Source organism: Sutterella sp., from assembly GCF_030539355.1.
Taxonomy (GTDB): domain Bacteria; phylum Pseudomonadota; class Gammaproteobacteria; order Burkholderiales; family Burkholderiaceae_F; genus Sutterella.
This window is the reverse complement of the sequence record NZ_JAUNSF010000005.1, coordinates 1-55,932: the sequence shown is the minus strand read 5'-3', so window position 1 is coordinate 55,932 and position 55,932 is coordinate 1. Positions and strand designations below refer to the sequence as shown.

The following is a 55,932-nucleotide window of genomic DNA, read 5'->3' as shown; positions in this document are numbered from 1 at the left end:
TTATCAGGACAATTGCTTGCCTCAATGAGGGTTCGTCAAGCCCTGAGGAAATATCCCGCGAAACGTGAAAAGAGGACGGCCGGAAAACTCCGGTCGCCCTCTGCGAGAAGGGATTTGAGGAAGATTCCTGTTTTCAACATCCTTCCGGTCAGGATCCTCTCCGCTCCCACGGGCAGACCATCCGCTCGAGCAGTCCGATGCCGCTGTAGAAGATGAGGCCGAGGATGCACATTCCGAGAATGCCCGTGAACATGCGCGCCATGTCGGCCATGCCCCAGGCGTCCATGATGAGCCAGCCGAGACCGGAGTCCGTCGCGAAGCTCTCCGCGAGGAAGAGCACAGCCATGGCCGTGCCGAGCGAGACCTTGAGCGAGGTCATGAGCGACGGCAGCGCCGCGGGGAGATACGCGTGGCGGACGCGCTCGAAGGCCGTGGCGCCCATCGAGCGCAGCGACAGTTCATACGCCGGCTCGATCGAGAGCGCGGTCTCGCGCACGATCACGAGAATCTGGTAGCCGGTGGCGAGCGCGATGAGCAGGATTCTCGAGGAGTCGCCGAGACCGAACACGGTGAAGAACACCGGGAGGAGCACGATCTTCGGCAGCGGCAGCGTGATGAAGGTCATCGGCGCGCCGATCCAGTCGGCGGCCTTGAGGTGCCCGAAGAGGAGCCCGAGCGTGAAGCCGGTGCCGACCGCGATGAGGATGGCGGAGATGAGGCGCACGAGACTCACCGCGATGTGTCCGATGAAGGTCTCGTCGGTGAGCGCGAGCGCAAAGTCATGGAGCGACTGCAGGGGCGCGGGCAGGATCTCAGGCCCGAGCGTCACGCTGCCCGCCTCCCAGAGGAGGAGGAGCACCGCGGTGCCCGCGAGATAGCGGATGGCAATGTTGTTCATGGTCAGTTCCCCTCCCTTTCGCCGCGGCTGATCGCGGCTTCGCGCAGCGTCGAGTGCACGTGACGGATGGCGTCATAGAAGTAAGGCGACTCGCGGTTCGCGCACTGCAGATCCGGCTGCCAGGCCGGGTTCTCGTAGAGCTTGAGGAGCCTCGGCGGATTGGCCGCGAGAAGCAGGATGTGCGAGGCGAGGAAGACCGCCTCCGGAATGTCGTGCGTGACGAACACCATCGTGACGCCGCGGCGCACGCGCATCGCGGCGAGGAAGTCCTGCAGGCGCTCGCGTCGCAGGGCGTCCAGGGCCGAGAACGGCTCGTCCATGAAGAGCACCTCGGGCTCGCCGATCAGCGCGCGGCCTAGCGCGAGGCGCTGCCTCTGGCCGCCCGAGAGCGCGGAGGGCCAGCGGTCCTCGAGGCCCGTGAGGCCGAGCTCGGCGAGCATCCCGGCGACACGGTCCTTCGCCTGCGACTTCGGGATCACCGAGTTCTTCAGTTCAAAGGGAAGCGCGAGGTTCTGCCGGACCGTCTTCCAGGGGAAGAGGCCGAGACCCTGCCAGACGAAGCTCGAACGGAGCTTCGGGAGAGCGCCGCCCTCCGCGTCCGTCCAGCGGATCGAGCCCTTCGCGGCCGCCTTGAGGCCGGCGACCGCGGTGAGCAGCGTCGTCTTGCCGCAGCCCGACTCGCCCACGATTGCGAGCGAAGCCCCGGCGGGAAGCCTGAAGGACAGGTCCGCGAGCACCGGCACATCGCCATAGCCGACGGAGAGGTCCTCCACTGAGAGCGCCGCACCGCGTGCCTGCGCGGGCGAATTGGAAACTGCAGTCATGTCGGGTCCTCTGCGGTCAGTCGGCGTTCGCGGCCGAGCGGTAGACCACGGGGCCGAGATCCGGGAGTTTCTTCACAAGGCCGTTGGCGACGAGCCATTCGCCGGCGGCGCGCACGTGCTCGTCGGTCGGCAGCGGCGGCAGACCGTCACGGGTCGCGAAGCCGGAGAACTTCTGCAGCCTGTAATCCTTGACGATCGCCTGCGGAATCAGGCCCTTCTTCACGGCGAGCGGCAGGTACTTCTGCTGGTCGGCGTCGATACGCTTCGCGGCGGCGGCGAGCGCGCGGCGGAAGGCGCCGACGAAGTCGTCCGTGAGATAGGGGCCGCGGAGCGCCACCATCGAGAGCGGCTCATTCAATCCGCGGTCATCCCAGATCGTGCGGCCGCCCTTCGACTCGATCAGCGTGAGAAGCGGTTCATAGAAAAGCGCCGTGTCGAGACGCCCGGCGTTCAGCATCTGCAGACGAATGGGGATCTGCGCGACCTCGACCGACTTGAGGCACTCGGGCGGAACGGGAGCCGTCTCGACCATGCGGTGGAGAACCCAGTCGGTGATCGTGCCCGAGCTCGTCGAGGTCTGCACGCCCCTGCGGGCGCGGACCACGTCGAGCGACGTGAGCTCGGCGGCCTTCGCCGGGGACACCGCGAAGCCGAAGGCGCGGTAGTCGGGCGAGGTGTGCCAGGTCGTCACGGCAATGGCGGAGTCAATGCCATTCGCGCGCTGCGCAATGGTGGTGAGAATGTTCGAATAATGGCCGGCAATTCGACCGGCTCTCATCGCGGCATTGAGTTCGAGTGCGCTCTTGAATGGAACGATTTCACAGTCAATGCCCTCGGCCTTGAAGAGACCATCACTTTCGGCGGCGTAGAGAATAAGCGCGTCAACGGCCGGAAGCACCGCGATCTTCGCCTTGCCGGCGGGAGCGGCGGCCTGCGCGATGCCGGGCAGAGCGCCCGCGGCGGCGGTGATGCCGGCGGCGCCGGCGGCGGCGAGAAGCCTGCGGCGCGAGAGCGTCAGCGCCTTTTCAGAATTGTGTTCCATGTTCTCTCTCCTGAAGTTGAAATCCTGTTCGGGCGCGATGAAGTGGTTTTGATGAATGAAATGTGCGCCTCCTCGGACCCTAGCTTACGGACAGGCGGGAAAACGGCTCTGAGTCAGATCAGGTATTACCTCAGGTATTACTTTTTCACCTCTTGAAAAATGGAAAACCTGTCGGAAACCCTTAGGCCGGAATGCTGATTTGTATGGCGTGACCGTACCTGAGGCGTCCCGCGGGAAGGACGCCGCATCGACGCCGGCGCCCGCCTGCCCGTCGCGGCCGCGCATCCCGCCAACCGGGTACTTACGAATCGGTAAGTTATTGTCTTTTCGAGAAAAGTCGTCCAACATTCGCTCAACCACCAGCCGGGATTCCCCGGAGAAGGAGAATGAAGATGACAAAGACCAACACCCGGACGATCCTCGCCGCCGCGATCTGCGCGCTCACCGCCTCCATGGCCTCCACGGCCTTCGCCGCCGGCCCGTCCGCCGCCCCGGCGGACGTCCCCGACGGAGACGTCTTCGCCCGCAGGACCGTGCGCACCTACTCGGCCGAGGCCCTCACGAACGAGCAGATCCGCGCGCTGACGCTGGCCGCCTTCTCGGCCCCGACCGGGGGCGGACAGCGTGCGCTCGAGTTCGTCTGGGTCACGGACCGCGCCCGCATGGCCGCCATGCAGAAGTCGACGCCCTACGGCATGGCGCTCGCGAGCGCTCCCGCCGCGCTCGTGATCGTCGCGAACCCGAAGGCCGCGCGCTATGACGAGCTGCAGATGTTTGACGCGGGCGCCGCAACCGAGGCGGTGCTGGTCGAGGCCGCCCGCCTCGGTCTCGTCACCGTGCCGATGAGCATCGCTCCGCTCAAGGACCGCGAGATCGGCGTGCGCGCCGCGCTCGAGCTTCCCGACCATCTCATCCCCGAGATCATGATCGCGGTCGGCCACGCCGCGCCTGACGCCGTCTCGAGCGCCTCCGCGCTCTACGAGAACCCCGCGCAGGTCCACTTCGAGAAGTGGCAGGGGAAGAAGTGATGGTGAACCCGATGCTCTCAAGGGCGAGCGTTCGCCGCTTCACGCCCGAGCCCGTCTCAGACGACGCCGTGACGGCGCTCCTCACCGCCGCCATGCAGGCGCCCTCGGCGGGCAACCAGCAGCCCTGGCGCTTCTATGTGGTGAAGGACGCGGAGAAGCGCAGCCTTCTCTCGCTCGCCTCACCCTACGCGCATCCGGCCGCCGGCGCACCGGTCGTGCTCGTGCTCGCGGGCGACACCGCGCACATGCGCTTCCCCGAGAACTGGCAGATGGACCTCTCGGCCGCCGCGGAGAACATTCTGCTCGCAGCGACGATGGAGGGCCTCGGCGGCGTCTGGATGAGCATCGCGCCGCAGGAGGAGCGCATGGCGCGCGTGATCTCGGCGCTCGGTCTTCCCGCAAACGTGCTTCCCTTCTGCCTGATCGCAATCGGGCATCCGAGGGAGATGCCGCAGGTGAAGCTCCGCTACGACGACGCGCGGGTCACCTGGATCTGACGGCCGAAAACCGAGGTCCTGAACGCCTTTGCTAAGAACTGAACTCCTTGTGATTGCGGATGCGCCGCGCCCGGACGATGCGGCGCATCCGCTCTTTTTCAGCTCAGAAGCGCCAGGACCAGTTCACCCGGGCGCTGAGATCCCGGTGATAGTGCGCGCCGGTCTCGCGCTCGAGGCTCACCGAGAGGTTCTGGGCCTCGGAGAGACCGAAGTCCAGGCCGAGACCGTAGTAGGCGGTCGTCCCGCCGATCTCGGAGGCGAACCTGTGGGAGCGGTTCAGGGTCACGTCCTGGTCGCCCATGAACTCGTGGATCACGCCCGCGCGCAGCGAGAACTGCATGCTTCTCGGATCGTTCTCCGTGAGGCCCACGGGGAAGCGGCGGCCAAGTTCGAACCCGGCGCGGCCCGTGAGGAACTCCGCATCCTCCTGCGAGACCTGCATGCCGGTCGTCGTCGTCCAGTCGCGCCCCTTCACCCAGAGGTACGAGAGCGCGAGCTGGGGCTCGACGAACCACGGCGAGCGGTCGCCGAACTCGAAGCGGTGGCCCGCCTCGAGCGCCGCGCCGAGGCCGAAGGTCGTGTAGTCCGACTTCACGGTGAGGTTGCGGGCGTTGGAGACGCCCTCGAAGTCGGCGTCATAGAAGCCGCCCGTGAGCACGACCGTGGTGTACGCGCCGGACCGCCCGACGCGCGAGGCCCAGAGCTTCGCCGAGTACTGGTCGAGGTTCCCCGTGCCGTTCCCGGCCGAGGCGAGGTGATCCTGGTCCGAGTGCGCGAACCGGAGCGACACGCCCGCGAGCCAGGCGGCATTGCCGCGGTCGGCGACGATGCTGTCCGCGCCGATGTGGAGACCGAAGGTCTTCTGGCGCAGACCTTTGCCCGGTGCGGTCGAGACGCGGTCGCGCTCGTGGATGCCCTTCACCCAGAGACCCGCGGCGCTCACCACGCCCCCGCGGATCTCCGCCACGCGCGCCGAGATCTCGCGCATGTCGGCCCGCCAGGCGTAGTAGGCCCCGGCCGAGGTGCCGAAGTTCTTCACCGTGTCGGTCTCGCGGGTGTCGGCGGCGTTCGTGCCGGACTGGCGCGTGAGATACCAGCCGGCTGAGGCGACGCCCTCCTCCTCGGTCATGTACTCCAGCGTCCAGGAGTCGGCCGAGCCGTTGTAGGCGACCTGGTCCGTGAGTGAGAAAGCGGCGTCCGCAGCGCCGGATATGAGCGAAATGCCGCTCACGTTCCCCGCGGGCTCGCTGCCGATCAGATTGAGCGAAACCGCATAGGACACACCCTCCGCAGGAGAGTTTGTGATGACGAGCCGGTCGCTCTGGCCCGCCGCGAGATCGGCGCTCATCTCGAAGGTGATGCCGCTCCCCGAGAGCGTTCCGACGGTGAGCGTGGTGAAACTGCCCTCCTCCGAGACCGCGTTGATCGCGATCGTCGAGTTCACGGCTGTGAGGCTCGTGAGTTCGGAGTCGCCGAGGCAAAACCACTCGGAGCCCTCCCCGAGCGTGAGAGTGACCGTTGAAGCCGCGTCCGTCGCCGTTCGGCCGAAGTAATTCGAGGCGGCGCCGAGCGAAACGTTCACCGCGGCGCCGGAGGCGGCTGAGAGCGTGCCGATCAGACTGGAGCTGCTGCCCGTCGAGACATTCACGGAACCGGCTTCCGAAGCGGTCACGTCTCCCCAGATAAAGGAGCTGCTGGAGTCAATTTCGACGGAGGCACCGCCCGTGGCGCTCACCGCCTTGTCCCTGGCGTCAATCACGAGGGAGGTCGAGGCAGTGAGCGTGACGGCCGCGCCGTCCGCGGCCGAGACCGCCGTGCCCGCGCCATCCCCGGCCTCGGTAAAGATGAGGAGGTCGCCTGTGCTCACATCCACCGAAGAGCCTGAGCCGACCGCGCTGACAGTGGTCACCGTGCTTGAGTCGGAGCCGTCGTCCGAGAGCCCGGCCGACAGGTAGACGGAGCCCGAGGCACCGGTGTCGAAGGTAGCCGAGCCCTCAGTGACCTGCAGCGCGGAGACCGTGTCCCCGGCGACGCCCTAGGCAATGATCGTGACGGCGGAACCCTCGGAGCCCATTTCGAAGGCGCCCGTCTCCGAGACCGACACCGCAGTGACCGTCGCGTCTGCCGCCGCGGACGAGGCGGAGATGCTGCCGGAGGCAAAATCGGCAGCGCCGCCCTCAAGACAGACACCGCAGGCTTCTGCGGTTCCGACAGCGGAGAGCGTCACCGACCCCGCAGTGACGCTGCCCTGCGTGACCCCTCGGTATGCATGAACGGCATAGGCCTCGTCGCCCTCTGCATTGATGTTGAGCGCAGTCCTGATGACCGCCGTCTGCGTCGTGGCATTGAGACCATAGGCAGTGCCGTCTCCCGTTGAGGAATCCGCTGTCGAGGTGATGTTCAGGCTCCCCTCGAAGGTGAAGCCTGCGCCGTAGAGATCCACGCCATAGGACTTGGCCACACCCCCTGTGTTCACGGCCTCGCTGCGGACGGTCACGATCTGGCTCGATTCCGACGAGAGGTTGAGTTCGCTCCCTGATGTGTAGACATAGATGCCCCGGGCAGTCGCTTTACCGGCGCTGCTTGAGGCGACGGCTGTGATGTCCGAAGCCGAGCCGCCCGTCACGGAGACCGAGCCTCCGTACACCCAGAGACCGGTGGTCGTGGCGTTTGAACCGCCGCTCTCCGCCTCGGCGGAAATGCTGAGAGTGCCGTTGACGGCAATATCTGAGTACTTAAGCGCATAGAGTCCATGCGCCGTTGCGTTCCTGGCTGCCGAGGTGTTCGAATTCGCCTCAATCCGAAGCGAGGAAGCCGTCAGTGAAAGGCCGCCGCCGTAGAGTCCGTATGCATTCGCGACACCGCCTTCCGAATCCGCGGAGACCTGGATCACCAGATCGCCGAAAGTCATGCTGTTGCCGTTATCTCCTGTCCAGGTATAGATACCTCTGGCCTGCGCACCTGAGAGCAGACTGCTCACATCCACGGAGATCGTCGTGTCTCCGGCATTGATCGTGTTCCCCTTGGCATTCGCACCACGGACGTTGATGCCGTTGGCCGTGGCCAGGGACCTTGAACTGTCTCTCTCGAGGGTTGCGTTGATCGTGAGTGCATCCTTGAAAGTCAGAGCATTGCCGTTCGCGTAGTTGAAATAAACGCCGAACAACTCGTCAGAGGACGAGTCGCCTTCCTGAGCCACATCCGTCGCCTCAATGGTCACAGGATTGGCTATGGTGATCTCCGACCCGGTGAGCTTGTTCTTTGAAGTGCCTATGAACCGGACAACACCGTTCGCGAATTCGCCGAAGAAAGCTTTTTCGGTCTCGAAGTCCGACCGGTCGGCCGAGATCGTCACGGTTTCGCCGAAGTCATAGGTACAGACCGCACCGTCACATGTCTTCACCGCGGAGCCATACGCGTCCCCGCTTCCCGTCACGGGATCCGTCACCGTCGCCGCCTCGGCGCCGGCGAAGGCCGCGAGCATGCTTGCGAGGAGCACGGACTTCCTGAACCTCTGGGTTTCACCTTTCATCGCGAATTCTCCTTGTTTCGCTGCGGCCCGCCCCCGCGGTTTTATTCTGGATTTTCGGGAACCTCCGAGCTTCAGGTCTTCATCGCTCGGTTCCCGGGGACGTTCGTCGCGGCGGATTATAGGTTTATCCGACAAATCCGCCCCATCCCGCGAAAATCCGCTTTAATGCCGGAAGTGTTCCCCCGGGGGATTTCCGTCTTCCGGGAGAGTCATTTGCTTTCCATGTATACCAACGGCTGCGGAAATCCGACGGCCCCAGAAAAGACGAGCGCCCCGTCTGCATGCTCGGGGCAGACGGGGCGCTCCTTCCAGGAGATCAGTGGCTCAGCGGTATCAGTGGTCGCTCTTGATGCCGGCGCCGCAGAGCGTGATCAGCACGTCGGAGGCGGGACCGTAGAGCTCCTGATAGTGATCCCAGGCGGCGAAGTTCGCGGCCGTCGTGTGCTCGATGTAGAGACCCTGGCGGGCGAGGCGCTCGCGGCAGGCGAGGAGCTTGTCCTCGGGGGCCGTCACGCAGGCGATGTCGTGCTTCTTCATCATCGCGAGGATCTCGCGGTCGCGCAGGGGCTTGCCGATCGCGATGCCCTCGGCGATCGTGGGCTGCGGCGTCACGTCCGCGGCGTGGTCAAGACCCTCGGCGCGGGCGCGCTCGAGCGGGTTGCAGAGCTCGCTCTGCAGCGCAATGATCTTCGGGAACTTCGGGATGGCGCCGGACTCGTAGAGGTGTTCGAGCGCCTTGACGCCGCCGATGAAGAGCGTGCCGTTGCCGAGCGGCAGGATCACGTGGTCGGGGATGCGGCCGAGCTGCTCGAAGGCCTCGTAGATGTAGGTCTTCGTGCCCTCGTAGAAGAAGGGATTCACGACGTGGTTGGCGTAGTAGACGCCTTCCTTCGCGACGCGCTCGCGGCAGACGTCGGCGCAGTGGTCGCGGCTGCCGGGGATGACGTGCACGCCGGCGCCGTGGGCCTTGATCATCGCGATCTTCTTCGGGCTCGTGCCCTCGGGGACGTAGATCTCGCAGGCGATGCCGGCGCGGGCGCAGTAGGCCGCGACCGAGTTGCCGGCGTTGCCGCTCGAGTCCTGGACGCACTTCTCGACGCCGATCGCCTTCATGTGGGCGACGAGCGCGGCGGCGCCGCGGTCCTTGAAGGAGAGGGTCGGCATCGCGTAGTCAACCTTGACGAAGACGCCGGGCTCGAGCTCGACGATCGGGGTCATGCCCTCGCCGAGGGTCACCTTCTTCCAGGCGTCGCCCTCGACGGCCATGAACTCGCGGTAGCGGAAGAGGCTCCACTCCTTGGTGTCGATCTTCGACGCGTCCCACTTCGGGGGCGTGTAGTCGAGTTCAAAGATGCCGCCGCATTCGCACTTCGGCGCGCGGGTGGTGACGGGGGTGTGCTTGCCGCAGCAGGTGCAGACGAAGTTCAGCATGTTCAGTTACCCCTCAAGTTCAGCGATGGCTTCGATTTCGACGAGACAGTTGAAGTGGAGCGGCGTCGTGGAGACGACGACGCGGCCGGGGCGGTGGTCGCCGAAGAACGCCGCGTACTCGACGTTGATCGGGCCCCAGTATTCGTTCGACGGGGTGTAGACGCGGCAGAACACGACCTGGTCACGGCGGCAGTTCGCGGCCTTCAGCACCCGGTCGAGGTTCGCGAGCGCCTGACGGGCGTGCGCACGGATGTCGCCCTGGCAGGGCACGCGCGTGTCCGGGTCGATGGAGAGCTGCCCGGAGACGTAGAGCATGCCCTTCGAGACGACGGCGGCGCTGTAGTGGCCGGGGTTCTCCCCCTTGAAGCCTGGGTCAATGAATTTCATATTGGTCTTTCCCCTTGAATGTTTGTCAAAGATCGTTCAGTGATCTTTTTTGGTGGATTTGTTCGGTTTTTCATCGCCCGGACGCTTGCGCGCGGGCTTGGTGACTTTGCTTCCTTCCTGACCGGGCTTATCGCGCCTCAGCTGATCAAGGTCGCTGTAGACCGTGACCTTGGAGACGCCGAGGCGCAGTGCCGCGCGCTCGATCGCGCCCTTCACGAGGAACACGCCGCGCTCCTCCATGAAGGCGATGAGCGCGAGCCTTGCCTCGCGGGACCGCGGCGCCTCGCCCCGGTTCTCCTTCGCGTCGGCGTCCGCGACGATGCGGTCGATCAGGCGGAAGACCGCGTCAGGCACGCTCTCGCGGGGCGCGATGAAGGCGCCGTCCGTCTGCGGTGCCGCCGCAACCTCCCGGGCCGGAGCGGCCGGGACCGTGACCACGCCCTCTTCGGAAGAAAAAACAGGACTCACGCTCGAGAGCCCCGGTAAAAGCTGTTTCAGGGTCCTGAAGGCCGCCTCGCCCGCGCTCACGTCATGGTTGACGCAGAGGGCGCCGGCGAGCTCGCCCGACGCGCCGCGGATGAGGAGCGTCATCGAGCGGATGAGCCTGCCCTCGTGGCGGAACCACCAGTCATTCAGGAGATCCCTGCCCTCGGGGTTCGCCGCGGCGTCGCGGAGCATCTCCGCGACGAGGTGGCGGAAGCCCTGCCCGGGCGCGCGGCCGGTGACGTGGCCGTTGACGACGTAGATCACCGAGTGCACGGGATCCGAGAGATCATGGAGCACCGTCTCGCAGTCGGGGCCGCCCACGCGGGCGACGAGTTCCGCGACGGCCCGCCAGGGCGCGAAGAGCGCGGCCTGTGCGGTTTCGCGAGGCGTGGCTTTTGCTTTGGAGGAGGCGGTCATGGCTAGAAGGAGGAATTCGCTGGTGGAACGAAGGCCGGGAGCCTTGGAAGAATTTCCCGATGACCTGCATTCTTCCATAAAAAATTCTATGCGTCAAGTCCGACCGATGCTCGAGCGGGAGATCCGCACCTGTTTCGACACGCAAAGGAACCCTTAATTTTTCATAGATTTCAATGAGAACAATTTTAGCTGCGACGTGGTAGAATTTTTTCTACAGAACTTCCTCACAATGGACATTCCGGAGCTGATCCATGTCTGACCTCACCTATCCCATCGAGGGCTTCGCCCCCGCTCCCGCCGAGAGCCTGATCGGTCTCACGCTTGACGACCCGCGCGTGCCGACGCCCTCCTTCATCATCGACGACCGCAAACTCGAGGCGAACCTTGAGCGCGCGAAGGCCCGTGCCAAAGCGCTCGGCGTCACGCTCAGACCCCACCTGAAGACCCACAAGTCGATCAAGATCGCCCGCCGCCAGATGGTCTCCCCCGAGGGACCGGCCACGGTCTCCACCCTCGCCGAGGCGCGCTACTTCGCCGCGAACGGTGTGAAGGACCTCATCTACGCCGTCGGCATCGCGCCGCAGAAGCTCGCCGAGGTCGAGCGCATCCGCGCGCTCGGGTGCGACCTCAAGATCATCCTCGACAGCGAGGAGGCCGCGCGCCTCGTCTCCGACTACTGCATGGTGAAGGACGTTGAGATCCCCGTGCTCCTCGAGGTCGATGTGGACGGGCACCGCTCGGGCATCCAGCCCGAGTCCGAGGACCTCCTCAAGGCCGCGCGCGCCCTCACGAACGGCGCGAAGCTCGTGGGCGTCCTCACCCACGCGGGCGACAGCTACGAGTGCAAGACCATTGACGCCATCCGCGAGGCCGCCGAGGCCGAGCGCGCCGGCATCGTGCGCGCCGCGGAGCGCCTGCGCGCCGAGGGTTTCTTGATCGACATCGTTTCGCTCGGCTCCACGCCGACCCTGATGTTCGCCGAGAGCGAGGAAGGCGTCACCGAGATCCGCGCGGGCGTCTGCGCCCTCTTCGACCTCTTCATGACGAACGTCGGCGCCTGCTCGATGGACGAGATCGCCGGATCGGTCCTCACGACCGTGATCGGCCGCCAGACGGCGAAGAACCGCGTGATCACCGACTCGGGATTCCTTGCGATGTCGCGCGACCGCGGCACGCAGCGCCAGAAGAAGGACTACCAGTACGGCGTCGTCTGCCTGATGAACGGCGAGCCCGTCGAGGGCGACAAGCTCCTCCTCACCGGCACGAACCAGGAGCACGGCATCATCACGATCCCCGAGGGCACCGATCTCGCCCAGGAGCACTTCCCCGTGGGCCTGAGGCTGCGCATTCTCCCGAACCACGCCTGCCCGACGGTCGCGCCCTACGCGCATCTGCTCCTCGTGCGTGACGGCCATATCGTCGACGTTATAGAGCACGTCCGCGGCTGGGAATAACGGCATACTTCAGGGAACCGGGGCACGCGGAGGAGACGCGGGCCCCGCTGAGGAACATCACAAGGACCATAAAAGAAGAGCGAACCCCATGACCGAAGCGACTCCGAGAACCCTTGCGCAGAAGATCATTGACACCCACACGGTGAAGCGCATTGACGCCGAGACTGTGCTCCTCTACTGCGACACGCACTTCGCGAACGAGTACACCTCGCCCCAGGCCTTCGCCGGCATGAAGGCCCGCGGCGTGCGCGCCGCCGTCCCGGACGCCCACCTCTGCGTCGTCGACCACATCATCCCGAGCATTGACGAGAGCCCGCGCCTCATCCGCGACGCGGCGAGCCTGAGGCAGGCCGAGACCCTCAAGGCGAACTGCCTCGAGAACGGCATCGACGCCTTCTACGGGCCGGACGACCCCGACCAGGGCGTCGAGCACGTGCTGATGGACGAGCAGGGTCTCGTGCGCCCCGGAATGGTCGTCATATGCGGCGACAGCCACACGACGACCCACGGCGCGCTGGGGGCGCTCGGCTTCGGCATCGGCACCTCGGAGATCGAGCACATCCTCGCCACGCAGACTCTTGTCTACAGGCTCCCGGGCTTCATGAGGATCGAGATCACGGGCGAACTCCCGCCGGGGAGCACGCCGAAGGACCTCGCCCTCACGGTGCTGCGCACCGTCTCCGCCAGGGGCGCGCTCGGTCGGGTCGTTGAATACTGCGGCAGCGCCGTCTCGGCGCTTCCCGTCGAGGGGCGCATGACGCTCTGCAACCTCACGGTCGAGGCGGGCGCCCGCGGCGCGGTGATCGCGCCGGACGAAAAGACCCTCGCCTGGGTGAAGGCCCACGCGGAGGGGATGACCGAGGCCGAGTACGAGGCGATGGCGGAGCACTCGAAGACCCTCTTCTCCGACCCGGGCGCGAAGTTCGAGCGCGAGGTCGTGATCGACGCCTCGGCGGTCGCCCCCATGACCACCTGGGGCACGAGCCCGGACCAGGCGACGCGGATCGACGAGCCGATCCCCGAGCCCGGTTCCTTCACGGACCCGATCGCTCATGCCGCCGCCGTGCGCGGCCTTGCCTACCAGGGGCTCGAGCCCGGCCGCACGATGGCGGGCGTGAAGATCGACCATGTCTTCATCGGCTCCTGCACGAACGCGCGTCTGCCGGACCTCATCGCCGCCGCCGAGATCCTGAAGGGCCGCCACGTCGCGCCGGGCGTGCGCGCCCAGGTGATGCCGGGCTCCATGCGCGTGCGCCGCGAGGCCGAGGCGATGGGGCTTGACCGCATCTTCAAGGACGCCGGCTTCGAGTGGCGCAAGAGCGGCTGCACGCTCTGCCTCGCCATGAACGGCGACATCCTCGGCGAGGGCGTCCGCTGCGCCTCGACCACGAACCGCAACTTCGAGGGCCGCCAGGGGCGCGGCGCCCGCACGCACCTGATGAGCCCGGAGAGCGCCGCCGCCGCGGCCGTCACCGGCTTCATCACCGACCCGCGCACCATCGAGCGCCTCTGAGGCGAAAGGGAGAACTGAAATGGAAAAATTCACCGCCCTCACCGCCGTCGCGGCGCCCCTGCCGATGGACAACCTCGACACCGACCAGCTGATGCCCAAGCAGTTCCTGCGCGGCATCGACAAGTCGGGGCTCGGCGCCGGACTCTTCTGGAACCTCCGCATGGACGCGGAGGGCAGGCCCCGCCCCGAGTGCGTTCTGAACCGCCCCGGGTTCGAGGAGACGCGCATCCTCGTCTGCGGCCCCAACTTCGGCTGCGGCTCGAGCCGCGAGCACGCCGTCTGGGGGCTGCTCCAGTACGGCATCCGTGCCGTGATCGCGCCCTCCTTCGGCGAGATCTTCTACTCGAACTGCTTCAACAATGGGCTCCTCGCCGCGCGCGTCACCCCGGAGGCCGGCCGCGAGATTCTCGAGAGCGTCTCCGAGACCGAGCCCGTCGAGCTCCTCGTTGATCTCGAGGCGAAGAAGATCCGCACGAAGGACGGACAGAAGGAATGGGACTTCGCAATCGCCCCGCGCCACCGCCAGATGCTGCTCCTCGGGCAGGACATGACCGACGCGACGCTCTCCGAGATGGATGAGATCGAGGCCTTCCGCGCGAGGCACGAGGCCGCCTTCCCCTGGATGGCGGGGCTCCCGGGCAAACGCAGGCGCCTGCGTGACGCTCGCTGATTCCCGCGAACCGCCCTTTTCTCACGGTGCCGGTCTGACTCGTCAGGCCGGCATCGTTCATTTCCGGCGTCCGCTTCAGTCCTCGAGGAAGAGCGGCGGGTCCGAGATCGCCGGGTCGTCCGGGGCGACACCCGTCTGCCAGTCGTAGATGTCGGTGAGGAGCTTCCCGTGGACGATGAGCATCCGGCCGTCGCGGCGGATGAGCCCCTCGTCAATCCAGGCCGAGAGCTGCAGGCTCACCGAGGAGCGGTTCGCGGCCACGACCTCGCTCATCTCGGTGACGGTGAGCTTGACGGGCAGCGGGTTCCAGTCGTCGGGCTTCACGGTGTAGCAGGACGAGATCAGCGACCTCAGCAGCGCCCGCAGCCTCGCGGGCAGGCTCATCGTGAAGTTCGCGATCATGCCCTCCATGTGGGCCTCCTGCTTGGCGATCGCGTGCTTCGTGTAGAGCTTGAGCAACCCCGGATCCGCGTCGATCAGCTCCTCCCAGCGCGAGCGCGTGAGAAGCGCCACCTCGGAATTGCGGATGACGAGGCCCTGCAGATTGAGGCGGCTCCGCGTCAGGGCGTCGAGGTCCCCGAAGACGCGCCCGGGGAGAATCACCGCGAAGATGTGGGAGCGCCCGCCCGCGTCGGTGAAGCGGAAGGCGCCGAGGCCCTTCAAGAGCAGGCCCACGTACGCTCCGTGCGTCCCGTGCGGCAGCGCCGTGCCGGCCTTCACGGACTTCCGCTGGCCGTAGGTCGTGAAAAGCGCCCGCAGGCGCTCAGGCTCCTCGGGATGAATCCACGGACTCTCGAGAAACACCTGACGCATGCTCATTCACTCCTTCAGGACGGGACACTCTGAACGGATCACTGCGGCCTATCTTACGGCCTCGAAGTGTTGCCTGGCCAACGTTTTCGCGCGAACGGCTCCCGAAACGTCGCCCGGGCAACATTCGCGCCCTTCCCTTCCCCAGAGGGGTGAAATAAATTTCTCTTCAGCAGGAAAGCCCCGGGAAACACCGGAGAAGCGCCGCGGGCCGGACCACCCGGACGGCGCAGTCCGAACTGCGGGCTCACCGCCCTTTTCGCACAAATTCCAAGGAGAAGACCATGACGAAGCACACGCTTCTTGCCGCAGCCGTTCTGAGCACCTTCGCGCTCACGGCCTCCGCTGAAAACCTTGAGCTCTCGGCCGACCTCGTCGTCATCGGCGGCGGCGCCGCCGGCATGCCCGCGGCCGTGCAGGCCGCCGAGAAGGGCCGCACGGTCATCGTGCTCGAGAAGAACGGCTTCGTTGGCGGCGGCGCGAACGCCGCCGAGGGACTCTTTGCCGTCGAGAGCAGCTGGCAGCGCGGCAAGAGCATCGGCATCACCCGCGAGGAAGCCTTCCAGTATCTCATGAACTACTCCCACTTCAAGGCCGACCCGGAGCTCACGCGCCGCTACGTCTGGGGGTCCGCGGGGAACCTCGAGTGGCTGCACCAGTTCGGCATGGACTTCGATCCGATCCAGATGACCCCGCATGACGCCCCGACCTGGCACGTCGTGCAGAAGTACAAGAATTCCGAGCACGGCGCCGCCTACATCCAGTGCCTGCGCGACGCCGCCCTCGAGCGCGGCGTCAGGATCATGACGAACACCCCGGTGACCGAGCTCATCAAGGAGGACGGCCGCGTGGTGGGCGTCAAGGCCACGAAGAAGAACGGCGACACGGTCACCGTGAAGAGCAAGGCCACGATCATCGCCACGGGCGGCTTCGGCAACTCCAAGGAGAAGGTCCGCGACTGGCTCGGCCTCGACCCCGAGGTCTTCAAGGCCTCGGTGCCCCTCAACAAGACCGGCGACGGGATCGAGATGGCCTGGAAGGCGGGCGCCGACAAGACGCCGATGCTGCTCATGCTCCACGCGGGCATCGAGGGCAAGGGCATCGAGTTCCCGGGCGCGCTCTACTGCATGGCCTGGCAGCCCTTCAACATGTGGGTCAACGCCGAGGGCAGCCGCTTCGTCGACGAGACGCAGGCCTTCAGCTTCCCGAACGGCGGCAACGCCATCGGCGCGCAGCGCGGCAGCACCGCCTGGGCGATCTGGGACAACAACTCGATCGAGTACGTGCAGAGGGCCGGCATCGACAACGGCATCGGCGTGATCGTGCCGGTGCTCGACAAGCTCCCGAAGCTCAAGGACGAGATCAAGGCCGCGCTTGACGCGGGGAACTCGACCTTCGTGAGCGCCGAGTCGCTCGACGCCCTCGCCGCGAAGATCGGCGTCCCGGCCGAGAGCCTCAGGGCCACCGTCGCCGAGTACAACGGCTTTGCGAAGGACGGTCACGACCTCGACTTCGGCAAGTCCCGCAAGTACCTCCGCACGCTCGAGGGCTCGACCTTCTACGCCGTGAAGCTCTTCCCCTTCCACTACACCTCGCTCGGCGGCATCCGCATCGACCCGGACTTCCACGTCGTGACGCCTGACCGCAAGCCCATCCCCGGCCTCTACGCCGCCGGCGTGGACGTGGGCCCGCTCTACGGCGACACGTACGCCGTCTGGACCTCCGGCCACTCCTTCGGGTGGTCGTCCTGGTCGGGCCGCCACGCCGCCCTCTCCGCGGTCGCGGACATGGCGAAGTGACCGCCCCTCTGCCTGAACGCTGATCCCTGAGAACAGACGCCGCCTCGCCCGGAAGCCCGGGGAGGCGGCGTTTCCTTGTCTGGGGAATCAGATGATCAGCCGCGCTTCCTGCCGGGGAAGTGCCTGAGGTTCTTCGCCTGAACCATCATGAGGCCCGCGAGCATGAGCGCGCAGCCGACGACGAACGTGGCGCCGATCGAGTCACCGAGGAGGAGCACCGAGAAGAGCACACCGAAGAAGGGCGTCATGAAGACGAGGATGCCGAGGCGCGCGGCGAGGTACTTTCTCAGGAGGAAGTTCCAGACGAGGTAACTCGCGAACGACACGATGACGATCTGGAAGAACATGCTCGCCATGCTCACGGGCGTGAAGTTGCAGACATCCTGCCCGGTGAGGAACGCCAGGGGCGTCAGGATCACGCAGCCGCAGGCGAGCTGCGCGAAGAGCATCAGCGTCGCCGGCGCGTTGTTCATCGTGGTCGTGCGCAGGAAGATCGTCGTGCAGCCCCAGGAGACGCCGGAGAGGAGACCGAGCAGGTCGCCCACGATCCAGAGCATGCCCTCGTGGCCCGACTCCTCGAGGAGCGCCGGCACGAGGAACGCGACCACGATGCCGAGGAAGGCCGTGAGGAGCCCGAGCCACTGCACGAGGTTGAGGCGCTCCTCGGGCAGTTTGATCGAGAGCCCCATCGCCGCAAAGAAGGGCGCCGTGTAAAGCAGCACCGACATGTGCGAGGCCGTTGTGAAGCGCAGGCCCTCGGCGACGAAGAGGAATTCGCCCGTGAAGCCGAGTCCCACGAGAATGGCGTCGCGCAGCTTCACCTTCCCCGCCCAGGACTCGTGGAGCCAGAAGCGGTTGGCAAGCAGCAGCAGGAGCGCCGAGGCGCCCGAGCGCACGCCCACCTGCAGCATCGGCGAGATGTCGACGCCCGCGGCCTTGATCGCCGTCTGCTGCATGCCCCAGATGGCCGAGAGCACGACGCAGATGAGAAACGCGGTGAGATCGACGGGACGGCGGACGGAGGATGGCTCGGGGGCGGTCATGGGTGAATGCGAGGGCTGGGTGTTCGAGGTGCCGGGATATTACGCCACGGGCCGCCCGCCGGGAGCGGGCGGACGCGACTCTTTCACGTCACCCGGCGGACAAGGCGGCGCCCCGGGACGAGGCGCCGTCGTCCCGGGCAGAGAAAGCTCAGCGCAGCGTCCTGATCTCGGCCGACATTTCGCAGAGGGTCCGCGCGACCTCGTACGCCTTATCGAGCGACTTCACCGGCAGGCACTCGTAGACCGAGTGGAAGAAAAGGCCGCCCGCGAAGAAGTTGGGCGTCGGAAGCCCCATCGACGAGATCCTGCAGCCGTCCGTGCCGCCCCTCACCGGCTCCTCGACGATCTCCACACCGGCGCGCTTCATGGCCTCGCGGGCGCTGGCGGTGACGACGGGGAAGTCCTCGAGGTAGTTGCTCAGGTTGTAGTACTGGTCGCGGACGGTGACCGTCACGCGGCCGCCCCAGGCGCGGTTCATCTCCTCGCCCACCTTGCGGGCGTAGGCCTTCCGGTCCTCGAACTTCGCGTTGTCGTGGTCGCGGATGAGGAGCCGGACCTCGGCCTCACCGACCGAGCCCGTGACGCTCACCGGGTGGAAGAACCCCTCGTACCCTGAAGTCTTCTCGGGAACGCTCTCCGAGGGAAAGCGGCTGATGAAGTCCGTCGCCATGCGGATCGCGTTCACCATCTTGTTCTTCGCGGACCCCGGATGGGTGTTGAGCCCCTCGAAATGCGCCGTGACGAGCGCGGCGTTGAGGGTCTCCGTGTCGAGCGCCCCGATCTCGCCCCCGTCGATCGTGTAGGCGTAGTCGGCCCCGAACTCCTCGCGACGGAAGTCCGCGGTGCCGAGACCCACCTCCTCATCGGGCGTCACGCAGAAGCAGAGCCTCGCGTGCGGCACCTCCGGATGGTCGGCGAAGTACTTCGCCGCCTGCATGAGCGCCGCCACGCCCGCCTTGTCATCGGCGCCGAGGAGCGTCGTTCCGTCGGTGACGACGAGCTTTTCGCCCGCGTACTTCGCGACCTCCGGGAACCGGTCGAGCGTGAGGACGATGCCCTTCTCCTCGTTCAAGACAATGTCGCCGCCCCGGTAATCAATCACGCGCCAGCGGGCCGGATCGCCGCTCGCCTCGGGCGAGGTATCCATGTGGGCGATGAGGCCGAGCGCCGGCGCCTTCTCACAGCCCGGCGTCGCCTCGATCCAGCCGTAGACGATGCCGCCCCCGGCGGCGCCCCCGGGCTGATCAGCATCCCGCCCCCGGGCAATGAACCCGTCGTCGGCGTCATCGACACCCAGTTCTCCACGAACGTCTATTTCAGGGACTGGGTGGAGTATCACCGACTCGTCGACCCCGCCATTACGCTCACCGAGAAGGACTATCAGCACGGCACCGAGGTTACCTCCATCATCGTGGACGGCCCCGCGGGGAACCCCGGGCGCGAGGACGGCTGCGGCCGGTTCCGCGTCCGTCACTTCGGCGTCGGCTATGCCTCGCCGATGAGTTCCTTCGCGCTCATGAAGATGGTGCGCGACATTGTCCGCACCAACACTGACATCCGTGTCTGGAACATCTCTCTCGGATCGAGGGAGGAAATCCGCGACTTCTTCATCTCGCCGGAGGGAGCCCTGCTCGATGCGCTTCAGGCGGAATTCAACGTGATCTTCATCGTCGCCGGCACCAACAAGCCCGCGACAGGGTCGGATCTGCCGATGAAAATCGGGGCGCCCGCGGACTCCATCAACGCGATCACAGTGAACGCCACCGATCTCGCGGGGAACCCGGCCTCCTACACCAGAACCGGGCCAGTTCTTCACTATTTCACCAAGCCCGACGTCGCCTGCTTCGGCGGCGACGGACTGAGACCGGAAACCAAGGTCCAGATCTGCTCCGGCCAGGGCGCCAGATTCGTGAGCGGCACTTCCTACGCCGCCCCCTGGATCACGCGAAAAATCGCCTACATGATCCATGTCCTCGGTTTTTCCCGGGAAACGGCCAAGGCGCTCCTCATCGACAGCGCGGAGGGCTGGGTCCCGGAGAACAGCCGGAACACCGCGGAACTCGGACACGGCGTCGTCCCCGCCCACATCGGAAGCATCATTTCATGCGAACCGAGCGAGATCCGTTTTGTCATTCAGGGAAAGGTCCTAAACTACAGGACCTTCAGACATGACCTTCCCGTCCCGCGCGACAAGTTCAACAGGTTCAACTGGAATATGCGGGCGACGCTCTGCTACTTCCCGCCCTGCCTGAGAGAACAGGGCGTCGACTACACGCTCACCGAGCTCGGCCTGCGGTTCGGCAGAATCATGGAGAACGGAGAAATTGAACAACCCTCGTCCCTTGGGAACGCCGGCGAAAAAATATCCGAGAAAACCGCCCGCCGCTCCGACGGCAAGTGGAACAACACCAAGGTCATCAAAAAGATCATCAGCAAGGGGCTCAAGAACTACCGCGATCTCTACGGCTTCGGCGTGATCTCGAACAACCGGCTCAAGCCCCTTCGCGAGAACGCCCTGCCCTTCTCGATCGTCGTGACCCTGAGGAACCGCGACGGACAGAACCGGATCGCCGACTTCATGCAGATGTACCAGGCGAACGGCTGGTTCGTCGAGCAGGTCGATCACGTCTCGCTTGAGAACATGAGCAGGATCGCCTCCGAGGAGCTTGAGTTCAGCTGAACCCCGGCGCTGCGCACGTGAATTCTTTTTTTGACACTTGACTTTGACAGAAGAAGTGTTATTATGCTGTCAGAGAGAAGGAACATCTGCTCATGAGCGACATCATTCGATACAGCATCGACGATCTGAGCCGCCTCACCGGACTCTCGGTCAGAACCATCCGCTTCTACATCCAGAACGGCCTCGCTGACCGGCCCATCGGTGAAAGGCGCGCCGCGTACTACACCTCGTCGCACCTCGAGCAGCTCCTCCGCATCCGACGGCTCACCGACGAAGGCCGGTCGCTCGACAGCATCCGTTCGATGATGACTGCACCGGAGACCGCTTCAGAACCGGCCCCGCGCCCGGGATCCGTCAGCGTACGAAGTCACATCTACATCGCGCCTGGAATATCACTCGAAATCGATCCGGAGAAGGCTCGCATGAATGCACAGGACGTGCGTGAATTCATCAGGCAGATCATTGAAATCGTACCGAAGCAGACCAACGGCTGATTCGCTGCACCTCTGTCCGCAGTGACTCCTGCCTTTTGAAGAAAGGGAACCGCGCCCCGGCTTGCGGCTCCCTCAAGGACGCTTTTGCCCGCGGAAATCCCCGGGCACAAGGAAAACTTCATGTTCGACACTGACACGTTCGGGCTCACCGGCTTAAATCCAGAATCCACGGCGATCGAGGGGATTCGCTGGGACGGCGAACTCAACGGGCTGCTGCTCACCCTCACCTGCCGCCAGACCTTCCGCCACACGGGCGACGACCCGGCGGAGGCCGTCTACTCCTTCCCGCTCTCCTCGGGGAGCGTCGTCACGCACTTTGCCGCAGTCATCAATGGCGAGAAGCTCGAGGCGAGGATCCTCCCCGCGGCGAAGGCCGAGGCCCAGTATGAGAAGAGCATCTCCGAGGGCGACCTCCCGCTGATGCTCGAGGTGAGCGACCCGCACCTCGGCATCGCCACTGCGAACCTCGGCAACCTGAAGAAAGGCGACGAGGTGGTGCTCGAGATCTCAACGGCCGAGATGCTCGACCTGAATCACGGCACCGTGCGCCTGGTGATCCCGACCGTCGTGGGCGAGCGCTACAGCGCCTCGGGCGGCCAGGGGACGCTCAAGCCCCATCAGCAGATCGTCTCCGACATCCGCGCCGAGATCCCGGTGTCGCTCAGGCTCACCGTTAAAGGCGCCTGCACGAAGGGGCGCTTCACCGCCCTCTCCCACGCCGCGACGGTGGCGGCGAAGGACGGGGCGCTCGAGGTGACGATCGAGCGCGCCGCGGCGAGCCGCGACATTGCGCTCCGCTTCGAGGACGTCGCGCCCGTCAACGTCTGCTGGGTCAGCCCCCGGGAGGAAGGCTGCGCCGCGCTCGCCGTCGTGACGGCCGGCGAAACGGAGAAGGCGCTTCATCCCGCCGCGCTCAAGATCCTCACGGACTGCTCGGGCTCGATGCACGGCATTCCCATCCGGCAGGTGCGCCAGGCCCTCGCCGCGCTCGCGGACGAGCTCCGGGGCGACGACAAGGTCTCGCTTACCCGCTTCGGGAGCAGCATTGACGCCGTGATCCCGAAGCTCACGACGGCGACGGCCTCGTTCCTGCGCCGCGACTTCCTGCCGGCCTGCCTCGGCATGGAAGCCGACCTCGGCGGCACGGAGATGGCCGCGGCGCTCAACGCCGTGAGCCGCCAGAACCCGCGCTCCAAGGCCGACATCCTCCTCATCACGGACGGCGCGATCTGGGACAGCCTCGACGAAGTCACCGAGCGCATCGCGGAGAAAGGCTCCGTACACGTGATCATGGTCGGCAGCCATTCAGGAAGCGGCGCGCTCGCCGAGCTTACCCGCGAGACTGACGGCAACTACGAGCGCGTCTACCCGGCCGAGGACATGCGCACGGTGGTGGCGCGTGCGATGGCCGCCGCGAGAAGCGAGAAGATCCCCTTCGCCATGGTGGACTTCCACGGCTTCGAGTCGGGCGGGTTTCTGTTCTCCCGCGGCTTCGCCGAGGGGCTCTCCGTCTCTGTCTCGCTGACGCTCTCCGAAGTGCCCGGGAAGGCGCCCGTCTTCTCCCACGGCATGAACGGGGCGAAGACCCGCGTGCCGCTCGAGGTGATCCGAGCCGAGGGCGCCCTCGCCGAGGCCGTCCGCAAGCTTGTCGCCGCGGCGCAGTACCGGGCGCTCCGGAACCGTGCCGGTGAGGAAACGGATGCGGACGAGGAAGAGGATCTTGCCGCGTTTGCCGCGGAGAACGGACTGCTCACGCCCGAGACCCGCTTCATCCTCGCGAAGGTCCGTGCCGAGGCCGAGAAGACCGAAGGCATGCCGAAGCTCGTCCGCGTCCCGCAGATGGTTGCCGATGACGTCATCTGCTTCAACCAGATCATGAAATGCGATACGGACGATATGGATCTGGAACTGGATGGTACGGATCTGGAACTCGAAGCTCCGTCTGAATCCTTCGAGGTGGACGCCCCGATCGACGGGGAGCCCGACCCCGTGAAGATCTACTATCGCTGTGTCTCCACTCCCAAGGAATCCGCAAGAACTCGAGCTGCCCTGGACCGCGCAACAGCCGAGGGACTTGGGATCGTGAACGGAAAGAGTCTGGCCGACAGAGTCCGGGAGTACATGAACAGAGCGGACGGCGATTCCTCAGGTGCGGACTCGGACCAGGAGCCGGCCGCTGAAGAGCATGTCATCACATCTCTTGAACAGATTGTCAGCGACATCAATGCGGCCGGCGATCCTGCGGCGGCCGTGAGGGACATCCCGTATGAATGCTTCTCGCCGATCCAGGATTACCTGGAGGAGCAGGATCCGGACATCTTCGAGGAGAAACTCGAGTACGAGCAGGAGGAGCTCTGCGCCGCGGTCTTCCTCATCTGGCTCACGCGGATCCTCACGCTCGAACCCGAGGGCAGGAACTGCCGCCTCAACGCGGCGGCCTCGGCGGCTCTCGACGAACTCATCGAGGAACTCGGCCGGGACGACGTCGAGGAGGCCATGAAGTTCCTCGACGGGCATCAGAGAGAGGTGCTCGAACGGATCGTGGAGAACTGGACCGACTGAATCTGATTGTCCTGCTGCGACACTGCCCCCGAAGGCTCCCGGACTGCCACGCCCGGGAGCCTTCGCTTTTGGGCAATGACTGCCTCGTTGTTGCACTCTGAAGCACTTTCCGCCCCATAAAGCGCACTTGTTCAACAATGTCGCACTATTATTTCGGAAACCGAAGCATCTCTTTTCTCAGGCCGTCCCCGAACCTCCGTCTCCTCCCGAGGCGGTTTCCCGGGCGGCCTTGTTTCTATTGCACTGACTGCAACCGTCTCCATGTCGATATCCGGCCAGCCTTCCGATTCCGCTCCCTTCACCCCTGAACACCTGCACGTCACCGACATCATCGATCTCGGGCTCTCGCTCCTCGTGCTCGGCGCCGAGACGCCGCGGCAGAAGGCAGACGTGCGCTCGGGCCGCGTGCCGATCGCCGTGGGGCGCACGCTCTCCACCCTCATCAAGACGGAGCAGCAGTACCCGAACGGCATGCGCCTCAAGGACATCGTCACCCACACGTGCCTGCCGGTCTCCACGGTTTCCGAGGCGGTCACGCAGCTCGAGCGCGGGGGACTGCTCACCCGCGAGCGTCTCGAGCACGACCACCGCGCCTATTCCATCCGGCTCACCGACCTCGGCCGCGAGTCCGTGAAGGGCAACGAGCTCTGCGGCATCTGGAGCGCCGCCGCGGAGGGGCTGCCGCGCGAGGACATCGAGACCTTCTGGCGAGTCATCGAGCACGCCGCGCAGAAGCTCCACGAGATCGCCGCGGAGCGTCAGGTGAAACAGGCAATCAAGGGACGTCCCCGCATCGAGAAGGCCCTCTGAAGAGCAAACGAATCCTCCCTCTCAAAAAAAATTCCCAGAAAACATGCACGCACAGAATCCGATTCATCGCCCCTGCCCGGGCAGTTCCACGAAGGCGCTCGTTCTCTGCGCATTCCTTGCGCTCGGCACCGCCCTTCCCTCCGTTTCCTTCGCGAACGAGGGCGGCATGCCCGCCCGCAAGGCCCCGGCCGTGGCCGTGGGCAAGGTGTTCGCGGTCTCCGAGCTCCCCGCCCGCCGCTATGCCGCGCGCGTTGTGTCGCCTGCGGCCGTGGACATCACAACCCGCGTCTCGGGCGAGATCATCGAGCAGAACTTCGCCGAGGGCGGACGCGTGAAGAAGGGCGACGTGCTCTACCGCCTCGACCCGGTGCGCTACGAGGCCGCGCTCAAGGACGCGAAGGGCGACCTCGCCGAGGCGAAGGCCGAGCTCGCCTACGCGAAGACGGCCCTCGCCCGCGCCAAGAGCCTCTACGAACGCCAGGCCGAGAGCCGCGACACCTACGACTCGGCCGTGCGCACGGAGAAGACCGCCCAGGCCGCTGTGCTCAAAGCCGAGGCAAGTGTCACACTCGCCGAGGATGACCTCAAGCACTGCGAGATCACCTCGCCCGCCGACGGGCGCGCGGGCGTCTCGGTCTACCCGGTGGGGAGCTGGATCACGACGAGCTCCTCGGCCCTCACCTCGGTCGTGGTCACCGACCCGATCCGCGTGCGCTTTGCGCTCAGCATGAAGGACATCCTCTCGCTCTTCGGCTCCGTGAAGGCGCTCTCCTCGGACGCGCGCATCACGGTCGAGCTCGCGAACGGCACGAAGCTCCCGGCCGAGAACACCGTCGGCTTCACGAGCAACCAGGCCGGCACCGACACCGACACGCTCGACGTCTACGCGGTGGTCGCGAACCCCGACGAGACGCTCGTCGCCGGATCGACCGTCGCCGTGCACGTGACGCGCGCCAATCCCGGCGCCGCCGTGGGCGTGCTGCCCTCGGCCGTCATGCATGACGCCGACGGCGCCTGGGTCTGGGTCGTGAAGGACTCGTCCGACGGCGCGAAGACCGTTGAGAAGCGCCGCATCGAGCTCGGCACCCTCTCGGACTCGGCCGCCGTCATCACCTCGGGCCTCGCCGTGGGCGAGACCGTGGTCACGGACGGCACGCACAAGCCGAGCGAGGGCGGCGCGATCCGCGTGGTCGAGGGAGAGTAAAGCGCCATGTTCTCCCGCATCTTCATTCTCCGGCCGAGGCTCGCCGCGGTCGTGAACATCGTGATCACGCTCGCGGGCGTGATCGGCCTCATGAACCTCCCCGTCGAGGAGTACCCGAACATCTCGCCCCCGACCATCCACGTGTCGGCCTCCTACGCGGGCGCGAGCGCGGACGTGGTCGAGCAGACCGTCGGCATGCCGCTCGAGGACGAGATCAACGGCGTCGAGGACCTGCTCTACTTCTCCTCGACGAGTTCGAACGACGGCTCCTACAGCTGCTCGGTCACCTTCAACACGGGAACCGACAGCGACATCGCGCTCGTCAATCTGCAGAACGCGGTGAAGCGCGCCGAGGCGCAGCTTCCGAGCGAGGTCACCCGCACGGGCGTCTCGGTGACGAAGCGCGGCTCGGACAACCTCGGCATGATCGCCTTCCTCACGGACGGCTCGAAGCTCGACAACGCCGGGCTCGTCAACTACGTGAACAACACGCTCAAGGACGCGATTGCCCGCGTCGAGGGCGTCTCATCGGCGGAACTCATGAGCAACCGCTGGACCGCGATGCGCATCTGGCTCGACCCGGCGAGGCTCGCGGGCCTCGGACTCTCCGCCTCCGACGTGCAGACCGCGGTCGAGGCCTCGAACCTCGCCGCCGCCGCGGGCTCGGTCGGCGCCGAGGGCTCGAGCGAGTGGCTCTACTACAAGCTCAATGTCACCGGCCGCCTCACGACCGCCGAGGAGTTCGGCGACATCGTCGTGAGAACCGAGCCCGAGACGGGCCGGCAGGTGAAGCTCCGTGACGTGGCGAGGGTCGAGATCGGCTCCGAATCCTATGCGGGCAAGACGCTTCACAACGGCAAGGAATCCGTGGGCCTCGGCCTCTACCGCGCGCCGGACGCGAACGCCATGGCGACCATGAACCGCGTGAAGGAGGAGCTCAAGCGCTGGGAGCCCCGCTTCCCCGAGGGCGTCTCCTACATCTTCGGCTACGACCCCACGCTCTTCATCCAGGTCTCGATGGAGGAGATGGTCACGACGCTCATCTCGGCCCTCGTCCTCGTGATCGGCGTCACCTGGCTCTTCCTCGGCGACTGGCGCGCGACGCTCGTTCCGGCGACCGCCATTCCGGTGTCGCTGCTCGGCACCTTCGCCGCGCTCTACCTGATCGGCTTCTCGATCAACACGCTCACGATGTTCGGCCTCATCCTCGTGATCGGCTCGCTCGTCGACGACGCGATCGTGGTGGTGGAAAACACCCAGCGCCTCATTGACGAGGGGATGGAGCCCCGCGAGGCGGCGCTCGAGAGCATGAAGGAGATCACGGGCGCCGTGATCGCGACGACCCTCGTGACGGTCGCCTGCTACGCGCCGCTCCTCTTCTACTCCGGCATGACGGGCGAGATCTACAAGCAGTTCGCGGCGAGCATGTGCATTTCGCTCTCGCTCTCGACCGTGGTCGCCCTCACGCTCTCGCCGGCGCTCTGCGCGCTCGTGCTGCGCCGTCACGCCGGCGCGGAGCGCGGCCTCATCCTGCGCGCGGCCGAGGGGGCGCTCGACTGGCTCAAGAACCGCTATCTCGGCGGCGTCCGCGCGCTTCTCAGGGTGAAGACCCTCTCGATGCTCTCGCTCGCCGCCGTCGTCGCGGGCATCGTCTTCCTCTACCAGACCATTCCCGCCTCCTTCATCCCGGCCGAGGACAAGGGCATGATGTTCGTCAACATGGAGCTCGCCCCGGGCACCGCGCAGGCGCGCACCGAGAAGGCGATGGCCGAGATGCGCGAGAAGATCGCGGCTATCCCGGGCGTCAAGTCCACGATGACGATGTCCGGCCAGTCGATGATGTCGGGTTCGGGCGAGAACGTCGCGATGTGCATCACGGACCTCGATCCGTGGGACGAGCGCACGACGCCCGAGAAGTCGCTCCAGGCGATCATGACCCGCATCAACAACGAGACCGCGGACATGGCCGCCGCGGAGGTGACCGCCTTCTCGCCCCCGGCGCTGATGGGCCTCGGCGCCATGGGCGGCGTCTCCTTCGAGCTCTGCTCCACGTCGGGCGCCTCGCCCGCCGAGCTCGCGAAGACCGCGGAGGAACTTAACGCCGAGTTCCTCACCATGCCCACGGTGCGCTCGGCGATGACGAGCTTCCGCGCGGACACCGTGCAGCTGCGCTTCACGCTTGACCGCGGGAAGGCCGAGCTCCTCGGCGTCACGCCGTCCGACGCCTACTCGGCGCTCCAGGATGCGCTCGCCTCCTACTACATCAATGACTTCACGCTCGAGAACAACAACTACGAGGTGATCATGCAGGCCGAGCCCGGGTACCGCGCGACGCCGAAGGAGATCGAGGAGATCACCGTCATCAACTCCGCCGGCAACCTCGTGCCGCTCTCCGCGATCGGCACGGTCAGCTGGGAGACGGGCGCGCGCGAGCTCTCGCGCTTCAACAAGATGCGCTCGGCCTCGATCAACATCCAGTGCGCCGAGGGCGCCAACGAGGGCGAGGTGCTCGCCCAGATCGAGTCGATGAAGCTTCCCGACGGCTACACGATCGAGTGGACCGGCATGAGCCGCCAGCAGGTGGAGAACTCGGGCCGCATCGTGCTCTTCACGGGGCTCGCCTTCCTCTTCGCCTACCTCTTCCTCGTCGCGCAGTACGAGAGCTGGGTGATGCCCGTCTCGGTGATGCTATCGGTGATCTTCGCGATCGCGGGCGGCCTGATCGGCCTCGAGGTCGCCGGCCTCGAGCTCTCGATCTACGCCCAGCTCGGACTCGTGATGCTGATCGGCTTGTCAGCCAAGAGCGCCATCCTGATGGTGGAGTTCTCGAAGGTGAAGCGCGAGGGCGGCCTCTCGCCCGACGAGGCGGCTCTGGCCGGCGCCGGCCAGCGCTTCCGCGCCGTGATGATGACCGCCTGGTCCTTCATCTTCGGCGTGCTGCCGATGGTCTTCGCCACGGGCGCGGGCTCGGCGAGCCGCGTCGCGATCGGCGTGACGACCTTCGCCGGCATGCTGCTCGCGAGCATCATCGGCATCATGTTCACGCCGATCTACTACTCGGTCCTCGAGCACATGCTCACGAAGCTGCGCGGCCTCCTCGGGCACGGCAAAGCCGCCTGAGACCCGAGCGGTTCGTTTTAAAACGACTTGAGCGACCCTCAGAGGGGCGCGCTTCCTGCAGTCAGGAGCGCGCCCTTCCGCACTGCGGCGGAGGCGCCGCGGGAGGTCTTCCCCGGAGATCAGCCCCGCGGGGGAAATGGCGCGGATTTTCGAAGCACAAAAAAATCGCCACCTCGAAGCTCTACGACGAAGTGGCGCTGTCGGGAAGAGGCTACGTTTTTTTCCCTTCCTCGATTCGTAATCGAGCACCTTCGGCCTAATCACGCATGACCGAAAGGTTAAGAATTTATGACAAATTCTTTTAATAACCGGGACGTTATTGGACGTATCACAGACCGCTCCGGTGCCCCCGCTTCACCGGAGCGGATCCACAACTGAACGACCGGCTCAGCAGCCTTCCGCGGCCGGCGCCTCGTCGGCGCGCAGCCGCCCCCGGCCCGTGACGAGCGTGAGCTCGAAGCTGTTCCCCCCGCCGGCCCGGGCCGGCGCGAGCGCGACGGTCCAGCCCATGCGGGCCGAGACGCGCCGGACGATGGAGAGTCCTAGCCCGGCGCCCTTTCCGGCCTTCGCGTCGGCGCCGCGCTCGAAGGCGAGGAAGATCCGCTCGCGGTCGGCCTCCGGAATGGGCGTCCCCGTGTCCGAGACAATGACGCCCGTCGGCGTCTCCTCGACCGTGACCGAACCCGAATCGGTGTAGGTGACGGCATTTTTAAGGAGATTCGCGATGACAATGCCGAGCATGCCCGGCGAATAATCCCCCGGACATTTCCCGCTTTTTTTCACCACCAGTTCGAGTCCCTTTTCCTCGGCGAAGGGGCGCCACACATATTCGGCGCGGCGGATGATGCCCGTGACCGTGTCCGGGGCGTCCTCGCCGGGGCGCCCCGAGGTGCGCGCAAACTCGAGGAAGAGCTCGAGGAGCGCCCTCATCTCGGTCGCCGCGCGCTCGATGCGGGCGAGCTGCGCCTGCTGGCGCTCGTTCATCTGAGTCATCGAGAGAAGCTCGACGCCGGTCTCGATCACCGTGAGCGGCGTTCTGAGCTCGTGGCTCACGTCGCCCGTGAAGGCACGCTCGCGCTTGAGCGCGGAACTCAGACGCCGCATCGCCTCGCTGCAGATGCGGGCGAGCTCGCCCACCTCGTCGCGGGTCTGCAGCTCCGCCGGGAGCGGTTCCCAGCGCGGCGCCTCCGCCGTGCGCCGGACGGCCCTAGAGAGCTCCTCCACAGGCCGCATCACGCGGCGCGAAAGCAGTGTCCCGGCGAGCCCGCCGAGGCCCACCACCACGAGAATCGATATGCCGATCAGGATGAAAATCTGCGTCTCCTTCTCCTCGAACGCCTCCTGATCGCGCACGACCATGATTGTTGCGCCGTCAGCGGCAACGCCCCGCAGAATGAAGACCGCCGGGGACTCGGTGATTTCCGAGAACCCCCGGGGCGCCGAGCGGAACGCGGCCGGGACCGGGGCGAGACCGGCGGCGTCGCCGTAAATCTTCAGCGACGGCGTCTCGCGCGGCATCTCGCCGCGGCTCAAGGCCGCAGTCGCGTTCGTGAGCTCGTCCTCGAGCATCGCCGTGAGAAGCTCGCGCTCGGTGAAGCCGATCGCGCTGATCACGGCGATCGCATAGAGCGAGGCGACGAGCGCGAGGAGGAGCGCAAAGGCGAGCGCGATGCGCTGCGAAAGCCCTCTGGCGGGGCGGTGTGAAGCGCCGCTCATGATCAGGCCTCCCCAGGCTCGCGGATCGACCAGCCGTAGCCCGGGTGCGTCTGGATCATCGGCCGCCCGAAGGGACGGTCCACGGCCTGCCGCACAAGGTGCAGGTTCGAGCGCAGGCTGTCCGACGCGGGCGGCTCGTCGCCCCAGATACGGTTCTCGAGCTCGGCACGGCTCACGATCCTCGGGCTCGCCTCCATGAGAACGCGCAGGATCCTGAGCCCCGTCGGGTTCACCTTCACGGGCTCGCCGTCCCGCGTGACGCTCATCGCGGAGAGGTCGAGCACCAGGCCGCCCAGCACAAGCTTCTCCGTGTCGCCGCGGTGCGCGCGTCTCAGGAGCGCCTCCACGCGCGCGGCGAGCTCGCGGAGCGCGAAGGGCTTCACGAGGTAGTCGTCCGCCCCGGCCGTGAGTCCCTCGACGCGGTCGTCCACCGTGTCGCGCGCCGTGAGCATCAGCACAGGCGTCTGATCGCGCCCGCGGCGCAGCTCGCGGCAGAAGGTCATGCCGTCCACGCCCGGGAGCCCTATGTCGAGAATCACGAGGTCCGCGCCCTCGGTCTCTAGCAGGTGCCCCGCGGTGAGCGCATCGGCGGCGGTCGAGACGGCGTAGCCGCGCAGTTCGAGATAGTCACGCAGGTTTTCGCGGATGTCCGCGTTGTCATCGACGACAAGAAGACGGAGAGCCATGGCAGGAGACGAAAGGAATGACTTGAGACAGGGAGAAGTCTATGCCCGCGGCCGGAGGCCGGTCCGCAGGGAAAGACGCGCGAGAGGCCCGGGAACAGGAAAACCGCCGTCCCCCTGCCGCGCGTCAGCGCCTTTGACGACCCTTTGACGCCCTTCTGACGGGCGGTTGACGGACGGGCGGGAAGATCCGGAGCGTGCCCGGAGGGGAGTTTCCCCGGTCTCCCCGTCCCGGGCTTTCCTTCCTCTTCCAAGGAGCTTTTCAGAAATGCTCAACACGACCGTCTCACATGCCTCCGAAGTCGCCGATGCGATCCCCGCGCTCCTCGTCCTTCTCGCCGCCCCGGTTGTCACGCTGATCTTCTGCGGCATCTGGCTCCTTGCGAACCCCGCCCGCGGCCTTGGCAAGGAGAGGAAGTGATGAGCACCGTCTCGCTCGCCGCCGCCGCCCGCAGGCGGATTCCCGTCGCGAACGCCGGCGCCTTTGATCTGCCCGCGGCCGACGGCCCCGCCCCGCGCCCCTGGAGCCTGCTTCTCTGGTTCGTGATCCCCGCCTGGTGCCTGCTGTGGCTCTGGCTCAATCCGCCGCACACGCTTGACCTCGCGATCGAGCGCAATTTCTACGACGGCTCGGGCTGGCCCTGGCACGGCTTCGGCGCGATGCAGTTCTGGCTCCACCTGATGCCGAAGGTGCTCACGGGCATCGTCTTCGCCCTCGTCGGTGCCGCGGCCTGGTACCTGCAGAGCGTGATCCGCGCGGCCGACCGCGCGGGTGACCTCGAGGAGGCAGCCCGGTCCCGCGGCCTGCGTCTGAGACTGCTCTCGGCGGTCGCCGGGGGCGCGCTCTGCGTCACCGTCGTCTGGTGGCTGAAACAATCCACCGGCGTCGCCTGTCCCTGGAACGTCGAGGCCTTCGGGGGCACGTCGCCAGTGAACGACCCGTCGTTCCCGCTCCTGCCGCGCCCCGGCTCGTGCTGGCCCTCGGGCGCCGCGGGGAGCGGCTACGCGCTCCTTCCGGTCTTCTTTGCGCTGCGCGACACGCACCCCCGCGCTGCCAGGGCGATGCTTGCCCTCGCCATCGCGCTCGGCACCGCCGCCGGCGTCGCCCGCATGCTCTCCGGGGCCCACTTCCTATCGCACATCCCCGCGGCCTTCCTCACCGACTGGCTCATCTCGGCCGCGGTCTACGTGCTCATGATCGACCGCCGCGGGCTCGCCGCGAAGTTCCTCGCCCTTGGGAAAACCGGCAACGCCTCCCGTCCCTCGCTCATGAAAGCCCTGCCGCTCGTGAACGGCCTCTGGTGGGCTCTCGTGCTCGACGTCCCGATGATCGGGCACCTCCTCACGGACGGCGGCCGCGTCACCGCGTCCTCTCTGATGCTCGCCGGGCTCACGCTCGCGGCGCTCGCCTGCCTCTCGACGGCGTTGATCGAGCTTCTGGCGATGCTTCCGAGGAAGCTCTTCCTCGCGGTGCTCACCGTATTGAACCTCCTCGGGGCGCTCGCCTTCGCCTCGGCCTTCCTCTACAGCACCGCGATGACCCCGGACATGGTGCGGAACTTCATCGAGACCGATCCCCGCGAGGCGACGGGCTACCTCTCGGCGCGCGCCGCCTTCGTCTTCGCCTCCGCCTTCCTGCCGATGCTGCTTCTCGCGCTCCATGCCGCTGCTCAGAAGCCCGTGAAGCCCCTCGCGTCCCTCGGCCGCCGCGCCGCCCTCCGCACCCTGAGGATCGCCCTCCTCGTCGCCGCGGGCCTCGCCGCGATCGGCCTCAACTTCCAGCCCTTCGCCGGGGCCATGCGCGCCGACAAGAGCCTGCGCTACCAGATCGCCCCGGTGAACGTGCTCTGGAGCACGGCGATGACGTTCGTGGCCGACGAGTCGGCCTCCGCCGACCGGCCGCGCGTCCAGGTCGACCCCGCCCCGGCCCTCACGGTGCCGGTCAAGGGCCCGACGGTGCTCGTCGTGGCCGTGGGCGAGACCACGCGCTCGGCGAACTGGCAGCTCTCGGGCTACGCCCGTGAGACCACGCCGGAGCTCGCGAAGCTTCCCCTCATCCACTTTGACCGCGTCGAGGCGTGCGGAACGTCCACCGACGTGTCGCTCCCCTGCATGATGAGCCGCATCGGCAGGAGCGACTACGACCGCTCCCGCATCCTCGCCGAGGAGTCGCTTCCGTCGCTCCTCTCGCGCGCCGGCGCCAATGTCCTCTGGATCGACAACCAGTCGGGCTGCAAGGGCACCTGCGCGGGCGTCGAGAACTTCACGCTGACCCCGGAGATCGTCGAGGGCTTCAGGAAGGGCGCATCGAAATCGCTCTGCCCGGACGGCGCCTGCCGCGACCTCGCACTTGCCGAGGCACTCCGCGCCGAGCTCCCGCACCTCCCGACGGACCGTCCGACGGTGATCTTTCTCCACATGACGGGCTCGCACGGGCCGGCCTACTTCGAGCGCTCGACTGGCGACGAGAAGGCGTTCGGGCCCGAGTGCCTCGACCCGGCGCTCTCGGGATGCACCCGCGAGTCGGTCGTGAACGCCTACGACAACTCGGTGCGCGCGACCGACCGTGCGGTGGCGGAGATGATCCGCACGCTCGAGGCCGACCGCAACGCCGACACCGCGCTCATCTTCCTCTCCGACCACGGCGAGTCGCTCGGTGAGTCGGGACTGTGGCTGCACGGCGCGCCCTGGCTCATGAGGCCCGCCGAGCAGGTCGAGGTGCCGATGGCGCTCTGGATGAGCGAGGGCTTCCCCGATGCCATGGGACTTGACGAGGGCCGCATGGAGCGCCTGCGCGGCCGGGCCGCCGGGGCCGGAGGCAAGGTGACGCAGGAATCGCTCTACCACACGGTCCTCGGACTCCTCGGGGTCTCGTCGGTGACCTACCGCCCCGACTTCGACCTCTCGCGCTGATCCCGGTTCCTCCGGCCCGGTGCCGCAGCAGATGCCCGCCGCAGCTGGCCGGAGGCCCGCTCAGCCCGTCTAATTCGGAAGGATGACCCGGCGCATAACATGAACGCGCTACATCATGATTACGTTTTCTGACACTTTTCCCCGGAGGCAACACCAGAGCGCGCATGTGTCATCGATTGTCATGATCCGGTTGATAAACCGGACAATTTTGTTTGTTCTCAAGCTACAGCATTCCCGTCGGACTGATGACGCCGCGGCAACAGAAGCGCTTTCCGCGGGGGGCGGGACTTGACAGACCATCGGGGGGGGGGGTAGGGTTCAGATTTGTCCGGGGTTTTCCTCAGACATCACGCGTCGGAAGCGTGTCCGGCACTCCCTGAGCGCTGACTTTCCTCCGGAAAGCCGCAGGGGGGGGGGGCGGGATTTCACGGCCGGCCGCGTGCAGCTCCCTCACAAAAATTCCGCTCCGCAAGCGCCCCTGCGGGCATTCCGCAGGGCGGACTGCGTGGAGCGCCCCCTGAAGACCGATGAAATCAGGACAGATTTTCTTCACCGACGACACCGCGGCCGCCCGTGCCGGCACCCCGCGTCCGACGGATGACGGGACGGAGACTGACATTGTCAGGGGCTCCATCTTCGTGAAGCCGGGCCGTCCGCGGAAGGCGAGTCAGGAAATCTCGAGCGACGGCTCCACCCTCACCGGACAGGATGCCGAAACGAGAGAGATCGTCGAGGACGCCGAGGCGTCGAACTGACGCCCGGCCCGGAGGTTCTCAGCCGCGGATCTCGCCGCGGTCGCGGTCGTGCACCACGCCGAAGAGCCGCTCGATCGCGGCCATCATGCGGCGGCAGTCGTCCGCCTCCGGATGCAGCACGTCGAAGAGCGCCTTGTAGCGCGCATCCGCGCGCGTGAGAATCGCGAGGCGCTCCTCGCGGTCGAGCGTCACGGCATGCGCCGCGGCCCCGTGGAGCGCGAGGATCAGGTCCCCGGCGGCCATCAGAAGCTCCTCGGGATCGATCACCGCCTCCTTGTCGACCGGAAGCGAGCAGGCCACGCCGCCCCAGAAGCGCAGATCCGGGTTCCCGAGGTTCTCGAGCGTCTCGGCGGCCTGTGCCGCGCAGCGCACGAGCGGATCGCGGCCCTCCGTGGGGAGCATCCCGCGCCAGTCCTCAACCTCGCCGAAGTTCATCGCCCGGTTGCCCTCGGCGAGCTTTTCAATCGCGGCGTCAAAGCGCCCCGTGCGCATCAAGAGCAGCCCCTCGACCCAGTCGAGCGGCGGGTCCTTCTCACCCTTCGTCTGTGCGACGGACTTCATCCTGGAGAAGCGGTTGAGGGCGACCTGGGCGAGCGCGAGCGTCTCGCTCACGCCTTCCCGGCCCGGTCCGAAGGCAATGAAGAGGCGCTTCAGGATCCCGACCGTGAACGGGCGGTCAAGCCAGCGCTCGGCGGGCAGCGCCTCGAAGGCGGCGATCGCCGTCTGAGCGCGGCCGAAGCCCGCGCGGGGGATCTCGTCGAGCGTGTCGATGAGCACGTCCTCGGGGGCGGCGGCCGGAACCGAGGGTGCCTCGGCCGCAGGGACGGCCCTGGCGGCCTTCTCTTCGTCACCGCCGAGAAATTGCTTCAGCCAGTCTCTGATCCCCATGCTTGACCTCCGGAAAACGCGTTTTTTTCAGGCACTGCAAATTCAATCCTATCGCCCCTCGGAGCGCGCCGCATCAGGCATTCTGTGCAGTTCCTCTGTCTCCGGGAGGGCGGTGCAAGTGATTAAACGACGCTTTCCCGTGCCACGGGATGTAGTTCCTCTGCACCTTTCACTGTTAGAATTGCATACCCTCTCATTCCGATAACAAGAGGCACTCTCACGCGTCTCCCCCTCGCAACACTTTCCAACCATCGCAAGAGAATTCCCACATGCGACGTCAGCTTACCTTCGCGCTGATACTTGTCACGCTTGCCTACTGGGGCGCGAGCCTCTGGACCCTTGAGCCGTGGATCCACGGCACGGAGTTCATCCTCGCCTGCGCCCCGGCCGCCGTCGCCTTCCTGATGCTCATCTCGTTTCTCTTCTCGGGACGCATCTTCGCGCCGAACGACAAAGTCCGGCGTCTATTCTCCACGGTGCTCGCCGTGACGCTCCTCATCGTGCTCGCCTGTGTCTACGTCGACATCCTGATGGTCGACGGCATGATCTTCGAGCGCGGCCTCGAGCTCTTCCGCCTCGAGATATTCGCCGACCGGAGGCTCCCCTTCACGCTCGCCTTCGCGGGCGCCATCGTGCATCCGGTGCTCTTCGTGATCGCCGGCCTCGGCCTCCTCGCGCTCCCGCCTCCCCGGGACAGCTTCTTCAGTCACTGAAGCGCGCGACTGCGGCAGCGCTTCTCCAAGATATGCAAAGGGCCGGAAAATCCGGCCCTTTTTGCGCAGCATCCCGACCGTCCGCCCCTCCCCGAAAGGCTGCGGGAGCCGCCCTCACATCCCGTGAGGTTCCGCAGTCCCTGGCGGACGAACGGGACGGACAGCCGGGATCTCACCTCCTCGAACAAATCTCTCAGCCGATGTCGTCGTCCGCAGGAAGGAACGACGTCTTCGGGTGCCCGCAGTCCGGGCAGATGAAGGTCGTCGGGAGCTTGCGGAAGGGCGTTCCCGGCGGAATCGACTCCTCGGGACACCCCTCCTCGGGATCGTAGATGTACCAGCAGACCCGGCACTGCATGCGCGTGTCGTCGCTGATGCGCTCGGCGGCGAGCCGGTCGAGCACATCCGCGATGTCGCGCCCGCTCGTGAAGTGCGGGTTCTGACCGTCCTTCCCGTCAGGCATGGCCGGCTCCGTTCTTCGGAGCGCCGAGCGAGCCGCGCTCGAGGTCGCCCTTCACCCAGTCGATGAGGTCGGTGCACTTCTCGATGCCGTCGCGGTACTCGTCGGCGGTCACCGGGATCTCCGGCGGCATGCGGGCGATGATGAAGGCGTCAAGCAGCGTCTTCCCGGCGTTGTTGATGATGCGGCTTCTCCAGACGTTCTTCACGCGGGTGCGGTTGAAGCGCGAGTGCGCGAAGCCCTGGAGCTCGACCTCGATGTCGCCCGTGCCGAGCGTGGAGAGGAGCGAGTTCATGTCGCCGCGCGAAAGCGGCTGGCGCTGCATCTCCACCATGAAGGCGGGCTTCTCGGGAAGGGTCTCGAACTCACCGGCCTCGCGCGCGACGCCGAGCTGGTGGCTGAGTTCGCCGAGGATCGCCGGCGCGGCGAAGACGTCGGGCCCGGGGTTCACGAGATCGGGGATCTCGTCGAGGCCGCGGTCGCCCACGACGAGCACCGCGCGGGGGAGCCTGCCGAGCACGAAGGCGTTCGAGGCGCCGTCCGGGCCCGTCTGCACGCGCCAGAGGCCGGGGATGCCGGTGTCGCCGGCCTTCGCCTCGCCGCCGAAGAGCGTGATGCGCACCTGGCCCTCGCCCAGGGTGGCGAGCAGGAAGTCAATGTGCTTCACGTCAAAGGCGGAGAAGTCCCAGACTTCGTGGAGGTCCATTCCGTCCTTCCTCGCGCGTCCCGACTCGATGTCGGCCACGGCCTTCTCGAGGTGCGTGCGCACGTCCGTGAGAAAGTCGATGGTGGCGAGCGCCGCCGCACGTTCCGTCTCGGGGTCAAGCTTGGGAGCCTGGAGCCACCGCTTCGCGGCGTCCATCGCGGAATAAGGCTGCATAGCCATGGGGGTTTTCCTCTTCGTTGAATTTTTGTGTGGGTTTGTTTTTCTGTGCCTCAGCCGCAGGCGGAGTCGGAGACCGGCGCCTTCGGCAGGATCGTGATCGTTCTCGGGGGCGCCTTCTTGCGCACCGCGATCTCGGCGAGCTTCGTGATGTAGCCGTCCCAGCTGTCGAGGCCCTCGCAGGCGCCGAGATAGACGCCGTCGCGGAAGAGCGCGAGCGCGGGGAGCTTGCGCATGCCGAAGCGGGCCGCGAGCGCGCGGCCCTCGGCGGGCTCGGTCATCCAGGCGCCGGTGAAGGCCTTCGAGATCTGCTTGAAAATCTCCGGGCCGATCACGACGATGTCCATCGTCTCCTTCTGCTTGTTCGGATCATCGGCGAAGATCGCGAACTTGAGACCGGAGACGGCGAGGAACTCGTCGATCGTGGATTCATTGAGCTTCTTGAAGCCGGACTCGCCCCAGAGACGCGCGAAGAGCGGGTTGTTCTCGGGGTCGATCACGGCGACGCGGGTGAACTTGGACATGTGAGTCTCGTTTCCTGTCTTTCTTGAATTCTGTTCTTCTCAATCACTTGAGGGGCTTGCCGACGAGCGCGCGCAGGTGCGGCGGGAGCTCGGGCTCGCGGTCGACGAGGTCCGAGAAGCCCGCGCGGATGTCGTCCTCGCCGGCCTCGCCCATCATCGCGAGCGCAGTGGCGCCGAGCGCGGCCTCGATGTCGCGGGCCTCCTCCTCCGTGATCGGGCGCAGGGCCCGGTCCTGGAATACGAGGAGCCAGTCGCCGGGCTTGGGCGGCTCGATCATCGTGATGTCCACCTCGACCTCGCGGTTCGGGCGGCTGCAGCGCGCGCTCACCTCATTGCAGGAGATCACCTGCATCGGAAAGGCAATGCACATCTTCTCGTCCGCTCCGTCTCTCAGTCGTCAAACTTGATGTCGCGGTCGACGGCGTGGCCGGCGATGCGCTTCAGGAACCGCTCGTCACCCGTGCGGCAGGCGTCCTCGGCGTCGGGGCGGCCCTCCTCGTAGGCGTCCATCTGCAGGACGTCAAAGGAAAGGGGCTCGACCTTCTCGCCCTCGGGGCGCTCGGTGACCTCGTGACCCCACTCGCGAAGAACGCCGCGGGCGAGCTCGAGCGCCTCGGGGAGCCTCGCACGGATGCCGCTCGAGAGGCTGCCGCCGTAGTCCTCGAGCTCCGCGGGCTGCACGCCGACGACGGCGAGGTCCTCCGGGAGGCTCCCGAGGATCTCGGCGGTGGCGAGCAGATCGTTGAAGCCGGACTGATGGGGCGAGATCTTGGTGGAGGACCAGATCTTGATGTCCTCCGCCCTCAGGAGCCTCAGCGTGCCGGGCTCGCTCTTGAGGTCGCAGCAGTCAAAGACAAGGATGCGACGCGACGAGCAGATCTCGTCGACGAGCCAGCCGCCGAGCGTGCCGCCGTCCATCACCTCCACGCCCTCGGGAACCCGGAAGCGCTGATGAAAAGCCTCGGCCGCGCGGGGGCCGAAGCCCTCGTCAGCCCAGAGGATGTTTCCGATGCCGAGCACGAGCACGTCGCGCCTGAAGCGCGGGCTCGGCTGAGGGATGTCTGCGTTTTCCGCCGGGGTCATTCTTCTTCCTCGTTGAATCCTTGTACTTTTCAGGAGTCTCCCCCGGGCGGTTTCTGTGACCCGCTCCCTTGAGGAGACTCGGACTTTGTAAATGACTATATCCCCGCCGCAACTCCTCCCGCCTCAGTCTTAAGAGTGAGGGAACACTGCCAAAAGAGTTAGAAAAATACAGCCCTTTCGGGAGAGGCCGGGCCTCCGCATAAAAGCCCGGAAATGCCCGGAGCGGCCCCGCGGACGCCGTCCTCACGGGAGGGCGGACGGCCTCCCCGCAGCAAACCCTTTCATGTCAACCCCAATCGCCTGCGATAATGGATGCCTGCCGGGGCGGCCGACCGACCGCCGGCCCCGGGTTGCAGCCGGGAAGCCCCGTGCCCCCGCGGAATTCAACGGAACCTCGTCATGCCCGAAGAGAAGAAAACAGCCGAAGCGAAGACGCCTGTCATCAGACCCATCAAGTGCTCGAGGAAAAGGCCGAACCAGAGGAAGCACCCGGGCTGGGGCGGCGCGCGCAAGGGCTGCGGCCGCAAGTGCGAAGGCGACAAACCGCTCGACAACATCATGGCGATCCGGTTCATCCGTCCCGACCGCGACATCTACCATGCCGCGGGCGGCACCGCCTGGCTGCGCAGGCTGCTGAACGCCATCCTCGCGAGGAATCCGGACGCCGCCGAGCTCGAGCTTCTGCGTGACCGCCCGGAGGAGCATCCGGTCGTGAAGGCGTTCATCGAGGAGGCCGCGGCGCGCATCAACGCCCCGGCCGCTCCGAAGGAGAAGCCCTGACGATAAGACCCGCCTCTCTCCTGAAGCGGGTCCTTTCATGTTCACTCCCCGGGAGCCGGGGTTCCGTGAGGATCAGCTGTGCGCCGCGCGGACGGCCGCGACAAGCTCGGCCTCCATCACGGCGTAGGTTCTGCCTGCCCTGGGGCTGCCGCCGATCGTGTAGCGCACGGTCTTTGGCCCCACGCGGGGGTCCTCCCTCACGGTGCAGTCGACCGAGAGGCCCTTGCCGGCGGCATAGTCCGCGTCCGACATCGAGCGCATGGCGGCGAAGAAACGGGCGCGGGCCGCGATGTCCGCCTGGCTCATCGTGTGAAAGACGCGCGCGACCCTGACGAGCGCGCCGCCCTTCTCGTCCGTGCCCGTCTCATCGCGCTCGGCGCCGAGAAGGCCGGTCGTGTCGAGTTGAGTGCCCGCCGCCTGAACGCTGATCTCTGCCAATTCCGCCGCTCCTGAAAAAATCCTGTCGAATGCCGCCGGGGCCGCCCGGCCGAGCCCTCATTCTACTTGCAACGGCGCGGCCCGCTTCCTTCCCCGTTCCTGCCCCCGTTCCGAGCTCCGTCCGGCATGCCGGTTCCTGAGAATTAGAATTCCTTCACACCCCAGGCGGGCCCGAAGCGCCCGCGAAAGAACTCATCAGACCGTGAGGGAAGAACCGCCATGAACACCCGGGAGAAACTTGAGCACCTGCGCGAATGGATGCGCACGAATGACGTCGCCGCGCTCTACGTCACCTCGGCCGATCCGCACCAGAGCGAGGCCGTGGCCGCGCACTGGAAGACCCTGCAGTGGCTCTCGGGCTTCACGGGCAGCGCCTGCACGGCGGCGCTGACGCTCACCGAGGCGGCCTTCTGGACGGACGGCCGCTACACGACGCAGGCCGGGCGCGAAGTGGACGGCGACGCGTTCACGATCTTCACGACGGGCATTCCCGGCACGCCCACGCTCTGCGAGTGGCTGCGCGCCCGCTTGAAACCGGGCGAGCGTCTGTCTTTGCCTGGCGAGGTGCTCTCCGTCGCACAGCTCGAAAGCTTCCGCGCGGAACTTCCCGGCGTCGTGATCACCGCCGACGGCAACCCGGCGGCGGAGCTCCGCGAGTCCCTCTCCGAGCGCCCGGCTCTCCCCGACGCCCCCGTCTGGCCTTTCCCCGGGGAGTCGGCCGTCACGCCGCGCGTGCAGAAGCTCGCGGCCGAGCGAGCCGAGCTCTCCCGCATCGACCCGCAGGCCGCGGCGCTTCTCACGGGCCTCGAGGAGATCGGCTGGATCACGAACCTGCGCGGCGACGACCACCCGCTCTACCCGCTCTTCCATGCCTTCGCGCTCGTGGGTCCCGGGACCGCGACGCTCTTCGCGGACCGCCGGAAGTTCACGGACGACATCGTCCGGGCGCTCGCGGCCGACGGCTGGGAACTCAGGGCCCGTGACGCCGTTCCCGAGGCCCTCTCCGCCCTTCCCCTGGAAACGGTTCTCCGCATCGACCCCTTCCGCACCCCGGCCGGGTTCCTCGAGGCCGTGCCCGCGGGCGTGCGCGTCTCGCGCGGCCCCGAGCCCGCGGCGCGGCTGCGGGCGATCCACTCCGCGGCCGAGATCGAGAGCTTCCTCGAGGCCAACCGCCTCGAGGCCGTCGCCGTCATCCGGCTCATGCGCTGGATCGAGGAGAACGCCGGCTCGGGCGAGCTCACCGAGTACGGGGTCGGGCAGCAGCTCGAGCACTTCCGCCGTCAGATGCCCGGGTACCTGCACCCCGGCAACATCCCGATCGTCGGCTACGGTGCCAACGCCGCGCTCCCGCACTACCGCCCGGGGCCGGAGAAGAGCGACGCCGTGAGGCCCGAGGGATTCCTGCTCTTTGACGTCTGCGCGCAGTACCGCTCGGGCACGACAGACCTCACGCGCACGGTCGCGGTGGGAGAACTGACCGATGAGATGAAGCGCGACTACACCCGCGTGCTCCGGGCGCACCTCACGCTCGCGCGGCAGCGCTTTCCCGCGGGCACGACGGGGAACCTCCTCGACGCGATCGTGAAGTCCACCCTCTGGCGCGAGGCCATCAGCTTCAACCACGGCACGGGCCACGGCATCGGGTACGTGAGCAACGTCCACGAGGGACCGGGCAAGATCAGCATCGAGCTCGCCCCGGCCTTCCCCTGGGCGCACGCGACGCCGCTCGAGCCCGGCATGGTCTTCTCCGACGAGCCGGGCATCTACCGCCCGGGCCGCCACGGCATCCGCATCGAGAACGCGGTGGCCGTCGAGGAGGATACGGAGACGGAGTTCGGGCGGTTCCTGAGGTTCCGCACGCTCACCTTCCTGCCCTACGAAAGAAAGGCGATCCTCGTCGCCGACCTCACCCGCGAGGAGATCGAGCAGGTGAACGCCTATCACCACGAGGTGCTCGAGCGCATCGGACCGGCGCTGACCGAGGACGAACGCCGCTGGCTCTGGAGGAAGACCCTCCCGATCGGCTGATCATCAGTCCCGCCGACAGAATGAAAGCGCCGCCGGAGAAAGGAATACGGATCCCTCCCCCGGCGGCGGCTCTCAGATCAACCGGTTGATGAATCAGACCCGCACGAGCTCGATGCCCTCGGACTCGCCGCGGTTGCGGCTGTAGGACTTCGAGACCGGGTCGAGCCAGTGCTCGTGGACGCCGAGCGACCCGACGCGGTTCCCCGCGCCGTCCGTGTAGGCCGTGCCCGACGGGGCGCGGTCGGCGAGCGCCGACTCGTGGAGGTAGTTCTCCATCCCGGGCGAGGAGCGCAGCGTGTAGTTGCGCTCGAGCATGTTGGGCTCGGCCGTGAGGAAGTCCGCCCCGACCGAGTCGATCGACACCGGGTCCTGGGAAGCGAAGAGGCTCGCCATGAAGCCGCCGGCGAAGGGAGGCATCGTCCAGAGGGCGGCCTCGCGGGTGGTGGAGACGATCTCGCCCGTCGCGGTGAGAAGCCCATCGAGGAGACAGAGCACGGTCTTGCCGCCCAGGTGCGCGCGCGCCGAGAGGTCGGTGAGGACGGAGTAGTTCCCCGCCCGGGCCCCGGCCACGTTGCCGTGGAGGCCCGCCGCCTGCGGCGCGCGCAGGCGGTCGGAGTTGACGAAGCTCCCGAAATGGTTCTTCGCGCAGAGCGTCATGCCGTAGCTGTGGCCCTTCAGGTTCGCGAGATTGATGAGGTAGTCGGCCTCGGTCACGCACTTCGGCAGGTACGAGCGGTCGCCGCGGATGCGGCCCGCCCAGTCGATCGGGTGCGAGCGGTCGGCGACGGCGTCGTCGGGCGCCCCCGGCCTGCGGTGGCGGAACACGACGCCCGCGGCCGCGCCCTCGCTCACCAGAGCCATGAACCAGCGCGGGAAGATGCGGCCGGCGTCATAGAGCGTGATGTTCGCCGGGGCAACGCCGGCCTCCATGAGCGAGAGGACGAGCGCGCGCACGAGCCGTGCGTTGCCGTAGGACTCCTCGGTGTGCCCGTCGGGGTCGTCGCCGTAGCCGCCCGCTCCGTTCATGTTGATCTTGACCGCGATGCGCTCGCCCTTCCGGTAGCCGCCCGAGCGGCCATGGCGGGCGTTGTGCGCCGTGAAAAGCCTTTCCCAGGCACCGCGGACGGGCGATCCGGCGTCGAGCCCCGCGAGGCCGACCAGCACCCGCCCGAGCATCTCCTCGATCACAGGCCCGGAGAAGTTCTCCGGATTCCACCACCAGCCGTCGCCCGCCCAGGAGACGGCGCGCGGGTCGTGCACCCAGGCGACGCGCCCGGGGCAGACGCCGATGCCGCGCCCGAGAGGCGGATGCGCGGGGAGAATCGGCTTCGGCGCCTTCCAGCCGGAGCCCGCGGCCGGCGCGGAGACCGCGGAGAGGCTGACGGCTTCACCGGCCCCGGCGGTGCCGGAGGCGGCGAGGATCGAGGAGCCGAGCGTCAGGGCGCCTGCGGCGCCGGGGAGCCCCGCGAGAAGTTCCCGCCGGGTGAATTCGTGAAGTTTCGTCGTCATGCGCTGGGCTCCTTCTGATATCAGTCGGAAGAGTTGATTCATATTGAATTGTCCCTGTCCCCGGCGGCTCGAACCCGCCCGTTCCGATCGAAAAACGATGAAATTCTCTTGATTTCCGGCGTCAGGCGGCTGTCACGGGGATCTCGTGCGGCCCGGCGGGAGCCTTCGCGGGCCTCATCGTTCCGGGGAGCAGCGCGAGGGTGCCCGCGCAGAGCACGGCCGAGAGGATGAAGAGCGACGTCGTGCCCGTGCTGTCAAAGAGGAGCCCGCCCGCGTTCGCCGCGGCGCCGATCGAGAGCTGCGTCACCGCGACCGAGAGTCCGCCGAAGATCTCCGTGCGGTGCGGGAGCGTCCTCACGAGCCACACCGACCAGCCGACCGGAATGAAGCCGAAGACGAAGGCTGCGAGGAAGACGGGCCCGACGATCGCGACGCTCCCCTCAAGGAGGAGCATCAGAAGGGGCGCCGCGAGCGCGGCAACGGCCGTGCCGGCGAAGGCCGCGCGGAAGGCGCTCGCGAAGAGGCGGCCCGCCACGAAGGTGCCGATCACGTTGATGACCGCGTAGACGAGAAGCGTCGTCGAGAGCGCACTTCCCGTGAGCCCTGCGCTCGTCTCGAGCACCGCGCGCACGTAGGTGAAGACCGTGTGGTAGCCCGCGTAGGCCGTGAAAGTCGCGAGAAGCCCGAAGCGGGCGGCCGGTTCGGCGAGCACCTCGCGGAAGGCGGCGAGCCCGGCGGTCTGCGCTGGCCGGACTTCAGGGAGCGTCCGCCACTGCCAGAGGAAGGTGATGAACGTGAGCGCGGCGACCGCGGCGAAGATCGCCCGCCAGCCGAAGGCGTCCGAGAGCGCGGCGGCGCCGGGGAGCGCCACCAGGGTCGCGACCGAGACGCCGGCGTAGACCACCGAGAAGGCGCCGGCGAGCGCCTTTCTTGAGACCACGGACTGCACGTAGGCGACCGAGAGCGACCAGAACCCGCCCACGGAGAGGCCGAGCGCCGCGCGGGCGGCGAAGTGGAGCGCCACCGACTCCGTCACCGCGATGAGGGCATTCGAGACCGCCGCGATCAGCGTGAAGGCGAGCATCAGGAGCCTGCGGTCGGTGCGGGGAAAGAGCGGCGCGATCAGGAGGCTCGTGAGGAACGCCGCCGCGCCCACGGCCGTGACGGTCTGCCCGGCCGTGCCGGTCGAGATGCCGAGCGCGCCGGCGATGGGAGTGAGGAGGCTCACCGGCGTGAACTCGCTTGCGATCAGGGCGGTCACGCCCGCGAAGAGCGAGAGCGTCACGGGCGTCACGGCGCGGTCGGACACGGACTGGGAGGTATTCGACATGGTGATTCTCAATCTGGAGACTGGGAAAAAGGCCGCCCGCGGCACCGGCCGCTCCCGTTGAGGGGAGGAGGCGGAATGCGCAGGCATTCGCGGAGCGGCGGGCGGAAGAAGAAGAGAACCGCCGGCACGGGTCTGTCACTGGTGAGGCCGGCGACTATGCCTCTGATGAATATTGACGAAAAAACTATATTTCCCGGGTATAATCATGTCAAATACCGAATTTTCATCGCTCAATATGCTCGAAAGGCATAGAAATTCAAGGAGAGAGGCATGGACATACGAGTGCTGCGCTACTTCATCGCGGCCGTGAAGGCGGGAAGCATCTCCGGGGCCTGCGCCCGGGTGCACGTCACGCAGCCGACGCTCTCGAGGCAGTTCATGGACCTCGAGGAGGAACTCGGCCACAAGCTCTTCGAGCGCAGCAACCGGCGGCTGACGCTCACCGAGAAGGGGCGGCTCTTCTACGAGCGGGCGCTGATGATCACGGAGCTCTTCGACCGCACGAAGGCCGAGATCGCCGCCGAGGACGCGCTCTCGGGCGAGATCCGCATCGCCGCGGGCGAGACGCCCTGCCTCGCGCCGCTCGCGAGCGCGATCGCCCGCCTGCAGCGGGAGGCGCCGCGCGTCACCGTGCGCATCGTGAGCGGCAGCGCCGAGACCGTGCGCGCGGAGCTCCGCTCGGGCGTCACCGACTTGGGCGTCTTCATCGGCGAGATCGACGCGACGGTCTGGAGCCGCCGGAAACTGAAGCGCTCCAACCGCTGGGGCGTCATCACGCGCAGGGACGGGCCGCTCGGGAAACTCTCCGCCGTCTCGCCGAAGGACCTCGTCGGCCGACCGCTCCTCACCTCCATCCAGGCCGACGCGAACAACGAGTTCGCCGCCTGGTTCGGCGAGCTCTCGCCCAAGGTGCGCTATGTCGCGCGCTTCAACCTCATCTACAACGCCTGGCTTCTCGCTCAGGCGGGCGCGGGCGACGTGCTCGCGCTCGAGGGCATCTACAACCCGGACCCGAAGAGCGGCTTCGTGTGGCTCCCGCTCACGCCGCCGCTCTCGGCCGACGTCGTCATCGCCTGGGAAAAGGACCGCATCATGCCGCCCGCGGTCGCGCGGCTCCTCGAGCTCCTTGACGAGGAGGAGATCAAGAACGGGATGAAGGAGGCGGAGGAGAGGAAGGCAAGGGCCGCGGAGCTGCTCGGTCTGCGCAGACCCGAGCCCGCGTCCTGAGCGCGCCGCGGACGCCCCGTCGCCGCACCGGGACCTCACCGTCCGCGGAACGCGCACCGTATCCGGGCGCGCCCGGAAAGTGCATGCACCGTTTCCGATGCATGCACTTTTTTGTCTGTAAATCAATTTAATTCAAAACCTGTGCCCCGAAAAAGTGCGCGGCCGCGCACCATTCCGCTCGGCCGCCCCGACACGGCGGCCTGGCCACCGGGGACACACTCCCGGCGCGGCCCGGCGTCAGGTAAATGAAACACCCTACCCACCTCAGGTTCTTCACCTAGAGCCATCCCGCATTCAGGGTAAGAAGCCCTGTCATCGCGTGCCTGAAGCGGTCATTTGGCACGGCCCCTGCTGAGAAGGGTTGCATGAAATCCGGCCAGTCCCGGTTTCAACACCGGGAGGCCGACGCTTCCCCCTAACCCACCCCAGTCAGGGAGTTTTCTCAAATGAAACTCATCACTGTAATCATCAAACCGTTCAAGCTCGATGACGTCCGCGAGGCCCTCTCAGCCGCCGGTGTGCACGGTCTCACCGTCACCGAGGTGAAGGGCTTCGGCCGCCAGCGCGGCCACACGGAGCTCTACCGCGGCGCCGAGTACGTGGTCGACTTCCTCCCCAAGGTCCGCATCGACGTTGCGGTCGGCGACGAGCTCGTCGAGACCGTGATCGAGGCCGTCCTGAAGTCCGCCCGCACCGGCAAGGTCGGCGACGGCAAGATCTTCGTCACCTCTCTCGAGCACGTCGTGCGCATCCGCACGGGCGAGTCCGACGAGGCGGCCATCTGATCCCCAGAAGCGAAGAAGCGGATTCCCTCGGAAGAGTCCCTTCCTCACCCTCAAAGAAGCAAAGCAATCCCATAAGAACTACTCGGAGATTGACAAAATGCACGCCTTAAAGAAACTCCTGCCCGCGGCCGGGCTTCTCGCGTTTGCGAGCGCCTCGGCCTTCGCGGGCGACGAGCCGACGCTCGACAAGGCCGACACGGCCTGGATCATGGTGGCCGGCCTGCTCGTTCTCCTCATGACCATCCCGGGCATCATGCTCTTCTACTGCGGCATGGTCCGCAAGAAGAACATCCTCTCGACGCTTGCGCAGTCGCTCGCCATCTGCGGCCTGCTCACCCTCGTCTGGTACTTCCTCGGCTACTCGCTCGCCTTCTCCGAAGGCTCGCCCTTCATCGGCAGCCTCGACAAGGCCTTCCTCGCGGGCATCTCGATCAACACGCTCTCGGGCTCCATCCCTGAGCTCCTCTTCGTCTTCTTCCAGATGACGTTCGCGATCCTCACGCCCGCCCTCATCACCGGCGCCTTCGCCGAGCGCATGAAGTTCTCCTCGCTCATCGTCTTCATGGTGGCCTGGAGCATCCTCGTCTACGCCCCGATCTGCCACTGGGTCTGGGGTTCGGACGGCTACTTCTGCACGATGGGCGCGCTTGACTACGCCGGCGGCACGGTCGTTCACATCAACGCCGGTATCGCGGGCCTCGTCGGCTGCCTCATGCTTGGGCCGCGCCGCGGCTACGGCACGCAGCACCTCGCTCCCTCGAACCTCACGTTCGCCGTGATCGGCGCCTGCCTCCTGTGGTTCGGCTGGATGGGCTTCAACGGCGGCTCCGGTCTTGCCGCGAATGAACGCGCCGTCATGGCCATCCTCGTCACCCAGATCGCCGCCGCCGCCGGTGCCGTCGCCTGGATGTTCACCGAGTGGAAGATGCGCGGCAAGCCGAGCGTTCTCGGCATCATCTCGGGCGCCGTCGCCGGCCTCGTCGCCATCACCCCGGGCTCGGGCTTCGTTGAACCCGCCCCCGCCCTCTTCATCGGTCTCCTCGCCGGCGTCGTCTGCTTCTTCATGGTCGCCGTCGTCAAGGCTCACTTCGGTTACGACGACTCGCTCGACGCGTTCGGCGTGCACGGCGTGGGCGGCATCCTCGGCGCCATCCTGACGGGCTTCTTCGCCTCGAGCGCCGTCACCGGCTCCGAGCTTCCCCCGATGTGGACGCAGGTCGGCATCCAGGCCCTCTCGGTCGTCGCCACCCTCGTCTACGGCGGTGTGATGAGCGCCATCATCCTCTACATCATCAAGAAGACCATGGGTCTGCGCGTCTCGAACGACGACGAACTCGCCGGTCTCGACCTCTCCGCCCACGGCGAGCGCATCGAGTAATCCACTCCCTGCAGCGAACCCACTTCCCGCCCGGACCTCTCCGGGCGGAGGCGGAAACCTCCGGAAGGCCTTCCTCAGCGACAAGCTGCGGGAGGCCTTTCTGCATCTGAACCCACATCTGAGCCTACAAATATGCAGACTGCTGAGACAACGAGGCCCCGGACTTTCATCCGAGGCCGGCGCTGTTCAAGAGACGCGAGACAGCCAGGCGTCAGAAGAGCTTCTCGTTCATGTAGATCTTTCTCAGCATGTCCTCGGCGTCGGGGCCGCGGACGCTGATGCCCGCGAACTCCGCGTCCATCATCGAGGTGAAGGTGACCATCCTCAGCTCGGACTTCCTGGGCTCCGTGGTGACGCGGAAGTCGAACTGGATGATCGTGCCGTCGTCGAAGCGGCAGGAGAACTGCACGTCGCCCGGCTCGAGCTCCTCCCAGAGGCGGGTCTTCGGGTCGCACCGGCCGTACTGCTCGAAGGCGGTGCCGACCGAGATCGTCGAGTCGTAGGCGAAGATCTGGTCGCGGGCGATGATCACCGAGGGCGTCACCTTCGGCGCCGGCGCCTCAATCAAGCGCGCGGCCGCGGCTCCGGAGAGCGGCTCCCCGTCGGGGCCCGTCGGCACGGCCTGGCAGCCTGCGAGCGCGCCGGCCAGAAGCGCGGCGGCGGAAATCAGACCGAGTTCCTTCACGAATTTCGGCATGGGGCGTTCTCCGGGTGAATGGGTGGGAATCAATCCGATCAATTCTATGCGGCCTCCCTTCGTCCAACCTGAAGACCCTGGGTGAACGATTTCCCACCCTCCGTTCGGTTCCGCCTGTTGTACACAACCTCATTACCCATTAAAGAGTATCAGGTAATTCCCAATATGGCGAATTCAACCCCGGGCACTTCTTTTCCCGTAGTATTCGGGCGAGGTCAAAGAAGCCCCTGTCCGTCCGCGAGGATGTTCAGGGGTTTCGCTTTTTCAAGAGCGTCGGAAATCCGGCGTTCCTCGCGTCTCCCGCGCCCTCACGCACTCTCCCGGTGCATCCGCGCCCCGTTCCGGTCCACCGACGCCGCCGGCCCCTCGCCGCCCCGGTCATGCACATGATCCCGGACCGGGCGACCGTCTAAAATCGCTCTCCGACTTCACCGCGCAGCGCCGCGCGTGACTCCCGGATTTCCTACAGACCTTCAGGCAGTGACTCACTCATGACCTCCTCCAGCCTTCCCCGCATCGCCCTCTTCGCCACGGGCGGAACGATCGTCTCCTCGGGCGCCGACGCCCTGCAGATGACAGGCTACCGCATCGGCGACTTCACGGTGGATGCCCTTCTCTCGGCCGTCCCGCAGCTCGCGCAGGTCGCGCGCATCGAGGCCCGCGAGATCGCCCGCATCGACTCGATGTCGATGACCTCCCAGGTTTGGAAGGACCTCGGAGCCGCCATCGCCGAGGCCGCGGCCGACCCGGACATCGCCGGCATCGTCGTCACCCACGGCACGGACACGATGGAGGAGACCGCCTGGTTCACGCACCTCACCGCCAAGACCGAGAAGCCGATCGTCTTCACGGGCGCGATGCGCCCCGCGACGGCGCTTGCGGCCGACGGTCCGCTCAACCTCCTCAACGCCGTGCGCATCGCCGCCGACCCGGCCGCCCGCGGCCGCGGCGTGCTCATTGCCTTGAACGACGTGATCCTCTCGGCGCGCGACGCTATGAAGACGAACCCGACCAACGTCGCGGCCTTCTCCGGCCTCGTGCAGGGCCCGCTCGGCCTCGTCGCCGGCGACGCCATCGTCTGGCTCGGCCGCCCCGAGCGCCCCTTCGGGCTCGGGACGCCCTTCTCGGTCGAGCAGTTCTCGCGCCCCCGCCGCCTGCCGCGCGTCGACATCCTCTACTCGCACGCGGACGACGACGGCGTGCTCGTGCGCGCCGCCGTGGCCGCCCGTGCCGAGGTGATCGTCCACGCCGGCACCGGCAACGGCTCGATCCACGAGGAGTGCGAGAAGGCGCTGGCCGAGGCCGCCGCCGACAACGTCTTCATCATCCGCGCGAGCCGCGTCCCGGGCGGCTGCGTGACGCCGGGCCTCGCCGAGTGGCAGGAGCGCGGCTACATCCCCGCGGGCACGCTTTCGCCCCAGAAGTGCCGCATCCTCGCGATGCTCGTGCTCGTGCAGTTCGGCTGGTCGCCCGAGAAGATGAAGGAAGCCTTCGCGACCTTCTGATGCCGCACTGAATCCTGGGCCGGCGGCCTGTGCCGCCCTCAGAACGACAGAACCGCGCTTTTCCCCCTGGGATCGGCGCGGTTCTTCGTTTCAAGAGGAAAGGACCGGAGTCCTTCCGCTCAGTCCTTGTAGAGCGAGCAGCAGTCGGCGGGCTTGCCCTCAAGGGGCTTCCCCTCGGCCGTGAGCTCGTGGAGCTTCCCGTCCTCGCGGCGCTCGAGCACGCGGAGCACGCTGCCGCCGGAGTTCTTCAGCAGCACACGGCCGTCCTTCACCTCAAAGAACCCCGTCTCGATGCCGCGGTCAGTCTTGATCGAGAGCGCGTAGCAGCCGTAGCTGTCGAGCGAGAGCTCCGCTCCGGCGGCCTCGTCCGAGGCGGAGACCAGGGTGCCCGACCAGTGGCCTTCGAAGCCCGTCGGCGCGCGGGCGGCGTCGGCAGTGCCGGCGAGGAATGCGAGCGAGAGAAGCGCGGTGGTGAGAACAGTGCGCGTGAACATCCTGGGAATCTGCCTTCTTTGAGAGGGCGGCATCGCTGCCGCACACAGGAAACACTCAAGAAATGGCTCGCCGCGGGAAACCCGGGCGAGCCCTCAAGAAAATCAGTGGGGAGAAAAGTGGAGAGAAGCCACACACCGCGCGTCATCCGCCCCTCAGGAGGGAGGATGCTCTGAAGTCCGGAGTGAAGAAGCGACCAAGCAAGCTTCACCGAAGATCAGATTCCGCACGAAGGATTGCCTCGCCGATCCGCTCGGAAATCTCCTCATGTGAGACAAACATACCCCAGGAATCTCACGTGAACCTTAAGGAGCTGGAGGGACGGGAACGCCGGGGAGCCGCCGCTGTTGCACTCAGCGCACGGGGAAACCCTGAAATTTCCAATAAAAACTAAGCATTCCCTCAGCGAAAACTCACGTTTCGCTCAGTAAACCCGCATAAATTCTTCAGTGTGGAGGCGCCGACGGGCGGCTCCGCGAAGGACGAACCAGGCCGCGGCATCCGTCCGAAAACCCGTTTCCCCCGGAATCCGTCTTCCCCGGCCCCGCCTCCCCACGGGGTCTTCGGAAGGAGGATCCCGCAACCGTGCCCCGTCCGACGCGCTTTCCCCATCCGCGCGTAGACAGGGCCCACAGGATTTTCGCCATGACCCCGGCAGCCAAGAAACGCATCACCCGCGCCCTCATTCTGTTCTTCGTTCTGTCACTGATCCCGCTCGTTTCCTGGCTCGGCTGGAATCCGGCCGCCGCCACCATCAGCGAGTGGAAGAAGGCGCTTGACCTCTGGTCCGGCATTCTTCTGGGCGGCGCCATGCTCGCCCTCGTCGCGAGCGCGCTGCGCCTCCCCGCGGTCGAGAAGTTCATGGGCGGCATGCCCGAGAGCTACCGCTTCCATCGCTTCCTCGGCATCGCCACCGCCGGCCTTCTTGCCTTCCACTGGTGGATGCCGCGCAAGATCGTCGAGACCGTCGTCGCGCTCGGCTTCGCCGAGGCGCCCGTGCGCAAGGCCCGCGAAGCGGCCGAAGGCTTTGACTTCATCGGCTGGCTCGGCCATGACGTCGCCTGGCTCGGGTGGCTGATGTTCGCGCTCATCGCGGTCGCCCTCTTCGGGAAGTTCATCCGCCAGACCCGCTGGGTGCAGATTCACCGCCTCTTCGCGCCCGTGGCCCTCATCGGCGCCGCGCACGGCATCGCGGGCGTTCCCGACGGGTTTCTCATGGGACTCGGCTGGTGGGCCACCGTCGCCATAGCGCTCCTCACGGTCGCCGTCGTGGTGCTCGAGTTCCGCATGACGAACCTGCGCGTCTCTGGCAAGGTCCTCGCCGAGGAGATGGTCACGGACGCCGACAAGTCGCTCACGCTCTCGGCCGCCCTCCACCGCCCCGTCGAGCCCGGCGAGTTCGTGTGCCTCTCGCTCGACAAGTCCGAACACCCGCACCCCTTCACGGTCGCGTCGGTCGACGCTCCCGCTGCTGACGGCACGCAGACCTTCACTGTCATCGTCCGTGCGCTCGGTGAATACTCGACGAAGATCGTGCGCGAGCCCGTCGCCGGCCGCACCGTTGTGCTCGAAGGCCCCTACGGCGAATTCCTGCGCAACCCCGACGCGACGAAGCCCCAGGTGTGGGTCGCGGGCGGCATCGGCGTCACGCCCTTCCTCGCGATGATGAAGGCCGCCAAGGCGCTCCCCGGCACGCGTCTCGTCTGGTCGACGCGCGGGTCGGAGACGAAGCTCGCCGAGATGGTCCGCAGGGCGGCGCTTGAGTCCGACGTCGAGCTCACGATCATTGACTCGGCGAAGGGTCAGCGCCTCGGGAAAACGCATCACCTCGCCCAATACACGGCCGGCGGCGCCGAAGTGCACTGCTGCGGTCCCGAGGGGCTCGTGAAGGCGGCCGCGGAGGGGCTCGGAAAGCTCGGCATCCGCCCGCTCGTCGAGCACTTCGCCTGGCGATGAGTTTCTCCAAAAACAAGGCGGCCCGCCTTCCCCGGCCGGTCTGAACCGGATCCGGGGAGGCGGGCCGCCTCTTCCCCCTCGTCGGGTGAGTTTCTTTTATTTATCCGATCACCAGATCACCGGGTCGAAGTAACCGGCGAAGAGAACGGATGCGCGGAGCGCCAGGGCGCCGAGGATCGCGGCGAGTCCGCCGAGGATCGCGACGCTCTTCGCGTTCTTCACGAGTGCGCAGAGTGAGGGCAGGAGGATGCCGAGCCCGATCGCGCCGCCCCAGAAGAGGAGCGAGGCGCCGCCCGAAAGGAGGCTCTCGCCGCCCGCGACCGCGCCGGGGGTGCCGGAGAGCGCGGACTGCACGAAAGCGAAGATCACGAAGGCCTCGCCCGCATGCACGCCCCAGGCCGTGCCGGAGAGCCAGTGCGGATGACCTGTCTCGAGCTTCCCCGCGGCCGCGAGGATCTCGGCGAGACCCACGGCGCAGGCAAGACCCGAGAAGAGCCAGAGCACGGGGAGCGCGGCGGTGTTCCAGAGCGGCACGCCCGCGGCCTGCGTGAGCAGGAAGCCCGAGTAGGCCGTCGCGGCGACGCCGAGGACACCGTCGAACCACGCGAGAACGCGGCCCTCGGCGAGCGCGGTGATGTCGGCGCGGCCCTTCTTCTCACCCCACCAGATGCCGATCGACTGCAGCACCACGACGATGCAGAGCACCGCGAGGAGGCAGATGCCGATGAACATCCAGCTCGTGAAGTTGAAGGACCATTCAAGCAGCGCGTTGAAGGCCGCGAACGGCAGGTTGAGCATGCGGCCGAGGTGCGAGACCACGAGGAGCGCGCCCACCACGGCCGAGACGGCGCAGATGAGGAAGACGCGGCGGCTCTTGAGCCACACGTTGAGGAAGAGCCCCATGCCGGCGAGGCCCACGAACCAGAGGAAGAACGCGATTGTCCACGCCCAGTGGCTCGTGGCGGCCTGGGCGGTGAGTTCCATGTACTGTGAGGAGATCATTTCTGCACCACCACGAAGAAGTTGGGACGGGTGCCCTTCTGGGGCATCAGACGCTCGAAGCGCCCCTTGGCAAGACGGCGCGAGATGTCCGAGGACGGATCCGCGATGTCGCCGAAGGCGCGCGCCGTGACCGGGCAGGCCGCGACGCAGGCGGGAGATTCGCCGGCGGCGACGAGCTTCTCGCACCCCTCGCCCATGCACTTGACGGGCAGCCCCGTCTTCGGATGGAGCCAGCGCACGTCGTACGGGCACGCCGTCACGCAGTAGCCGCAGCCGACGCAGCGCGAAGGATCGGTCTTGACCTGGCCCGTCACCGGGTCGTGGAAGTTGGCGCCGAAGGGACAGACCTTCACGCAGGGCGCGTCATCGCACTGCTGGCACTGCACGAGGATCTGGCGCGGACGGCGGGAGGTCTCAAGCGTCACCTTGCGGATGTTCGCGGGGAGCATTCCCCAGCCGGCGTTCTCCTCATTGAGAAGGTCCGGATAGTTCGTCTGCGCGCAGGCGACGATGCACGCCGAGCAGCCGACGCACTGTGTGGCATCAAAGAGATGCGCGAGCTTCTTTCTGGATTGAGTCATCGCTTCCTCCCTCCATCAGGCGCCGATGCGCTCGACGCGCACGGACGAGTTGTTCGAAAGCGATCCCGTGACGGGCTCGCGGCGGCCGGTGGCGAACCAGTGCGAGTTGACGCCCTCGCGCGTCCATTCATAGGCGCCGAGGTCGCGCTTGGTGCGCACGCCGCCCGAGAAGCCGTGGGCGAAGAGCGAGCCCGCGATCACGCGGTTCGTCACCGTCACGCGGCTGCGGCCCTTGACGCCCGTGTCGATGGCGGTGAGCTCGACCATGTCGCCCGTGCGGATGCCGAGGCGCTCGGCGTCAACCGGGTTCATCCAGAGCGTGCGGTCGCCAAGGAACTTCGTCGGCCACGTGAAAAGCGCGACGCCGGAGCAGGAGGCGCTGTCCTTGCCCGTGACGAGGTAGAACTCGTTCGAGCGCGGACGCGGGAGCGTGTAGCCCGGGGGCGTCTCCCAGTCGCAGACGCCCGAAGCGCCCTTCTTCTCGTACTTCGAGGCAAAGAGGAAGCTGATGATCTCGGGCTTGCCCGTGGGCGTGCCGAAGGGCTTCTTCCACGGGTAGACGCCGAACTTCTTCGTCGCCGTCCTCGACCAGCCGCGGGCGAGGACATCCTCGCGGATGCGGTCGCCGTCGCCGGGGTTCGCCTTGTTCTTCTGCGCGATGAACTTCTCCCAGGCCGCGTCCATCATGCCGCGGTACCAGGCGTGGAATTCCTCGCGGGTCTTCATCTCATGGTCATAGCCGAGACGCTCCTTCGCGCGCTCGGGGAAGGCGCGGCGCAGGATCTCGCAGAACTGCCAGATCTCCTCGCGCGCCTCGCACCCCTCGGGCGGCTCGAGGCCGGCGTTCGAGACCTGAAAGCCGCCTAATGCACACCCGAGAGGCATCTGGGCGACAAATTCCTGCC

General features: G+C 66.7%; 50 protein-coding genes. 23 read left to right on the top strand and 27 right to left on the bottom strand.

All coding sequences use genetic code 11. The annotated features are described in order from the left end of the window. Window positions 1–148: 148 nt before the first annotated feature. The 3 genes from Q4F91_RS02150 to Q4F91_RS02140 are packed head-to-tail and all read right to left on the bottom strand — an operon-like array spanning window position 149 to window position 2,764. Entirely contained in the window at window positions 149–898 is a 750-nt protein-coding gene (locus Q4F91_RS02150; protein ID WP_303334128.1) for an ABC transporter permease, read from the bottom strand. Between the two features lie 2 nt (window positions 899–900). After that, a complete protein-coding gene (locus Q4F91_RS02145; protein ID WP_303334127.1) occupies window positions 901–1,722 on the bottom strand; it encodes an ABC transporter ATP-binding protein in 822 nt (273 codons plus the stop codon). A gap of 16 nt (window positions 1,723–1,738) precedes the next feature. Continuing rightward, window positions 1,739–2,764, bottom strand: a complete 1,026-nt coding sequence (locus tag Q4F91_RS02140) for an ABC transporter substrate-binding protein (protein WP_303334126.1) — start codon at window positions 2,762–2,764, stop codon at window positions 1,739–1,741. Between the two features lie 392 nt (window positions 2,765–3,156). Here Q4F91_RS02140 and Q4F91_RS02135 point away from each other — a divergent pair, with 392 nt between their 5' ends. Together Q4F91_RS02135 and Q4F91_RS02130 are read left to right on the top strand one after the other, a co-directional pair. Continuing rightward, entirely contained in the window at window positions 3,157–3,792 is a 636-nt protein-coding gene (locus tag Q4F91_RS02135; RefSeq protein ID WP_303334125.1) for a nitroreductase family protein, read from the top strand. Continuing rightward, window positions 3,774–4,289: a nitroreductase family protein gene (locus Q4F91_RS02130; protein WP_303334124.1), complete on the top strand. Its 516-nt coding sequence runs from the start codon at window positions 3,774–3,776 to the stop codon at window positions 4,287–4,289. The genes Q4F91_RS02135 and Q4F91_RS02130 overlap by 19 nt, the downstream gene beginning before the upstream one ends. A gap of 103 nt (window positions 4,290–4,392) precedes the next feature. Here the strand turns inward: Q4F91_RS02130 and Q4F91_RS02125 are convergent, their stop codons facing one another. The 5 genes from Q4F91_RS02125 to Q4F91_RS02105 form a co-directional block, all read right to left on the bottom strand. Next, window positions 4,393–6,198, bottom strand: coding sequence for an autotransporter outer membrane beta-barrel domain-containing protein (locus Q4F91_RS02125; RefSeq protein ID WP_303334123.1), 1,806 nt, complete (start codon window positions 6,196–6,198; stop codon window positions 4,393–4,395). 126 nt (window positions 6,199–6,324) lie between these two features. Next, window positions 6,325–7,821, bottom strand: a complete 1,497-nt coding sequence (locus tag Q4F91_RS02120; RefSeq protein ID WP_303334121.1) for a hypothetical protein — start codon at window positions 7,819–7,821, stop codon at window positions 6,325–6,327. Between the two features lie 333 nt (window positions 7,822–8,154). Further along, entirely contained in the window at window positions 8,155–9,252 is a 1,098-nt protein-coding gene (locus tag Q4F91_RS02115; RefSeq protein ID WP_303334120.1) for a threonine synthase, read from the bottom strand. A gap of 6 nt (window positions 9,253–9,258) precedes the next feature. After that, entirely contained in the window at window positions 9,259–9,639 is a 381-nt protein-coding gene (locus tag Q4F91_RS02110) for a RidA family protein (RefSeq protein WP_303334119.1), read from the bottom strand. 36 nt (window positions 9,640–9,675) lie between these two features. Beyond that, window positions 9,676–10,542 carry a transcriptional regulator gene (locus tag Q4F91_RS02105; protein WP_303334118.1) on the bottom strand — a complete coding sequence of 289 codons (867 nt, stop codon included), beginning with the start codon at window positions 10,540–10,542 and terminating at the stop codon, window positions 9,676–9,678. A 251-nt stretch (window positions 10,543–10,793) separates the two neighbouring features. On the opposite strand from Q4F91_RS02105, the gene Q4F91_RS02100 reads away from it, so the two are divergent. From Q4F91_RS02100 to leuD, 3 genes are all read left to right on the top strand, one after another. After that, window positions 10,794–11,996, top strand: coding sequence for an alanine racemase (locus tag Q4F91_RS02100; protein ID WP_303334117.1), 1,203 nt, complete (start codon window positions 10,794–10,796; stop codon window positions 11,994–11,996). An 88-nt stretch (window positions 11,997–12,084) separates the two neighbouring features. After that, entirely contained in the window at window positions 12,085–13,509 is a 1,425-nt protein-coding gene (locus Q4F91_RS02095) for a 3-isopropylmalate dehydratase large subunit (protein WP_303334116.1), read from the top strand. A 19-nt stretch (window positions 13,510–13,528) separates the two neighbouring features. Then, complete coding sequence (gene leuD / locus Q4F91_RS02090) at window positions 13,529–14,179, top strand: 3-isopropylmalate dehydratase small subunit (protein WP_303334115.1); 651 nt, start codon at window positions 13,529–13,531, stop codon at window positions 14,177–14,179. A 75-nt stretch (window positions 14,180–14,254) separates the two neighbouring features. On the opposite strand, the gene Q4F91_RS02085 is transcribed toward leuD, so the two are convergent. After that, a complete protein-coding gene (locus tag Q4F91_RS02085) occupies window positions 14,255–14,992 on the bottom strand; it encodes a Crp/Fnr family transcriptional regulator (RefSeq protein ID WP_303334113.1) in 738 nt (245 codons plus the stop codon). A gap of 281 nt (window positions 14,993–15,273) precedes the next feature. Between Q4F91_RS02085 and Q4F91_RS02080 the strand changes: the two genes are divergently transcribed. Further along, window positions 15,274–16,788, top strand: a complete 1,515-nt coding sequence (locus tag Q4F91_RS02080) for an FAD-dependent oxidoreductase (RefSeq protein ID WP_303334112.1) — start codon at window positions 15,274–15,276, stop codon at window positions 16,786–16,788. 95 nt (window positions 16,789–16,883) lie between these two features. Here the strand turns inward: Q4F91_RS02080 and Q4F91_RS02075 are convergent, their stop codons facing one another. Together Q4F91_RS02075 and pepT are read right to left on the bottom strand one after the other, a co-directional pair. Continuing rightward, entirely contained in the window at window positions 16,884–17,831 is a 948-nt protein-coding gene (locus tag Q4F91_RS02075; protein WP_303334111.1) for a DMT family transporter, read from the bottom strand. A gap of 148 nt (window positions 17,832–17,979) precedes the next feature. After that, complete coding sequence (pepT, locus tag Q4F91_RS02070; RefSeq protein ID WP_303334110.1) at window positions 17,980–19,170, bottom strand: peptidase T; 1,191 nt, start codon at window positions 19,168–19,170, stop codon at window positions 17,980–17,982. Here pepT and Q4F91_RS02065 point away from each other — a divergent pair. The 6 genes from Q4F91_RS02065 (at window position 19,072) to Q4F91_RS02040 (ending at window position 28,701) form a co-directional block, all read left to right on the top strand. Further along, window positions 19,072–20,511 (top strand): S8 family peptidase, encoded by a 1,440-nt coding sequence (locus Q4F91_RS02065; protein WP_303334138.1) that lies wholly within the window; start codon window positions 19,072–19,074, stop codon window positions 20,509–20,511. The two genes, pepT and Q4F91_RS02065, sit on opposite strands and share 99 nt — an antisense overlap. 92 nt (window positions 20,512–20,603) lie before the next feature. Next, the gene (locus tag Q4F91_RS02060) at window positions 20,604–21,005 is read left to right on the top strand and encodes a helix-turn-helix domain-containing protein (RefSeq protein WP_303334109.1); all 402 of its coding nucleotides are present in this window, start codon (window positions 20,604–20,606) and stop codon (window positions 21,003–21,005) included. A 120-nt stretch (window positions 21,006–21,125) separates the two neighbouring features. Then, a complete protein-coding gene (locus Q4F91_RS02055; RefSeq protein ID WP_303334108.1) occupies window positions 21,126–23,567 on the top strand; it encodes a VIT and VWA domain-containing protein in 2,442 nt (813 codons plus the stop codon). A 261-nt stretch (window positions 23,568–23,828) separates the two neighbouring features. Next, on the top strand, window positions 23,829–24,377 hold the full coding sequence (locus tag Q4F91_RS02050) for a MarR family winged helix-turn-helix transcriptional regulator (protein ID WP_303334106.1): 549 nt from the start codon (window positions 23,829–23,831) through the stop codon (window positions 24,375–24,377). 43 nt (window positions 24,378–24,420) lie between these two features. Continuing rightward, a complete protein-coding gene (locus Q4F91_RS02045) occupies window positions 24,421–25,581 on the top strand; it encodes an efflux RND transporter periplasmic adaptor subunit (RefSeq protein ID WP_303334105.1) in 1,161 nt (386 codons plus the stop codon). Window positions 25,582–25,587: 6 nt separating this feature from the next. Beyond that, entirely contained in the window at window positions 25,588–28,701 is a 3,114-nt protein-coding gene (locus Q4F91_RS02040; protein ID WP_303334104.1) for an efflux RND transporter permease subunit, read from the top strand. Between the two features lie 387 nt (window positions 28,702–29,088). Here the strand turns inward: Q4F91_RS02040 and Q4F91_RS02035 are convergent, their stop codons facing one another. Both Q4F91_RS02035 and Q4F91_RS02030 read right to left on the bottom strand, forming a co-directional pair. Beyond that, window positions 29,089–30,417 carry a HAMP domain-containing sensor histidine kinase gene (locus Q4F91_RS02035; RefSeq protein WP_303334103.1) on the bottom strand — a complete coding sequence of 443 codons (1,329 nt, stop codon included), beginning with the start codon at window positions 30,415–30,417 and terminating at the stop codon, window positions 29,089–29,091. 2 nt (window positions 30,418–30,419) lie between these two features. Continuing rightward, the gene (locus Q4F91_RS02030) at window positions 30,420–31,103 is read right to left on the bottom strand and encodes a response regulator transcription factor (RefSeq protein WP_303334102.1); all 684 of its coding nucleotides are present in this window, start codon (window positions 31,101–31,103) and stop codon (window positions 30,420–30,422) included. Window positions 31,104–31,368: 265 nt separating this feature from the next. On the opposite strand from Q4F91_RS02030, the gene Q4F91_RS02025 reads away from it, so the two are divergent. The 3 genes from Q4F91_RS02025 to Q4F91_RS02015 all read left to right on the top strand — a co-directional run bounded on the left by Q4F91_RS02025 (window position 31,369) and on the right by Q4F91_RS02015 (window position 34,768). After that, entirely contained in the window at window positions 31,369–31,521 is a 153-nt protein-coding gene (locus Q4F91_RS02025) for a hypothetical protein (RefSeq protein WP_303334101.1), read from the top strand. Continuing rightward, window positions 31,521–34,013 (top strand): sulfatase-like hydrolase/transferase, encoded by a 2,493-nt coding sequence (locus tag Q4F91_RS02020; RefSeq protein ID WP_303334100.1) that lies wholly within the window; start codon window positions 31,521–31,523, stop codon window positions 34,011–34,013. The genes Q4F91_RS02025 and Q4F91_RS02020 overlap by 1 nt, the downstream gene beginning before the upstream one ends. A gap of 527 nt (window positions 34,014–34,540) precedes the next feature. Then, on the top strand, window positions 34,541–34,768 hold the full coding sequence (locus Q4F91_RS02015) for a hypothetical protein (protein ID WP_303334099.1): 228 nt from the start codon (window positions 34,541–34,543) through the stop codon (window positions 34,766–34,768). Window positions 34,769–34,786: 18 nt separating this feature from the next. Here Q4F91_RS02015 and Q4F91_RS02010 read toward each other — a convergent pair whose 3' ends face one another. Then, entirely contained in the window at window positions 34,787–35,656 is an 870-nt protein-coding gene (locus Q4F91_RS02010) for a hypothetical protein (protein ID WP_303334098.1), read from the bottom strand. 269 nt (window positions 35,657–35,925) lie between these two features. Between Q4F91_RS02010 and Q4F91_RS02005 the strand changes: the two genes are divergently transcribed. Continuing rightward, complete coding sequence (locus Q4F91_RS02005) at window positions 35,926–36,369, top strand: hypothetical protein (protein ID WP_303334097.1); 444 nt, start codon at window positions 35,926–35,928, stop codon at window positions 36,367–36,369. Between the two features lie 193 nt (window positions 36,370–36,562). Here Q4F91_RS02005 and Q4F91_RS02000 read toward each other — a convergent pair whose 3' ends face one another. The 5 genes from Q4F91_RS02000 to Q4F91_RS01980 are packed head-to-tail and all read right to left on the bottom strand — an operon-like array spanning window position 36,563 to window position 39,319. Beyond that, on the bottom strand, window positions 36,563–36,832 hold the full coding sequence (locus Q4F91_RS02000) for a rubredoxin (RefSeq protein WP_303334096.1): 270 nt from the start codon (window positions 36,830–36,832) through the stop codon (window positions 36,563–36,565). Continuing rightward, window positions 36,825–37,715, bottom strand: a complete 891-nt coding sequence (locus tag Q4F91_RS01995; protein ID WP_303334095.1) for a hydrogenase expression/formation C-terminal domain-containing protein — start codon at window positions 37,713–37,715, stop codon at window positions 36,825–36,827. Before Q4F91_RS01995 ends, Q4F91_RS02000 begins: the two co-directional genes overlap by 8 nt. A 50-nt stretch (window positions 37,716–37,765) precedes the next feature. Beyond that, window positions 37,766–38,236: a hydrogenase expression protein HyaE gene (locus Q4F91_RS01990; protein ID WP_303334094.1), complete on the bottom strand. Its 471-nt coding sequence runs from the start codon at window positions 38,234–38,236 to the stop codon at window positions 37,766–37,768. Between the two features lie 43 nt (window positions 38,237–38,279). Then, on the bottom strand, window positions 38,280–38,606 hold the full coding sequence (locus Q4F91_RS01985; protein WP_303334093.1) for a HypC/HybG/HupF family hydrogenase formation chaperone: 327 nt from the start codon (window positions 38,604–38,606) through the stop codon (window positions 38,280–38,282). A 20-nt stretch (window positions 38,607–38,626) separates the two neighbouring features. Further along, window positions 38,627–39,319, bottom strand: a complete 693-nt coding sequence (locus Q4F91_RS01980) for a HyaD/HybD family hydrogenase maturation endopeptidase (protein WP_303334092.1) — start codon at window positions 39,317–39,319, stop codon at window positions 38,627–38,629. Between the two features lie 399 nt (window positions 39,320–39,718). Here Q4F91_RS01980 and Q4F91_RS01975 point away from each other — a divergent pair, with 399 nt between their 5' ends. After that, window positions 39,719–40,099, top strand: coding sequence for a hypothetical protein (locus Q4F91_RS01975; RefSeq protein WP_303334091.1), 381 nt, complete (start codon window positions 39,719–39,721; stop codon window positions 40,097–40,099). A 72-nt stretch (window positions 40,100–40,171) separates the two neighbouring features. Here the strand turns inward: Q4F91_RS01975 and Q4F91_RS01970 are convergent, their stop codons facing one another. Then, complete coding sequence (locus tag Q4F91_RS01970; RefSeq protein ID WP_303334090.1) at window positions 40,172–40,537, bottom strand: hypothetical protein; 366 nt, start codon at window positions 40,535–40,537, stop codon at window positions 40,172–40,174. Between the two features lie 219 nt (window positions 40,538–40,756). Here Q4F91_RS01970 and Q4F91_RS01965 point away from each other — a divergent pair, with 219 nt between their 5' ends. Then, window positions 40,757–42,565 (top strand): M24 family metallopeptidase, encoded by a 1,809-nt coding sequence (locus Q4F91_RS01965; RefSeq protein WP_303334089.1) that lies wholly within the window; start codon window positions 40,757–40,759, stop codon window positions 42,563–42,565. Between the two features lie 93 nt (window positions 42,566–42,658). Here Q4F91_RS01965 and Q4F91_RS01960 read toward each other — a convergent pair whose 3' ends face one another. Both Q4F91_RS01960 and Q4F91_RS01955 read right to left on the bottom strand, forming a co-directional pair. Then, window positions 42,659–44,074 (bottom strand): DUF362 domain-containing protein, encoded by a 1,416-nt coding sequence (locus Q4F91_RS01960; protein WP_303334088.1) that lies wholly within the window; start codon window positions 44,072–44,074, stop codon window positions 42,659–42,661. 121 nt (window positions 44,075–44,195) lie between these two features. Next, complete coding sequence (locus Q4F91_RS01955; RefSeq protein ID WP_303334087.1) at window positions 44,196–45,404, bottom strand: MFS transporter; 1,209 nt, start codon at window positions 45,402–45,404, stop codon at window positions 44,196–44,198. A 270-nt stretch (window positions 45,405–45,674) separates the two neighbouring features. Between Q4F91_RS01955 and Q4F91_RS01950 the strand changes: the two genes are divergently transcribed. From Q4F91_RS01950 to Q4F91_RS01940, 3 genes are all read left to right on the top strand, one after another. Next, on the top strand, window positions 45,675–46,631 hold the full coding sequence (locus Q4F91_RS01950; protein WP_303334086.1) for a LysR family transcriptional regulator: 957 nt from the start codon (window positions 45,675–45,677) through the stop codon (window positions 46,629–46,631). A 446-nt stretch (window positions 46,632–47,077) separates the two neighbouring features. Continuing rightward, complete coding sequence (glnK, locus tag Q4F91_RS01945; RefSeq protein ID WP_303334085.1) at window positions 47,078–47,416, top strand: P-II family nitrogen regulator; 339 nt, start codon at window positions 47,078–47,080, stop codon at window positions 47,414–47,416. 97 nt (window positions 47,417–47,513) lie between these two features. Further along, on the top strand, window positions 47,514–48,794 hold the full coding sequence (locus tag Q4F91_RS01940; protein WP_303334084.1) for an ammonium transporter: 1,281 nt from the start codon (window positions 47,514–47,516) through the stop codon (window positions 48,792–48,794). A 211-nt stretch (window positions 48,795–49,005) separates the two neighbouring features. On the opposite strand, the gene Q4F91_RS01935 is transcribed toward Q4F91_RS01940, so the two are convergent. Beyond that, complete coding sequence (locus tag Q4F91_RS01935; RefSeq protein ID WP_303334083.1) at window positions 49,006–49,491, bottom strand: hypothetical protein; 486 nt, start codon at window positions 49,489–49,491, stop codon at window positions 49,006–49,008. A 491-nt stretch (window positions 49,492–49,982) separates the two neighbouring features. Between Q4F91_RS01935 and Q4F91_RS01930 the strand changes: the two genes are divergently transcribed. Further along, window positions 49,983–50,996, top strand: coding sequence for an asparaginase (locus Q4F91_RS01930; RefSeq protein ID WP_303334082.1), 1,014 nt, complete (start codon window positions 49,983–49,985; stop codon window positions 50,994–50,996). A 119-nt stretch (window positions 50,997–51,115) separates the two neighbouring features. On the opposite strand, the gene Q4F91_RS01925 is transcribed toward Q4F91_RS01930, so the two are convergent. Further along, entirely contained in the window at window positions 51,116–51,490 is a 375-nt protein-coding gene (locus Q4F91_RS01925) for a hypothetical protein (protein WP_303334081.1), read from the bottom strand. Between the two features lie 643 nt (window positions 51,491–52,133). On the opposite strand from Q4F91_RS01925, the gene Q4F91_RS01920 reads away from it, so the two are divergent. Continuing rightward, entirely contained in the window at window positions 52,134–53,444 is a 1,311-nt protein-coding gene (locus Q4F91_RS01920) for a hypothetical protein (RefSeq protein ID WP_303334080.1), read from the top strand. Window positions 53,445–53,552: 108 nt separating this feature from the next. Here the strand turns inward: Q4F91_RS01920 and nrfD are convergent, their stop codons facing one another. The 3 genes from nrfD to Q4F91_RS01905 form a co-directional block, all read right to left on the bottom strand. After that, window positions 53,553–54,446: an NrfD/PsrC family molybdoenzyme membrane anchor subunit gene (nrfD, locus tag Q4F91_RS01915; protein ID WP_303334079.1), complete on the bottom strand. Its 894-nt coding sequence runs from the start codon at window positions 54,444–54,446 to the stop codon at window positions 53,553–53,555. Beyond that, window positions 54,443–55,027, bottom strand: a complete 585-nt coding sequence (locus tag Q4F91_RS01910) for a 4Fe-4S dicluster domain-containing protein (RefSeq protein ID WP_303334078.1) — start codon at window positions 55,025–55,027, stop codon at window positions 54,443–54,445. The genes nrfD and Q4F91_RS01910 overlap by 4 nt, the downstream gene beginning before the upstream one ends. A gap of 15 nt (window positions 55,028–55,042) precedes the next feature. Further along, window positions 55,043–55,932: molybdopterin dinucleotide binding domain-containing protein (locus Q4F91_RS01905; protein ID WP_303334077.1), on the bottom strand; the 890-nt coding region annotated here is incomplete at its 5' end.

Excerpts from the sequence above, each read along its gene's own strand:
- Q4F91_RS02060 (WP_303334109.1), top strand. The coding sequence starts at position 20,604 with ATGAGCGACATCATTCGATACAGCATCGACGATCTGAGCCGCCTCACC.
- Q4F91_RS01980 (WP_303334092.1), bottom strand. The coding sequence starts at position 39,319 with ATGACCCCGGCGGAAAACGCAGACATCCCTCAGCCGAGCCCGCGCTTC.
- Q4F91_RS01975 (WP_303334091.1), top strand. The coding sequence starts at position 39,719 with ATGCCCGAAGAGAAGAAAACAGCCGAAGCGAAGACGCCTGTCATCAGA.
- Q4F91_RS02140 (WP_303334126.1), bottom strand. The coding sequence starts at position 2,764 with ATGGAACACAATTCTGAAAAGGCGCTGACGCTCTCGCGCCGCAGGCTT.
- Q4F91_RS02030 (WP_303334102.1), bottom strand. The coding sequence starts at position 31,103 with ATGGCTCTCCGTCTTCTTGTCGTCGATGACAACGCGGACATCCGCGAA.
- Q4F91_RS01955 (WP_303334087.1), bottom strand. The coding sequence starts at position 45,404 with ATGTCGAATACCTCCCAGTCCGTGTCCGACCGCGCCGTGACGCCCGTG.
- Q4F91_RS01940 (WP_303334084.1), top strand. The coding sequence starts at position 47,514 with ATGCACGCCTTAAAGAAACTCCTGCCCGCGGCCGGGCTTCTCGCGTTT.
- Q4F91_RS01935 (WP_303334083.1), bottom strand. The coding sequence starts at position 49,491 with ATGCCGAAATTCGTGAAGGAACTCGGTCTGATTTCCGCCGCCGCGCTT.
- Q4F91_RS01930 (WP_303334082.1), top strand. The coding sequence starts at position 49,983 with ATGACCTCCTCCAGCCTTCCCCGCATCGCCCTCTTCGCCACGGGCGGA.
- leuD (WP_303334115.1), top strand. The coding sequence starts at position 13,529 with ATGGAAAAATTCACCGCCCTCACCGCCGTCGCGGCGCCCCTGCCGATG.
- Q4F91_RS02045 (WP_303334105.1), top strand. The coding sequence starts at position 24,421 with ATGCACGCACAGAATCCGATTCATCGCCCCTGCCCGGGCAGTTCCACG.
- Q4F91_RS01960 (WP_303334088.1), bottom strand. The coding sequence starts at position 44,074 with ATGACGACGAAACTTCACGAATTCACCCGGCGGGAACTTCTCGCGGGG.
- Q4F91_RS02105 (WP_303334118.1), bottom strand. The coding sequence starts at position 10,542 with ATGACCGCCTCCTCCAAAGCAAAAGCCACGCCTCGCGAAACCGCACAG.
- Q4F91_RS02095 (WP_303334116.1), top strand. The coding sequence starts at position 12,085 with ATGACCGAAGCGACTCCGAGAACCCTTGCGCAGAAGATCATTGACACC.
- Q4F91_RS02025 (WP_303334101.1), top strand. The coding sequence starts at position 31,369 with ATGCTCAACACGACCGTCTCACATGCCTCCGAAGTCGCCGATGCGATC.
- Q4F91_RS01985 (WP_303334093.1), bottom strand. The coding sequence starts at position 38,606 with ATGTGCATTGCCTTTCCGATGCAGGTGATCTCCTGCAATGAGGTGAGC.
- Q4F91_RS02055 (WP_303334108.1), top strand. The coding sequence starts at position 21,126 with ATGTTCGACACTGACACGTTCGGGCTCACCGGCTTAAATCCAGAATCC.
- Q4F91_RS02005 (WP_303334097.1), top strand. The coding sequence starts at position 35,926 with ATGCGACGTCAGCTTACCTTCGCGCTGATACTTGTCACGCTTGCCTAC.
- Q4F91_RS02035 (WP_303334103.1), bottom strand. The coding sequence starts at position 30,417 with ATGAGCGGCGCTTCACACCGCCCCGCCAGAGGGCTTTCGCAGCGCATC.
- Q4F91_RS02015 (WP_303334099.1), top strand. The coding sequence starts at position 34,541 with ATGAAATCAGGACAGATTTTCTTCACCGACGACACCGCGGCCGCCCGT.
- Q4F91_RS02115 (WP_303334120.1), bottom strand. The coding sequence starts at position 9,252 with ATGCTGAACTTCGTCTGCACCTGCTGCGGCAAGCACACCCCCGTCACC.
- Q4F91_RS01920 (WP_303334080.1), top strand. The coding sequence starts at position 52,134 with ATGACCCCGGCAGCCAAGAAACGCATCACCCGCGCCCTCATTCTGTTC.
- Q4F91_RS02100 (WP_303334117.1), top strand. The coding sequence starts at position 10,794 with ATGTCTGACCTCACCTATCCCATCGAGGGCTTCGCCCCCGCTCCCGCC.
- Q4F91_RS01990 (WP_303334094.1), bottom strand. The coding sequence starts at position 38,236 with ATGTCCAAGTTCACCCGCGTCGCCGTGATCGACCCCGAGAACAACCCG.
- Q4F91_RS02075 (WP_303334111.1), bottom strand. The coding sequence starts at position 17,831 with ATGACCGCCCCCGAGCCATCCTCCGTCCGCCGTCCCGTCGATCTCACC.
- Q4F91_RS02135 (WP_303334125.1), top strand. The coding sequence starts at position 3,157 with ATGACAAAGACCAACACCCGGACGATCCTCGCCGCCGCGATCTGCGCG.
- Q4F91_RS02085 (WP_303334113.1), bottom strand. The coding sequence starts at position 14,992 with ATGCGTCAGGTGTTTCTCGAGAGTCCGTGGATTCATCCCGAGGAGCCT.
- Q4F91_RS01910 (WP_303334078.1), bottom strand. The coding sequence starts at position 55,027 with ATGACTCAATCCAGAAAGAAGCTCGCGCATCTCTTTGATGCCACACAG.
- Q4F91_RS02000 (WP_303334096.1), bottom strand. The coding sequence starts at position 36,832 with ATGCCTGACGGGAAGGACGGTCAGAACCCGCACTTCACGAGCGGGCGC.
- Q4F91_RS02110 (WP_303334119.1), bottom strand. The coding sequence starts at position 9,639 with ATGAAATTCATTGACCCAGGCTTCAAGGGGGAGAACCCCGGCCACTAC.
- Q4F91_RS02010 (WP_303334098.1), bottom strand. The coding sequence starts at position 35,656 with ATGGGGATCAGAGACTGGCTGAAGCAATTTCTCGGCGGTGACGAAGAG.
- nrfD (WP_303334079.1), bottom strand. The coding sequence starts at position 54,446 with ATGATCTCCTCACAGTACATGGAACTCACCGCCCAGGCCGCCACGAGC.
- Q4F91_RS02145 (WP_303334127.1), bottom strand. The coding sequence starts at position 1,722 with ATGACTGCAGTTTCCAATTCGCCCGCGCAGGCACGCGGTGCGGCGCTC.
- glnK (WP_303334085.1), top strand. The coding sequence starts at position 47,078 with ATGAAACTCATCACTGTAATCATCAAACCGTTCAAGCTCGATGACGTC.
- Q4F91_RS02020 (WP_303334100.1), top strand. The coding sequence starts at position 31,521 with ATGAGCACCGTCTCGCTCGCCGCCGCCGCCCGCAGGCGGATTCCCGTC.
- Q4F91_RS01950 (WP_303334086.1), top strand. The coding sequence starts at position 45,675 with ATGGACATACGAGTGCTGCGCTACTTCATCGCGGCCGTGAAGGCGGGA.
- Q4F91_RS01995 (WP_303334095.1), bottom strand. The coding sequence starts at position 37,715 with ATGGCTATGCAGCCTTATTCCGCGATGGACGCCGCGAAGCGGTGGCTC.
- Q4F91_RS02150 (WP_303334128.1), bottom strand. The coding sequence starts at position 898 with ATGAACAACATTGCCATCCGCTATCTCGCGGGCACCGCGGTGCTCCTC.
- Q4F91_RS01965 (WP_303334089.1), top strand. The coding sequence starts at position 40,757 with ATGAACACCCGGGAGAAACTTGAGCACCTGCGCGAATGGATGCGCACG.
- Q4F91_RS02040 (WP_303334104.1), top strand. The coding sequence starts at position 25,588 with ATGTTCTCCCGCATCTTCATTCTCCGGCCGAGGCTCGCCGCGGTCGTG.
- Q4F91_RS02080 (WP_303334112.1), top strand. The coding sequence starts at position 15,274 with ATGACGAAGCACACGCTTCTTGCCGCAGCCGTTCTGAGCACCTTCGCG.
- Q4F91_RS01925 (WP_303334081.1), bottom strand. The coding sequence starts at position 51,490 with ATGTTCACGCGCACTGTTCTCACCACCGCGCTTCTCTCGCTCGCATTC.
- Q4F91_RS02050 (WP_303334106.1), top strand. The coding sequence starts at position 23,829 with ATGTCGATATCCGGCCAGCCTTCCGATTCCGCTCCCTTCACCCCTGAA.
- Q4F91_RS02120 (WP_303334121.1), bottom strand. The coding sequence starts at position 7,821 with ATGAAAGGTGAAACCCAGAGGTTCAGGAAGTCCGTGCTCCTCGCAAGC.